53 protein-coding genes, 1 pseudogene and 2 riboswitches (1 of these 56 running past the window's edge) are annotated in these 56,315 nt (G+C 70.7%); of the genes and pseudogenes, 25 read left to right on the top strand and 29 right to left on the bottom strand.

Features of this window, described 5'->3' with window-relative positions; genetic code table 11:
- Positions 1–429: the 3' end of a hypothetical protein gene (locus QYS60_RS15335; protein WP_289378705.1), read on the top strand. It extends 729 nt beyond the left edge of the window; only the last 429 of its 1,158 coding nucleotides appear in the window; its start codon lies beyond the left edge, outside the window; the stop codon is at positions 427–429.
- Positions 430–555: 126 nt separating this feature from the next.
- On the opposite strand, the gene QYS60_RS15330 is transcribed toward QYS60_RS15335, so the two are convergent.
- Genes QYS60_RS15330 through QYS60_RS15320 form a run of 3 tightly spaced genes read right to left on the bottom strand, consistent with a single transcriptional unit; the run spans position 556 to position 2,355 of the window.
- Complete coding sequence (locus tag QYS60_RS15330) at positions 556–990, bottom strand: pyridoxamine 5'-phosphate oxidase family protein (RefSeq protein ID WP_289378704.1); 435 nt, start codon at positions 988–990, stop codon at positions 556–558.
- Positions 987–1,364, bottom strand: a complete 378-nt coding sequence (locus QYS60_RS15325; protein ID WP_371383571.1) for a hypothetical protein — start codon at positions 1,362–1,364, stop codon at positions 987–989. Before QYS60_RS15325 ends, QYS60_RS15330 begins: the two co-directional genes overlap by 4 nt.
- Positions 1,365–1,386: 22 nt before the next feature.
- Complete coding sequence (locus QYS60_RS15320) at positions 1,387–2,355, bottom strand: hypothetical protein (RefSeq protein WP_371383611.1); 969 nt, start codon at positions 2,353–2,355, stop codon at positions 1,387–1,389.
- 139 nt (positions 2,356–2,494) lie between these two features.
- Here QYS60_RS15320 and QYS60_RS15315 point away from each other — a divergent pair, with 139 nt between their 5' ends.
- The 5 genes from QYS60_RS15315 to QYS60_RS15295 all read left to right on the top strand — a co-directional run bounded on the left by QYS60_RS15315 (position 2,495) and on the right by QYS60_RS15295 (position 11,412).
- Positions 2,495–4,039, top strand: a complete 1,545-nt coding sequence (locus QYS60_RS15315; protein WP_371383570.1) for an AMP-binding protein — start codon at positions 2,495–2,497, stop codon at positions 4,037–4,039.
- Positions 4,036–5,406, top strand: coding sequence for an FAD-binding oxidoreductase (locus QYS60_RS15310; RefSeq protein WP_289378723.1), 1,371 nt, complete (start codon positions 4,036–4,038; stop codon positions 5,404–5,406). Before QYS60_RS15315 ends, QYS60_RS15310 begins: the two co-directional genes overlap by 4 nt.
- Positions 5,407–5,450: 44 nt before the next feature.
- Positions 5,451–6,014, top strand: a complete 564-nt coding sequence (locus QYS60_RS15305; RefSeq protein ID WP_289378700.1) for a hypothetical protein — start codon at positions 5,451–5,453, stop codon at positions 6,012–6,014.
- A gap of 68 nt (positions 6,015–6,082) precedes the next feature.
- Positions 6,083–10,600, top strand: coding sequence for an ATP-dependent helicase (locus QYS60_RS15300; RefSeq protein WP_371383568.1), 4,518 nt, complete (start codon positions 6,083–6,085; stop codon positions 10,598–10,600).
- Positions 10,600–11,412: a DNA-formamidopyrimidine glycosylase family protein gene (locus QYS60_RS15295; protein WP_371383567.1), complete on the top strand. Its 813-nt coding sequence runs from the start codon at positions 10,600–10,602 to the stop codon at positions 11,410–11,412. The genes QYS60_RS15300 and QYS60_RS15295 overlap by 1 nt, the downstream gene beginning before the upstream one ends.
- Before the next feature lie 93 nt (positions 11,413–11,505).
- On the opposite strand, the gene QYS60_RS15290 is transcribed toward QYS60_RS15295, so the two are convergent.
- A complete protein-coding gene (locus QYS60_RS15290; protein ID WP_003935700.1) occupies positions 11,506–11,763 on the bottom strand; it encodes a Rho termination factor N-terminal domain-containing protein in 258 nt (85 codons plus the stop codon).
- Positions 11,764–11,832: 69 nt separating this feature from the next.
- Positions 11,833–12,384: pseudogene (locus tag QYS60_RS15285) on the bottom strand (hypothetical protein); the annotation flags it as partial.
- Positions 12,385–12,536: 152 nt separating this feature from the next.
- On the opposite strand from QYS60_RS15285, the gene QYS60_RS15280 reads away from it, so the two are divergent.
- Positions 12,537–13,073, top strand: a complete 537-nt coding sequence (locus tag QYS60_RS15280) for a hypothetical protein (protein WP_003935701.1) — start codon at positions 12,537–12,539, stop codon at positions 13,071–13,073.
- Between the two features lie 67 nt (positions 13,074–13,140).
- On the opposite strand, the gene glpD is transcribed toward QYS60_RS15280, so the two are convergent.
- Positions 13,141–14,874, bottom strand: a complete 1,734-nt coding sequence (glpD, locus tag QYS60_RS15275; RefSeq protein ID WP_003935702.1) for a glycerol-3-phosphate dehydrogenase — start codon at positions 14,872–14,874, stop codon at positions 13,141–13,143.
- A gap of 95 nt (positions 14,875–14,969) precedes the next feature.
- Here glpD and glpK point away from each other — a divergent pair, with 95 nt between their 5' ends.
- On the top strand, positions 14,970–16,484 hold the full coding sequence (gene glpK, locus QYS60_RS15270) for a glycerol kinase GlpK (protein WP_289378697.1): 1,515 nt from the start codon (positions 14,970–14,972) through the stop codon (positions 16,482–16,484).
- A 251-nt stretch (positions 16,485–16,735) separates the two neighbouring features.
- Here glpK and QYS60_RS15265 read toward each other — a convergent pair whose 3' ends face one another.
- The 3 genes from QYS60_RS15265 to QYS60_RS15255 all read right to left on the bottom strand — a co-directional run bounded on the left by QYS60_RS15265 (position 16,736) and on the right by QYS60_RS15255 (position 19,429).
- On the bottom strand, positions 16,736–17,551 hold the full coding sequence (locus QYS60_RS15265; protein WP_289378696.1) for a MerR family transcriptional regulator: 816 nt from the start codon (positions 17,549–17,551) through the stop codon (positions 16,736–16,738).
- On the bottom strand, positions 17,548–17,967 hold the full coding sequence (locus QYS60_RS15260; RefSeq protein WP_040781790.1) for a VOC family protein: 420 nt from the start codon (positions 17,965–17,967) through the stop codon (positions 17,548–17,550). The genes QYS60_RS15265 and QYS60_RS15260 overlap by 4 nt, the downstream gene beginning before the upstream one ends.
- Positions 17,968–18,028: 61 nt before the next feature.
- Positions 18,029–19,429 carry an NAD(P)H-quinone dehydrogenase gene (locus tag QYS60_RS15255; RefSeq protein ID WP_003935706.1) on the bottom strand — a complete coding sequence of 467 codons (1,401 nt, stop codon included), beginning with the start codon at positions 19,427–19,429 and terminating at the stop codon, positions 18,029–18,031.
- 178 nt (positions 19,430–19,607) lie between these two features.
- Here QYS60_RS15255 and QYS60_RS15250 point away from each other — a divergent pair, with 178 nt between their 5' ends.
- Complete coding sequence (locus QYS60_RS15250; protein ID WP_006939627.1) at positions 19,608–20,078, top strand: gamma-glutamylcyclotransferase; 471 nt, start codon at positions 19,608–19,610, stop codon at positions 20,076–20,078.
- On the opposite strand, the gene QYS60_RS15245 is transcribed toward QYS60_RS15250, so the two are convergent.
- From QYS60_RS15245 to QYS60_RS15220, 6 genes are all read right to left on the bottom strand, one after another.
- Positions 20,075–21,133 (bottom strand): ABC transporter ATP-binding protein, encoded by a 1,059-nt coding sequence (locus QYS60_RS15245; RefSeq protein WP_289378695.1) that lies wholly within the window; start codon positions 21,131–21,133, stop codon positions 20,075–20,077. The genes QYS60_RS15250 and QYS60_RS15245 overlap by 4 nt on opposite strands.
- Entirely contained in the window at positions 21,130–22,584 is a 1,455-nt protein-coding gene (locus QYS60_RS15240) for an iron ABC transporter permease (protein WP_003935709.1), read from the bottom strand. The genes QYS60_RS15245 and QYS60_RS15240 overlap by 4 nt, the downstream gene beginning before the upstream one ends.
- Positions 22,585–22,688: 104 nt before the next feature.
- Positions 22,689–23,723 (bottom strand): iron ABC transporter substrate-binding protein, encoded by a 1,035-nt coding sequence (locus QYS60_RS15235; protein WP_289378693.1) that lies wholly within the window; start codon positions 23,721–23,723, stop codon positions 22,689–22,691.
- A 55-nt stretch (positions 23,724–23,778) separates the two neighbouring features.
- Positions 23,779–24,933, bottom strand: a complete 1,155-nt coding sequence (locus QYS60_RS15230; protein ID WP_289378692.1) for a M20 family metallopeptidase — start codon at positions 24,931–24,933, stop codon at positions 23,779–23,781.
- The gene (locus QYS60_RS15225; RefSeq protein WP_040781802.1) at positions 24,930–26,090 is read right to left on the bottom strand and encodes a M20 family metallopeptidase; all 1,161 of its coding nucleotides are present in this window, start codon (positions 26,088–26,090) and stop codon (positions 24,930–24,932) included. Before QYS60_RS15225 ends, QYS60_RS15230 begins: the two co-directional genes overlap by 4 nt.
- 34 nt (positions 26,091–26,124) lie before the next feature.
- Complete coding sequence (locus QYS60_RS15220) at positions 26,125–26,823, bottom strand: enoyl-CoA hydratase/isomerase family protein (protein WP_371383565.1); 699 nt, start codon at positions 26,821–26,823, stop codon at positions 26,125–26,127.
- A gap of 65 nt (positions 26,824–26,888) precedes the next feature.
- Here QYS60_RS15220 and QYS60_RS15215 point away from each other — a divergent pair, with 65 nt between their 5' ends.
- On the top strand, positions 26,889–27,701 hold the full coding sequence (locus QYS60_RS15215; RefSeq protein ID WP_371383564.1) for a purine-nucleoside phosphorylase: 813 nt from the start codon (positions 26,889–26,891) through the stop codon (positions 27,699–27,701).
- Complete coding sequence (locus QYS60_RS15210) at positions 27,698–29,173, top strand: phospho-sugar mutase (RefSeq protein WP_371383563.1); 1,476 nt, start codon at positions 27,698–27,700, stop codon at positions 29,171–29,173. Before QYS60_RS15215 ends, QYS60_RS15210 begins: the two co-directional genes overlap by 4 nt.
- A 72-nt stretch (positions 29,174–29,245) precedes the next feature.
- Here the strand turns inward: QYS60_RS15210 and QYS60_RS15205 are convergent, their stop codons facing one another.
- Positions 29,246–29,941, bottom strand: coding sequence for an MspA family porin (locus QYS60_RS15205; RefSeq protein WP_371383562.1), 696 nt, complete (start codon positions 29,939–29,941; stop codon positions 29,246–29,248).
- Between the two features lie 370 nt (positions 29,942–30,311).
- The gene (gene upp / locus QYS60_RS15200; protein WP_003935717.1) at positions 30,312–30,935 is read right to left on the bottom strand and encodes a uracil phosphoribosyltransferase; all 624 of its coding nucleotides are present in this window, start codon (positions 30,933–30,935) and stop codon (positions 30,312–30,314) included.
- A gap of 163 nt (positions 30,936–31,098) precedes the next feature.
- Between upp and QYS60_RS15195 the strand changes: the two genes are divergently transcribed.
- Genes QYS60_RS15195 through QYS60_RS15180 form a run of 4 tightly spaced genes read left to right on the top strand, consistent with a single transcriptional unit; the run spans position 31,099 to position 34,697 of the window.
- Complete coding sequence (locus QYS60_RS15195; protein ID WP_371383560.1) at positions 31,099–31,740, top strand: ABC transporter permease; 642 nt, start codon at positions 31,099–31,101, stop codon at positions 31,738–31,740.
- A 1-nt stretch (position 31,741) separates the two neighbouring features.
- On the top strand, positions 31,742–32,932 hold the full coding sequence (locus tag QYS60_RS15190) for an ABC transporter ATP-binding protein (RefSeq protein WP_003935719.1): 1,191 nt from the start codon (positions 31,742–31,744) through the stop codon (positions 32,930–32,932).
- Positions 32,929–33,723: an ABC transporter permease gene (locus tag QYS60_RS15185; RefSeq protein WP_371383559.1), complete on the top strand. Its 795-nt coding sequence runs from the start codon at positions 32,929–32,931 to the stop codon at positions 33,721–33,723. Before QYS60_RS15190 ends, QYS60_RS15185 begins: the two co-directional genes overlap by 4 nt.
- The gene (locus QYS60_RS15180) at positions 33,720–34,697 is read left to right on the top strand and encodes a glycine betaine ABC transporter substrate-binding protein (protein ID WP_003935721.1); all 978 of its coding nucleotides are present in this window, start codon (positions 33,720–33,722) and stop codon (positions 34,695–34,697) included. Before QYS60_RS15185 ends, QYS60_RS15180 begins: the two co-directional genes overlap by 4 nt.
- A gap of 79 nt (positions 34,698–34,776) precedes the next feature.
- Here the strand turns inward: QYS60_RS15180 and QYS60_RS15175 are convergent, their stop codons facing one another.
- Positions 34,777–35,091 (bottom strand): multidrug efflux SMR transporter, encoded by a 315-nt coding sequence (locus QYS60_RS15175; RefSeq protein WP_371383558.1) that lies wholly within the window; start codon positions 35,089–35,091, stop codon positions 34,777–34,779.
- 10 nt (positions 35,092–35,101) lie between these two features.
- A riboswitch (guanidine-III (ykkC-III) riboswitch) is annotated at positions 35,102–35,168 on the bottom strand.
- Positions 35,169–35,289: 121 nt separating this feature from the next.
- On the opposite strand from QYS60_RS15175, the gene QYS60_RS15170 reads away from it, so the two are divergent.
- The 5 genes from QYS60_RS15170 to QYS60_RS15150 are packed head-to-tail and all read left to right on the top strand — an operon-like array spanning position 35,290 to position 38,571.
- Positions 35,290–35,628: a hypothetical protein gene (locus QYS60_RS15170; protein WP_371383557.1), complete on the top strand. Its 339-nt coding sequence runs from the start codon at positions 35,290–35,292 to the stop codon at positions 35,626–35,628.
- Positions 35,625–36,599, top strand: a complete 975-nt coding sequence (locus QYS60_RS15165; RefSeq protein WP_371383556.1) for a C40 family peptidase — start codon at positions 35,625–35,627, stop codon at positions 36,597–36,599. The genes QYS60_RS15170 and QYS60_RS15165 overlap by 4 nt, the downstream gene beginning before the upstream one ends.
- A gap of 41 nt (positions 36,600–36,640) precedes the next feature.
- Positions 36,641–36,973 (top strand): hypothetical protein, encoded by a 333-nt coding sequence (locus QYS60_RS15160; RefSeq protein WP_289378747.1) that lies wholly within the window; start codon positions 36,641–36,643, stop codon positions 36,971–36,973.
- Between the two features lie 5 nt (positions 36,974–36,978).
- Complete coding sequence (locus QYS60_RS15155; protein ID WP_003935726.1) at positions 36,979–37,284, top strand: YbaB/EbfC family nucleoid-associated protein; 306 nt, start codon at positions 36,979–36,981, stop codon at positions 37,282–37,284.
- Between the two features lie 60 nt (positions 37,285–37,344).
- Positions 37,345–38,571 (top strand): primosomal protein, encoded by a 1,227-nt coding sequence (locus QYS60_RS15150; protein WP_371383555.1) that lies wholly within the window; start codon positions 37,345–37,347, stop codon positions 38,569–38,571.
- On the opposite strand, the gene QYS60_RS15145 is transcribed toward QYS60_RS15150, so the two are convergent.
- The 5 genes from QYS60_RS15145 to QYS60_RS15125 form a co-directional block, all read right to left on the bottom strand.
- Entirely contained in the window at positions 38,504–39,892 is a 1,389-nt protein-coding gene (locus QYS60_RS15145; protein ID WP_371383554.1) for an NAD(P)/FAD-dependent oxidoreductase, read from the bottom strand. The two genes, QYS60_RS15150 and QYS60_RS15145, sit on opposite strands and share 68 nt — an antisense overlap.
- Positions 39,893–39,974: 82 nt before the next feature.
- Positions 39,975–42,065: an ATP-binding protein gene (locus tag QYS60_RS15140; protein WP_371383553.1), complete on the bottom strand. Its 2,091-nt coding sequence runs from the start codon at positions 42,063–42,065 to the stop codon at positions 39,975–39,977.
- 38 nt (positions 42,066–42,103) lie between these two features.
- The gene (locus QYS60_RS15135; protein ID WP_289378742.1) at positions 42,104–43,204 is read right to left on the bottom strand and encodes an adenosine deaminase; all 1,101 of its coding nucleotides are present in this window, start codon (positions 43,202–43,204) and stop codon (positions 42,104–42,106) included.
- 17 nt (positions 43,205–43,221) lie between these two features.
- A complete protein-coding gene (locus tag QYS60_RS15130; RefSeq protein WP_371383552.1) occupies positions 43,222–44,505 on the bottom strand; it encodes a thymidine phosphorylase in 1,284 nt (427 codons plus the stop codon).
- A complete protein-coding gene (locus tag QYS60_RS15125; RefSeq protein WP_040781797.1) occupies positions 44,498–44,920 on the bottom strand; it encodes a cytidine deaminase in 423 nt (140 codons plus the stop codon). Before QYS60_RS15125 ends, QYS60_RS15130 begins: the two co-directional genes overlap by 8 nt.
- A gap of 253 nt (positions 44,921–45,173) precedes the next feature.
- Between QYS60_RS15125 and sdhC the strand changes: the two genes are divergently transcribed.
- From sdhC to QYS60_RS15105, 4 genes are read left to right on the top strand one after another with little or no spacing between them, the layout of a single operon-like run.
- Positions 45,174–45,578: a succinate dehydrogenase, cytochrome b556 subunit gene (gene sdhC, locus QYS60_RS15120; RefSeq protein WP_072786530.1), complete on the top strand. Its 405-nt coding sequence runs from the start codon at positions 45,174–45,176 to the stop codon at positions 45,576–45,578.
- Position 45,579: 1 nt separating this feature from the next.
- Entirely contained in the window at positions 45,580–46,020 is a 441-nt protein-coding gene (locus QYS60_RS15115; RefSeq protein ID WP_003935734.1) for a succinate dehydrogenase hydrophobic membrane anchor subunit, read from the top strand.
- A 15-nt stretch (positions 46,021–46,035) separates the two neighbouring features.
- The gene (gene sdhA / locus QYS60_RS15110; protein ID WP_289378740.1) at positions 46,036–47,787 is read left to right on the top strand and encodes a succinate dehydrogenase flavoprotein subunit; all 1,752 of its coding nucleotides are present in this window, start codon (positions 46,036–46,038) and stop codon (positions 47,785–47,787) included.
- Positions 47,787–48,563 carry a succinate dehydrogenase iron-sulfur subunit gene (locus QYS60_RS15105; RefSeq protein ID WP_003935736.1) on the top strand — a complete coding sequence of 259 codons (777 nt, stop codon included), beginning with the start codon at positions 47,787–47,789 and terminating at the stop codon, positions 48,561–48,563. Before sdhA ends, QYS60_RS15105 begins: the two co-directional genes overlap by 1 nt.
- A 58-nt stretch (positions 48,564–48,621) precedes the next feature.
- Here the strand turns inward: QYS60_RS15105 and QYS60_RS15100 are convergent, their stop codons facing one another.
- Positions 48,622–49,662 (bottom strand): NAD(P)-dependent alcohol dehydrogenase, encoded by a 1,041-nt coding sequence (locus QYS60_RS15100; RefSeq protein WP_289378739.1) that lies wholly within the window; start codon positions 49,660–49,662, stop codon positions 48,622–48,624.
- An 89-nt stretch (positions 49,663–49,751) separates the two neighbouring features.
- Positions 49,752–50,759, bottom strand: coding sequence for an NADP-dependent oxidoreductase (locus QYS60_RS15095; RefSeq protein ID WP_371383551.1), 1,008 nt, complete (start codon positions 50,757–50,759; stop codon positions 49,752–49,754).
- Positions 50,760–50,880: 121 nt separating this feature from the next.
- On the opposite strand from QYS60_RS15095, the gene QYS60_RS15090 reads away from it, so the two are divergent.
- Positions 50,881–51,477 (top strand): TetR/AcrR family transcriptional regulator, encoded by a 597-nt coding sequence (locus QYS60_RS15090; protein WP_371383550.1) that lies wholly within the window; start codon positions 50,881–50,883, stop codon positions 51,475–51,477.
- Here the strand turns inward: QYS60_RS15090 and yhjD are convergent.
- The 4 genes from yhjD to QYS60_RS15070 form a co-directional block, all read right to left on the bottom strand.
- Positions 51,422–52,486, bottom strand: a complete 1,065-nt coding sequence (gene yhjD / locus QYS60_RS15085; RefSeq protein ID WP_289378733.1) for an inner membrane protein YhjD — start codon at positions 52,484–52,486, stop codon at positions 51,422–51,424. The two genes, QYS60_RS15090 and yhjD, sit on opposite strands and share 56 nt — an antisense overlap.
- A gap of 60 nt (positions 52,487–52,546) precedes the next feature.
- The gene (gene trpS / locus QYS60_RS15080) at positions 52,547–53,587 is read right to left on the bottom strand and encodes a tryptophan--tRNA ligase (RefSeq protein WP_003935743.1); all 1,041 of its coding nucleotides are present in this window, start codon (positions 53,585–53,587) and stop codon (positions 52,547–52,549) included.
- A 72-nt stretch (positions 53,588–53,659) separates the two neighbouring features.
- Positions 53,660–54,463, bottom strand: coding sequence for an exodeoxyribonuclease III (locus QYS60_RS15075; protein WP_371383549.1), 804 nt, complete (start codon positions 54,461–54,463; stop codon positions 53,660–53,662).
- A gap of 85 nt (positions 54,464–54,548) precedes the next feature.
- On the bottom strand, positions 54,549–55,766 hold the full coding sequence (locus tag QYS60_RS15070) for an NADP-dependent isocitrate dehydrogenase (RefSeq protein WP_003935745.1): 1,218 nt from the start codon (positions 55,764–55,766) through the stop codon (positions 54,549–54,551).
- Positions 55,767–56,032: 266 nt separating this feature from the next.
- A riboswitch (SAM riboswitch) is annotated at positions 56,033–56,148 on the top strand.
- Positions 56,149–56,315 lie beyond the last annotated feature (167 nt).

Below are 56,315 nucleotides of genomic sequence, written 5' to 3'. Positions count from 1 at the left end.
GCCGACGAGATCGACGAGCGCGCCCTCGACGGGCCACCGGTGACCGTGCCGCGGCTGGCGCCCGGACCGGTCGCCGACCCACCCGACCCGGTGCTCCCGATGCACCGGTACCACGGGTGGGGCGGCCAGATCGTCGTGCAGGGAGACCGGCTGTGGATCCTGCGGGAGGGCCCCGTGGCGCGAGCTCTGGGACCGGTTCCGTTGACGCCCAAGAGAATCCGCTTACGGGATGTGAGGGACGTGCAGTTCCGCCCGGCGCTGCCGCAGACCGACGGCATGCTCCGGATCGTGACGGGCAACGGGGACGGTGCGCCGGCGCCGGCGGATCCCGACACCGTGGTGTTCCACCACCCCGATCGGCAGCGGTTCCAGGCGCTCGCCGACTGGCTGCGGCACGTCGCCGCCGTGAACGCCGGACCACCACCATGAGCCGGGGACGAGCGGGGACACAGGACGCCGGATCGAGGCGCGCGCGAAAGTTCCATCTGCGCAGGAATTTTCCCGCGCGGACGGCACCGGAGCGCGCGACACGACGAGCCTCGGCGCTGCGGCGGGCTACAGCCGCCGCAGCAGCTCCGCCTCGCCCGGCTCGACGACGATCGTGGCCGGCGCGCTCTGCCCGTAGTACCGGGTACGCAACCGCCAGAGCCGCGCGTGCCCGAGTTCGTTGCGCCAGCCCCCCAGGTAGTACTTCCGGCCGATCCTGGCCATGACGGCAGGCGGCGGGGTGCTCGGCTGCACCGTGGCCCGGCCGTGCAGCCGCAGGACCGGCCCCCGCTCGCCGTCGTCGAGCAGCACGACGACGGCGGGATTCGCGGCGGCGTTGCGCGCCGCCACGGTGTCGCGCCCGGTAGCGAAGTACAACCGGCCGTCGACGTGCACGAACCACAGGGGCGCCAGGGCCGCCGCGCCCTTCGGCGACCGGGTCGCCAGGCGCGCGACGCGGGCGCGGGTAAGGAAGTCGCGCACGACGGCGTCGTCGGCCTTCACGGCTCCGGCTCCTCGTGCAGGGTCGCGTAGTCCCACGCGGTGGCCCGGCGCGGCGTGAAGACGAACCAGGCGAGGTCCGCACGTCCGTCGGGGGCGGGAGCGTCCGCTGCCGTCAGGCGGCCGCGCCAGTTCACCGCCCGCAGCTCGAACCAGAACTCGCCGTCGTCGAGCAGGACGGTGACCCGCTCGAGTCCGGCCGTGGGCGGCACCGATTCCCGCGGCACACCGACCCACAATCGGCCGTCGTACCGTCGGATCCGCGCGGGCAGCGCGGTGACCGACCCGGCCTCGTCGAAGGCGATCGCCGCGCGACCGTGCCCGATCAGCCTGTCGGCAAGCGGTTCCGGTTCGACGCGCTGGGTGATCCGCCCCATGTCGACAGACGATACCGCCGGATCATCCGCGACGGCCAGGCTCGCGCGGGGCCGGCCGGATCCGGACGGGTTCGGGCACGGTGACGGTCTCGTTGTCGGGCAACGACTCTTCCCGCCGGCGCCCGACGTCGGCGACCGTGTCGACGTCCGCGAGTGGCGCCGCCCCCTGTCGCGCGACGGTCTCGTCGTAGAGCTCGAACCACGGGAAGCCGCGCGCCGTGTAGTCGCTCGCGGCCAGCGGCCGGGTCGGTGGGTCCTCGTCCGTGAGCGCGCGCCACTGCTCGCTGTTCACCAGGCGTACCTCGACCACGGACCGGTGGTCGAGATCCCACGCGTCGTGCGACTCGACCGGGGTGGCGACGCCCTGGTCGACGGATCCGCCGGCGCCGAGTCCCATGGCCGGGGCCGGGGCGAAGGCGTGCAGCGGGCGCCGGGAGTCGAACTCGGCGCGCTCCTCCCATCGTTGCGCCCGCATGGGACAGGCCGCGACGCGGATCCCGCCCCGCGCCGGCCCGGACCGCAGTTGCTCCTCGACGCTGTAGCCGGACCCGAGCGGCATCGCGACGAACTGGCGCACCCGGCCCTGCGCCACGACGTAGCCGTCGAGCCACGGTTGTGCCGGCACCTCGAGGTAGTCCTCGCGTTCGAAGTCCGGCTCCGGCGACCAGGGTTCGCCGGTGAGCGCATCGACGTCCCCGGCGCCGACCTTCACCAGGAACGGGTACCGGGACTCGAACCCGAGCCAGCACGCCTCCGACTGCCACATCGGCATCACGAGGCCGCCGTGGGATCGCCGCGAAGGCGGCAGCGCGGCCTCGTCGAGCTCGGCGACGGCCCGCAGCGGGAACCGTCCCAGCCCGGGCGGCAACGGATAGGTGTTGCCGTCGTCGGGCACCCGCAGGGTGCGGTGGAAGGAGACGGCCATGCGGGCGGCAGCGTGCACCTCCGGGAACTCGAACACCAGGCGGTCCTTCTCGAGAGCGAGCGCCACGTCGTCCTCCCGTCCGCGTGTTGCGGTGCCGTGCACGTGCGGGTGAGGGTACGCCGCGGCGGGCGGTCCGGTCGAGGGCCGGCACCGCGCGGCGCGCGACTCACGTGACGCGGGCCACAGCTGTGGTAGACCAGGGAACATGTTTCCTGGGAACTTCGTCGCCACGACGCCCGACAAGCCCGCCATCGTGCGGGCCGCCACCGGGGAGTCGCTCACCTACCGGCAGCTCGACGAGAACTCCGTCCGCCTCGCGAAGTACCTGCGCGCCGCGGGCCTCGAACCGGGCGATCACATCGCGCTGATCTCCGACAACGATCTGCGGGTCATGGAGGTCTACTGGGCGGCGCTGCGGTCCGGCCTGTACGTCACGGTGGTGAACTGGCATCTGACCCCGGCCGAGGCCGCGTACGTGGTGAACGACTGCGGCGCGAAGGTGCTCGCCGCCTCGGCCGGTGCGGCCACCGCGGTCGACACCGGCGCCGGGGCCTATCCGAACGTGGTCCGCCGGCTCGTGTACGGCGGTGCGCTGCCCGGTTTCGACGACTACTCCGAGGCGCTCGCCGCGTTCGACGCCTCGCCCCTCGAGTCGCAGCCGCGCGGTCAGGACATGCTGTATTCGTCCGGAACGACCGGGCGGCCCAAGGGCATCAAGCCGAAGTTGCCCGAGGGTCAGGTGCAGGACGTTCCGGATCCCTACACGGCGGTGTTCGCGCCGATGTACGGGTTCGACGCCGACACCGTCTACCTGTGCCCCGCGCCCCTCTATCATGCTGCTCCCCTTCGTTTCTGCGGCACCATCCAGTCGGTCGGGGGAACTGTGATCCTCATGGACCGGTTCGAGCCCGAGGAGGCACTCGCCCTGATCGACCGCTACCGGGTCACGCACAGCCAGTGGGTCCCGACGATGTTCGTGCGGATGCTCAAGCTTCCCGGCGAGGTGCGCGGCAAGTACGACGTGTCGAGCCTGAAGGTCGCCATCCATGCGGCGGCACCGTGCCCGGCGGAGATCAAGCGCGCGATGATCGAGTGGTGGGGCCCGGTCGTGTACGAGTACTACGCCTCCACCGAGGGTGCCGGCGCCACGTTCATCGATTCGGCGCAGGCGCTGGCGCATCCCGGGTCGGTCGGACGCGACGGGGTCATGGGGATCGTCCACATCTGCGACGACGAGGGACGCGAACTTCCCACCGGCGCGGTCGGCACCGTGTGGTGGGAGCGGGACGAGCATCCGTTCCAGTACCACAACGATCCCGAGAAGACCCGTGAGGCCACGCATCCCGACCATCCGACGTGGACCACGAGCGGCGACATCGGGTACCTCGACGAGGAGCGCTACCTGTACCTCACCGACCGGGCTGCGTTCACCATCATCTCCGGCGGTGTGAACATCTACCCCCAGGAGTCGGAGAACGTGCTCACCCTGCATCCCAAGGTGTACGACGTCGCCGTGATCGGGGTTCCGAACGAGGAGATGGGCGAGGAGGTCAAGGCCGTCGTCCAGCTCGTCGACGGGGTCGAGCCCGGGCCCGAGGTCGAGCGTGAGCTCCTCGACTTCGTCCGGGAACGCGTCTCCCACTTCAAGGCACCGCGCAGCATCGACTTCTCCGACGACCTGCCGCGTACTCCCACCGGCAAACTCGTCAAGCACAAGCTGCGCGCCCGCTACCTCACCCCGGCGGGCTGACCGTGCCCGCCGATCTCGCCGAGCTCGCCGGTCTGCTCCCGGACGGCGCGCTGATCACCGACCCGGATCTGCTCGCCGGATACCGGCAGGACTGGGCCCGCGATCCGGACGCCGCCGTCCCCCGCGCGGTGGTGCGGGCCACGCGCACGGCGGACGTGCAGGCCACGTTGCGCTGGGCGAGCACACACCGGGTGCCCGTGGTGCCGCGCGGTGCGGGCACCAGCCTGTCCGGCGGCGCGGGCGGCCTCGCGGGTGGGATCGTGCTGAGCACCGAGCGGATGCGCGCGATCACCGTGGACCCGGTCACCCGCACGGCGGTCGTCCAGCCGGGACTGCTCAACGCCGAGGTCAAGCGCGCCGCGGCCGAGCATGGGTTGTGGTATCCACCCGACCCGTCGTCGTTCGAGATGTGCACCATCGGGGGCAACGCGGCGACCAACGCCGGTGGACTGTGCTGCGTGAAGTACGGCGTCACCACGGACTACGTGCTCGGTCTGGAGGTGGTCCTCGCCGACGGTACCGCGGTGCGGCTCGGTGGACCGCGCGTCAAGGACGTGGCGGGCCTGTCGCTGACCAAGCTGTTCGTCGGCAGCGAGGGCACCCTCGGCGTCATCACCGAGGTGACGCTGCGGCTCCTCCCGCCGCAGCCGCCGGCCTCGACGATGGTCGCCACGTTCGGCTCGGTGCAGGCCGCGGCGGACGCGGTGCTGGCCGTCACGGCGACGTTGCGGCCCGCGATGCTCGAGTTCATGGACCGCGCCTCGATCAACGCCGTCGAGGACGCACTGCACATGGGGCTGGACCGCACCACCGAGGCGATGCTCATCGCCCGGTCCGACGCGCCCGGCACGGCGTCCGCGCAGGAGATCGCGACGATGGTGAAGGCGTGCGAGGACGCCGGTGCCGACGAGGTGTTCTCGACCGACGACCCCGAGGAGGGAGAGGCGTTCGCGGCGGCGCGGCGGATGGCCATCCCGGCGGTCGAACGGACCGGCAGCCTGCTGCTCGAGGATGTCGGCGTCCCCCTGCCGGCCCTGCCGGCACTCGTCGGGGGCGTCGCCGAGATCGCCGAACGCAACGCGGTGACGGTCGCGGTCATCGCGCACGCCGGTGACGGCAACACCCATCCGCTGATCGTGTACGACCCCGCCGACGCCGACCAGACGGCCCGGGCGCACCTGGCGTTCGGGCAGATCATGGACCTGGCGATCGCGCTGGGCGGCACCATCACCGGCGAGCACGGGGTGGGCCGGTTGAAGAAGGCGTGGCTGCCGGACCAGGTGGGTCCCGACGTGATGGACCTGACCCGGCGGATCAAGGCGGCACTCGACCCGGACTCGATCCTCAATCCGGGCGTCATCCTCTGAAGCAAGATCGAGTACGGTGGCCGCGTGCGTGAGGACCGAATCGAGTGAACGCCCGTACGCCCTTGTCACCGGCGGGTCTGCCGCTGCGCGACACGCGCTACCGGACCTTCGAGCAGTACCCGGAGTTCGCCGCGGCGACGACGTGGCTGCGCGACTACGTGCGCGCCGCAATACCCAACCCGCGGATGAGTGAACGCGAGTACTGGTCGGTGGTGTGCCTGCCGCCGCACGACGGCAGCCACCCCAGCGAGCCGCTCGTGAGCGTGCACGTCGGCGCGATCGAGGCCGCCGCGTTGTTCGTCGAGGCTCCGGCCGGACAGGCACGCCGGCTCGGCGGACGGGTCACCGTCGCCGTCGACGACCTCGAGACCGCCGCCGGCGCGAACGTGGACGTGCTCGCCGCAACCCATCCGGAGCTGAGGTTCCGGCTCGACGGGCCCATCGTGTCGATCGGCTGGTCCGGCGAGCCGGCCGGCCGCGCGCAGTTCGCCGCCGTGCCGTGGGAGCCGGCCGCTGCCGCACTCGTCGGCCGCGTGATGCGCACCGGCAGGTGCCGCTGGGCGGCGCACCACTGCGCCCAGCTGGCGCGGTTCGCGCTGGCCGACTGACACCGGGAAGCGGGGCGCGGAATCCGCGAGGTGCCCGCGGTGTCGTACCGGCGGTGCACCATGGAACGGTGACCGATGTCCTGAGCCGTTTCTCCGAGCCCACCCGGCAGTGGTTCGCGGGCGCTTTCGAAGCCCCGACCGCCGCGCAGCTCGGGGCCTGGGAGTCGATCTCGTCGGGCGCGCACACCCTGGTGGTGGCCCCGACCGGGTCGGGTAAGACGCTCTCGGCGTTCCTGTGGTCGCTCGACCGCCTGGCAGCCACCCCGGCCGAGCACACCGGCACCCGCGTGCTCTACGTCTCCCCGCTCAAGGCCCTCGCGGTGGACGTGGAACGGAACCTGCGCTCACCGCTGGTCGGCATCACCCAGACCGCGCGGCGACTCGGCCTTGAGCCGCCGGAGATCACAGTCGGGGTGCGGTCGGGCGACACGTCGGCCGCCGACCGGCGCACCCTCGTCCGCACGCCGCCGGACATCCTCATCACCACCCCCGAATCCCTGTTCCTCATGCTCACCTCCGCAGCGCGCGAGACACTCGCCGGGGTGGACACCGTCATCGTCGACGAGGTGCACGCCGTCGCCGGCACGAAACGCGGTGCCCACCTTGCCCTTTCCCTGGAACGGCTCGATCTGCTACTCGGGCGACCCGCGCAGCGGATCGGACTCTCCGCGACGGTGCGGCCGCACGAGGAGGTGGGCCGGTTCCTCGCCGGGTCGGCGCCGATCCGCATCGTCGCCCCGCCGTCGGCCAAGACGTGGGATCTGACGGTGCGGGTGCCCGTCGAGGACATGACCGAACTCGGCGTGCAATCCGAGACGGCGGACGACGGGATGCCGGCGGTTCCGCAGGCGGGGTCGATCTGGCCGCACGTCGAGGAGCAGATTGTCGACCTCATCGTCGCGCACCGGTCCACCATCGTGTTCGCCAACTCCCGCCGACTCGCCGAGCGGTTGACGGCCCGGCTCAACGAGATCCACGCCGAACGCGAGGGCGAGGCGGTCGACCCCCGGCCGCGCCCGCCGGCGCAGCTCGGGGCACCCACCGAGGTCTCCCTCGGGGCACAGCCGCTGCTGGCGCGGGCTCACCACGGCTCGGTGAGCAAGGACCAGCGGGCCCTGATCGAGGACGACCTCAAATCCGGGCGGCTGCGCTGCGTCGTCGCGACCTCGAGCCTCGAACTCGGCATCGACATGGGCGCGGTCGACCTGGTGATCCAGGTCTCGGCGCCGCCGTCGGTGGCGAGCGGCCTGCAGCGCGTCGGACGGGCGGGGCATCAGGTCGGCGAGGTCTCTCGCGGGGTGTTGTTCCCCAAGCACCGTACCGACCTGGTGCACTGCGCGGTCACGGTCGAACGGATGGTGGGCGGGCACATCGAGGCTCTGCAGGTGCCGGCCAACCCGCTGGACGTGCTCGCGCAGCAGACCGTCGCCGCGGTCGCCCTCGAGCCGGTCGACGTGGACGAGTGGTTCGACACGGTGCGGCGCAGCGGGTCGTTCGCGACGCTGCCGCGCTCGGCGTACGAGTCGACGCTGGACCTGCTGGCCGGACGGTACCCGTCGGACGAGTTCGCCGAACTGCGGCCCCGGGTGGTGTGGGATCGCACCGCCGGCACGCTCACCGGCCGGCCCGGCGCGCAGCGACTGGCCGTCACGTCGGGTGGCACGATCCCCGACCGCGGCCTGTTCACCGTGTACATGGTCGGCGAGAAGGCCACGCGCGTCGGGGAACTCGACGAGGAGATGGTGTACGAGTCCCGGGTGGGCGACGTGTTCGCGCTCGGCGCGACGAGCTGGCGCATCGAGGAGATCACCTTCGACCGGGTGCTGGTCTCCCCCGCCTACGGACAGCCCGGCCGGCTGCCGTTCTGGCACGGCGACGGGGTCGGCCGCCCGGCCGAACTCGGCGCCGCCCTGGGGGCGTTCGTGCGCGAACTCGGGCACGCCGACCCGGAGGACGCCGCCGCCCGGTGCCGTCGCGGCGGCCTGGACGACAACGCGACCACGAACCTGACCCGGCTGCTCGAGGAGCAGCGCACCGCCACGGGGCATCTGCCCACCGACCGCACCCTGGTCGTCGAGCGGTTCCGCGACGAACTCGGCGACTGGCGCCTGGTGCTGCACTCCCCGTACGGGATGCGGGTGCACGCACCGTGGGCGCTGGCCGTGGGCGCGCGACTGCTCGACCGATACGGCGTCGAAGCCGCACCCACGGCGTCGGACGACGGCATCATCGTCCGGCTCCCCGACACCGAGGACGCACCGCCGGGGGCGGAGGTGTTCGCCTTCGACACCGACGAGATCGAGGATCTCGTCACCGAGCAGGTCGGCGGCTCGGCACTGTTCGCGTCCCGCTTCCGGGAGTGCGCGGCGCGCGCCCTGCTGCTGCCACGCCGCAATCCGGGTAAGCGCGCGCCGCTGTGGCAACAGCGCCAGCGGTCGGCCCAGCTGCTCGACGTGGCCCGTCGCTACCCCACCTTCCCTATCCTCCTCGAGACGGTGCGGGAATGCCTCCAGGACGTCTACGACCTGCCTGCCCTGCGCAGCCTGCTCGGCCGTGTCGCCCGGCGGCAGGTCCGGATCGCGGAGGTCGAGACAGCCACCGCGTCGCCGTTCGCGACCTCGCTGCTGTTCGACTACGTCGGCGCGTTCATGTACGAAGGCGACAGTCCCCTCGCCGAGCGGCGCGCCGCGGCCCTGTCCCTGGACTCGACCCTGCTCGCCGAACTGCTCGGCCGGGTGGAGCTGCGCGAGTTGCTCGACGCCGACGTCATCGCCCGGGCCGAACTCGAGCTGCAGCATCTCGCCCCGGACCGCAGAGCCCGCGACGCCGAGGGTGTCGCGGACCTGCTCCGGTTGCTCGGCCCGCTCACCGACACCGAGATCGCCGAGCGCACCACGGCCGATCCGGCCGCCTGGCTCGACGAACTGGACGCCCAGCGCCGGGTGCTGAAGGTGTCCTTCGCCGGCCGGGAGCGGTGGTCCGCCATCGAGGACGCCTCGCGTCTCCGGGACGCTCTCGGAGTCCCGTTGCCGATCGGCGTACCGACGGCGTTCGTCGAGCCGGTGCCCGATCCCCTGGGTGACCTGATCGGCCGGTACGCGCGCACCCACGGCCCGTTCACCGCGGCGGAGGCGGCGGCCCGGTTCGGACTCGGCACCGCGGTGGTGCAGGACGTGCTGCATCGGCTGGCTGCCGAGAAACGAGTCAGTGCAGGGGAGTTCCGGCCCGGCACGACCGGCGCGGAGTGGTGCGACACGGAGGTCCTGGGGCGGCTGCGACGACGGTCGCTCGCGGCAGCACGCCAGGAGGTCGAACCGGTCGGGACCGCCACCCTCGGCCGGTTCCTGCCGGCGTGGCAGCACGTGGGTGGCGGACTGCGCGGGGTGGACGGGGTGGCCACGGTCGTCGAGCAGCTGGCCGGGGTGCCGGTGCCGGCGAGCGCGCTCGAGCCGCTGATCCTCGCCCCCCGGGTCCGGGACTACTCCCCCGCAATGCTCGACGAACTCACCACGACGGGCGAAGTCGTCTGGGCCGGCTCGGGGCAGATCTCCGGCAAGGACGGCTGGGTCTCGCTGCACCTGACCGACACCGCTCCGCTGACCCTCGCACCGGCAGCCGAGATCGACGAGACCGACGTCCACCACGGCATCCTGGACGCGCTCGCGGGCGGCGGGGCGTACTTCTTCCGCCAGCTCACCGACTCCCTCGGCACCACGGACGCGGAAACCTCCTCGGCTCTCTGGGATCTCGTGTGGGCGGGTCTCGTCTCGGGTGACGCACCGGCCGCGCTGCGCGCCCTCGTCGGCGACACCTCACGCGCGACCCCCGCGCACCGCACGCCCCGCCGGGCCCCGCGCGCCCGGATGTACCGCGGACGCCCGGCACTTCCGAGCCGCAGCGGACCCCCGACGGTCGGCGGCCGGTGGTCGCTGCTACCCGAGCGGGAAACCGACCCGACGGTGCGCACCCATGCCACCGCGGACCTGCTGCTCGAGCGGTACGGCGTGGTCACCCGCGGCGCGGTCGTCACCGAGGGCGTGCCGGGCGGTTTCGCGCTGATGTACAAGGCGCTGAGCCGGTTCGAGGAGACCGGCCGGTGCCGTCGCGGCTACTTCGTCGACACGCTCGGCGGTGCCCAGTTCTCGACACCGGAGGTGGTGGACCGGTTGCGGTCCTACGGCGAGTCGCTCGAGGGCCGCCACACCGACACACCGGCGGTGACCCTGGCCGCGTGCGACCCGGCGAACCCGTACGGTGCGGCCCTGCCGTGGCCCCAGTCGGCCGCACCCGAGGACTCGCCGCGGCACCGTCCCGGGCGCAAGGCCGGTGGGCTCGTGGTGCTCGTTGACGGCGAACTGGGACTGTTCGTCGAACGCGGCGGACGCACGGTGCTGACGTTCACCGAGGATCCGGGGACTCTCCGCGGCGCGTGCGCGTCACTGGCCGGCACGGTCAAGGGCGGTGGCCTGGACACTCTCGTCGTCGAGAAGGTCGACGGCAGGTCCATCCACGGCCACCCGTTCGCCGAGTTCCTCGCCGAGGCCGGTTTCTCGGCCACCCCGCGCGGCTTCCGGTTGAGGGCCTGATGCCCGAGGGCGACACGGTCTTCCGGGCGGCCACTCTCCTGCGCGGCGCACTGGCGGGAAAGCCGTTGACGCGCTGCGATATCCGCGTTCCCAGGTACGCGACAGTCGACCTGACCGGCACCGTGGTCGAGGAGGTGCTCGCGCGCGGCAAGCACCTGCTGATCCGCGCCGGTGCGCACACCATCCACACCCACCTGAAGATGGAGGGAGTGTGGGACGTCCATCCGCCCGGGACACGCTGGCGCCGCCAGGGATACCACGCCAGGATCGTGCTGGCCGTCGAGGACGCTGAGGCCGTGGGCTTCGACCTCGGCATCGTCGAGGTGCTCGACCGCGACCGCGAGGCGGAGGCCGTGGGACACCTGGGACCGGATCTGCTCGGGCCGGACTGGGACCCCGCCGTCGCCGCGGCCAACCTGGCGCGCGACCCGAGCCGCCCCGTCGGCCTGGCACTGCTCGACCAGCGTGTGATGGCCGGGGTCGGCAATGTCTACCGGTGCGAACTGTGCTTCCTGCGGGGCGTGCACCCGGCGACTCCGGTAGCGGACGCGGGAGAGCCGGCCGCCTGGGTCGATCTGGCGCACCGGCTGCTCACGTTCAATCGGGACCGCGTCAGCCGGATCACCACCGGCGACCGCCGGCCCGGCCGGGGCACCTGGGTGTACGGGCGCGCAGGTAAGCCGTGCCGCCGGTGCGGCACGGCGATCCGCACCGGAGCGCTGGGGTCCGCCGAGGACCCGGACCGCAAGATCGACTGGTGCCCGTACTGTCAGCCGCGGACCGGGGACGGTCCAGCCGCCCCGGCTCCGTGACCCGGGTCGCCCCCGGCTCCGTGACGCGGGTCGCCCCCGGCTCCGTCACCCGGGTCGCCCCCGGCTCCGTCACCCGGGTCGCCCCCGGCCGTCTCAGTGGTTGCGCAGCGCGTCGATGAGCTCGCTCTTGCGCTTGGACGAGTAACCCGACATTCCGAGTTCCTTCGCCCGCTTCTTCAACTCGTCGACCGTCCAGTCCTCGTAGGACCCCGATTTGCCACCCTTGTGCCCGACCGAGGAGCGGCCACGATTCGCAGCCGCATTCGAGATTCGGGCGGCCTTCTCCTTGGAGGCGCCGTCGTCACGCAGTTCCTGATACAGCTTCTCGTCCTTGATCGACGACCTGGGCATGGTGCCCCTCCTTTCGTCGAGCGTGCTGTTGTGCTGCGGATACCCCTCCGGTCGGGGCCGTACACCTCCGGCCTGGACCAGCAGGCTCACACAGTGCCGCACCAACCGCTCCGGCGAGACCGCGACGGTGCCGTCCAGGTAGCCGATGAACAGGCTCGTCAGTGCCCCGACCAACCCCACGGCCACGAGGTGCCGCTCCTCGCGGTCGGTGATCGCCGTGAGCTGGTGCCGGACGAGCGCCACGAACGCGGGAGCGAGATCGAGGCCCCGGCCGCCGAGCGCCGGTTCGCGCAGCGGGCCGAGCAGCAGCACCCTGCCCACGGCCGGGCGGTCCACGATCAGCTCGACGAAGGCCCGGACCGCCGCTCCGGGAACGTCCCGCGGTTGCGGGACCGTTCCGACCGCGCCCTCCAGCACTGTGCGCACCTGTTCCCCGACCGGTGCGTACACGGCGCGCACGAACGCGTCCCGGTCGTCGAAGCTGTCGTAGAAGTACCGTTCGGTCAGGCCGGACGCCCGGCACACGGCGCGGACGTCGGCCGCCGGTCCGTCCGGCGCACCGAGCAGGTCGATGCCCGCCGACAACAGTGCGTCCCGGCGTGCCCGCCGGCGTTCCGCCATGTCGGTGCCGCCCCAGCGCCGCGCGCCCTCTCCACCACCGCGATCCCGTCGTCGACCGTCTGCGCCGTCGGATCCTACGCGCCGGGGCCGGCCGCGACGGATGCACGCGGTTGCCGCCTCGGTGTGCCGGGCGGTCTGTCACCCTTGTCGGCATGGACTCCGATGCCAACGCGCTCCTGCACGGCCCGTTGTTCTCCCGGCGCATGCCGCTCGACCGCGGCAATGCCGCCAGTCGCATCAGCGCCTACATCTACGGCAACGTCCTGGTGCTCGCGGCACTCGTACCGATCGTCACCGGGCCGAAGTACGTCGGCATCGCGATCGTGCTCGGCACGGCTCTGTCGACGTTCGTCGCCCACGCGTTCGCCGAGGCGGTCGGGCACACCGTGCGCCAGGGCACCCCGTTGAGCCGCGCGGAGAAGATCGCCGAACTGCGCAACTCGGTGCCGATCCTGAGCTCGGCGGTACTACCGTGCGCGATCCTGGGGATGGGCTGGCTGGGGTGGCTCGAACCGCGCACCGCCCAGCTGCTCGCCGAGGTCGCCGTGCTGGTGCGGATCGGAGGCATCGTCTTCGTCATCGGCCGCCTCAACGGGGAGCGGCCGGGCCGAAGCTCGTTGGTCAGCGCCCTCGCGCTCACCGCCGTCGCCGCGACCGTGGTGCTCGTCAAGGTGATCCTGACCCACTGACATTGCGCTCCCGGCTCGGCGACCGATGTCGGGGCGCGTCGACCACCGCGGCTGCCCCGGCCGCGACTCAGGCGCCCGTCGGCACCGGCTCGAGGATCTCCGCGCGTGCCTCCGGGGCGGCCGCCCGCAGTGCGTCGGCGGACTCGTCGTCGGGCCGGCTCTGCGATTCGATCTCCGCGTCGACCCTCGCCCGGTAGGTCGCGATCTCCTGCTCCACCGTCGCGGCGTCCCACCCCAGGACGGGTGCCACCAGGTGGGCCGCCTGCTCGGCGCAGTGCACGCCGCGATGGGGATACTCGATCGAGATGCGGGTGCGGCGGGCGAGGATGTCCTCGAGGTGCAGCGCTCCCTCCGCCGCTGCCGCGTAGACGACCTCCACCTGCAGATACTGTGGGGCATCGGTGAGCGGTTCGAGCAACTCGGGCCGGTCTGCCGCCACCTCGAGCACCTCGTCGATCAGCGATCCGTACCGGTCGAGCAGATGCTTGATCCGGTACGGATGCAGGCCGTACCGCTCGGCGAGCTGCATCGTCTGGTTCACGAGTGCGAAGTAGCCGTCCGCCCCGACCAACGGCACCCGTTCCGTGATGGAGGGGGCGATCCGGGCGGGGATGTCCTCGGCCGCCAGGTCGACGGCATCCTCGGCCATCACCCGGTAGGTGGTGTACTTGCCGCCGGCGATCGCCACGAGCCCGGGCGCGACCCGGGCCACGGCGTGCTCGCGAGACAGCTTCGACGTCTCGTCGCTCTCCCCCGCCAGCAACGGCCGCAGCCCCGCGTACACGCCGTCGATGTCGTCGTGGTCGAGCGGGACGACCAGGACCCGGTTGACGTGGTCGAGGATGTAGTCGATGTCGGCCTTCGTCGCGGCAGGGTGGGCGAGGTCGAGATTCCAGTCGGTGTCGGTGGTGCCGATGATCCAGTGACTGCCCCACGGGATCACGAACAGCACGGATTTCTCGGTGCGCAGGATGATCGCCGAGTCACTGACGATCCGGTCGCGCGGCACCACGATGTGCACGCCTTTCGACGCGCGCACCCGAAACCTGCCGCGCTGCCGGGACAGCGCCTGGATCTCGTCGGTCCACACCCCCGTGGCGTTGATCACCACGTGCGCCTTCACCTCCGTGATCGAGCCGTCCTCCGAGTCACGCACCCGTACGCCGGAGACCCCGTCGGCCTCGCGCAGGAACCCGACCACCTGAGTCGAGGTGCGCACCACGGCGCCGTAGTGCGCGGCGGTGCGGGCCACGGTCATCGTGTGCCGCGCGTCGTCGACGACGGTGTCGTAGTACCGGATCCCGCCCACGAGCGAGTCGCGTTTGAGCCCGGGCGCCATGCGCAGCGCGCCGGATCGAGTCAGATGCTTCTGGGCGGGCACGGATTTGGCGCCGCCCATCCGGTCGTAGAGAAAAATCCCCGCGGCGATGTACGGGCGCTCCCACCCACGGTGGGTGATGGGGAAGAGGAACTTCAGCGGCTTGACCAGATGCGGGGCCAGCGTCGAGAGCGACAGTTCGCGTTCGCGCAGCGCCTCGCGGACGAGGCCGAACTCGAGTTGCTCGAGGTAGCGCAGCCCGCCGTGGAACATCTTCGACGAGCGGCTCGACGTGCCCGAAGCGAAGTCCCGCGCCTCCACCAGTGCGACCCGCAACCCGCGGGTGGCGGCGTCCAGGGCGGCGCCGGCGCCGACGACACCGCCACCGATGACCACCACGTCGAACTGTTCCGAGCCGAGTCGTCGCCACGCGTCACGGCGCTGCTGCGGTCCGAGGACCTGGACGCCTGGTTGGTTGGTCACCGCATCGCTCCCGTGAGTCGCCGACGTTTCCGCACTCAGGCTAGTAGGTTCGTCCGCAGACTGCCGTCCCGAACCACACGCCCGGAGAGGTTGCCGTGACCCGATACATCGCCGCGATCGATCAGGGGACCACGTCGAGTCGCTGCATCATCTTCGACCACGACGGTCGCATCGTGGCGTGGGCCCAGACCGAGCACGAACAGATCCTCCCCCGCGCGGGCTGGGTGGAACACGATCCGGAAACGCTGTGGATCAACACTCGCGAGGTCGCCGCCCTGGCACTGGCGAAGGCGGATCTCACGCGTGCCGACATCGCCGCGATCGGGATCACCAACCAGCGCGAGACCACGGTGGTGTGGGAACGCTCCACGGGCCGGCCCATCCACAACGCGATCGTGTGGCAGGACACCCGCACCGATCGCCTCGTCGAGCAGCTCGCCGGGGACGCGGGCGTGGACCGGTATCGCGACGCCACGGGCCTGCCGTTGTCGACGTACTTCGCGGGCCCGAAGGTGCGGTGGATCCTCGACAACGTCGAGGGCGCCCGGGAGCAGGCGGAGGCCGGCGAACTCGCGTTCGGGACGGTGGACAGCTGGATCCTGTGGAACCTCACCGGCGGCACCGGCGCAGGCAACCGGCAGCCGGGGGTGCACCTCACCGACGTCACCAACGCCTCGCGCACGATGCTCATGAATCTGGAGACACTGCAATGGGATCCGGACATCTGTGCGGATTTCGGTATTCCGATGTCGATGCTTCCGGAGATCCGGAGCTCGTCCGAGATCTACGGCTACGCCCGTGACCGCGGACCGCTCGCCGGCGTCCCGGTGGCCGGCATCCTCGGCGACCAGCAGGCCGCGACGTTCGGTCAGGCGTGCCTGTCGCCGGGGGAGGCGAAGAACACCTACGGAACCGGCAATTTCCTGCTTCTCAACACCGGGACGACGCCGGTGCGCAGCGAGCACGGACTGCTGACCACCGTGTGCTACCGCGTCGGCGACGCCCCGGCCGTGTACGCCCTCGAAGGGTCGATCGCCGTCACGGGCTCGCTCGTGCAGTGGATGCGCGACAATCTGGGGCTCGTGCGCACGGCCGCGGAGATCGAGGACCTCGCCGCCACGGTCCCCGACAACGGCGGCGCGTACTTCGTACCGGCCTTCTCCGGCCTGTTCGCCCCGCGGTGGCGCCCCGACGCGCGCGGCGTGATCACCGGCCTCACCCGCTTCGTCAACCGGGGGCACCTGGCGCGGGCCGCACTCGAGGCGACCGCCTATCAGACCCGCGAGGTCATCGAGGCGATGCACGCCGACTCCGGTGTCGAACTGCACACCCTGAAGGTGGACGGCGGGATGGTCGTCAACGAGACCCTGATGCAGTTCCAGTCGGACATCCTCGGCGCCCCCGTGGTCCGTCCCGTGGTCTCCGAGACCACCGCGCTCGGTGCGGCGTACGCGGCGGGCCTGGCGGTCGGCTTCTGGGACGGTGAGGACGACATCCGGCACAACTGGGCGGCCGGCCGGACCTGGGAACCGAAGATGGACGGCGCCGAGCGGGAACGGCTCTACGCCGAGTGGAACAGGGCGGTCGAACGGACCTACGGCTGGGCCTGAGTGGCGTCGCCCGCGTGCGGCGCTGCGGCTCCGGGACGGGTTCCGGCTCGCGCGGCGCGGCCGAGCCGCCTCGGTGAGGTCGGCCTCCCCGAGGGTCGCGAACCACAGCCGCGCACTGCGGCCGTGGTCCCCGGAGCCCACGAAGGCGGCCGGCACGAAGCCGACGCCGTGCCCGGCCGCGACGGGCAGCACCGTCCGGCGAGGGCCGCGAGGTGCCGGGGGCCGCGCGGCGCGACGGCCTCGGGGAACCCTCATTCCGGAACGAGGTCACCCGGCACAGGGTGCAGCACCCGCGTCCGCATCGCCTCGGGAGCGACGTCGCGCGGGTCGGTGAGGTAGTACTCCCGGAACGGTCCCCCGGCCCCGAGACCGCGCTCCTCCAGCCACCCGAACAGGGCGTGATAGGCGACCGGGAGCAGCGCGACCGGACCGACGAAGTCCACGCCCGCGAAAGTCCCGCCGGGCAGCGTCGTCGTGGCGGTGTCCACACGTCCGGGCGGGGACCGCAACTCGAGGCCGACGCCGAACTGCACCACGCCGTCGAGGGCGGCCGGGTACTGCCCCACCACCGGCGCGTCGGTGGGCAGCCCGGCACTCGACGCGTCCGCCAGCAGCGCCGTCACGAGGTTCGTCACATCCGTATCCAGAGCCTCGGCGGTCGATTCCCCGTTGCGCCACAAGACCGTTCGATCCTCGATCCGGTACCGGCACACCGGGAGGCCGTCGGCTCCGGCGTCGGCGAGGGACGCGACGAGGGCGAGCGCCCGGTACTTGCGGGCGGCCTCGCACTCGATCCGCTCCCGCTCCGCGGCGAGGACGGCCTCGGTGTGTCCGGGGTCCTGCAGCAGGCGACGGATCGCCGGGACGGACACCTCGGCTCTGCGCAGCACCGCGATGCGCAGAGCCGCGGCGAGCTGCTCGCGCGAGTAGTACCGGTATCCGGTATGCGGATCGACCCGGCCCGGAGCGAGCAGCCCTTCGCGGTCGTAGTGGCGCAGCGTCCTGACGCTCAGCCGGGACATCCCGGCGAACTCGCCGATGCTCAGCCATCCGCCGGCCGGACTCACCCGGTCACCACCGCCCCGCTACCGGCAACCTCCGGCGCGTACGGGATCACCGTGATGACGTCGACGAGCAGGCCGTCGGGATCGACGGTCATGAAGTGCCGCTGTCCGAAGTCCTCGTCGCGCAGTTCCGACGCGATCGGGAGTGCGAGGTCCCCGGCTCGCGCGTACACGGCGTCGACGTCGTCGACCTCCACCGAGATCAGCACGCCGGCGGGCGTGGAGCGGTGGGGCCGGGGAATCGTCTCGTGGCCGTGTGCCACGAGACCGAGCTGCACGGTCTCGTCGGTCGCCGCCTGCAGCTGCACATACCAGCCGCTGTCGAAGACCACGCGCAGACCGAGCAGCCCGGCATAGAAGTCGCGGCTGCGGGCGACGTCGTGAGCGGGGACCACGGGGAAGATGCTGTTCGTTCGCATGCGTCCACCGTCGGCCCTCCCCCAGGGAGAGAGTCAAGGACGTCGCCGCCGGTCATCTGGCTCAGTCCAGGTGGTCGTCGTGCCGCATCAGCTGACGCGCCGCCTCGGTGATCGACCCGGTCAGCGACGGGTAGACCGAGAAGGTGTGGGCGAGGTCGTCGACGCTGAGGTTGTTCTGCACCGCGATCGCGATGGGCAGGATCAGCTCCGAGGCAGTGGGCGCGACCACCACACCACCGATCACGACGCCGGTGGCGGGACGGCAGAAGATCTTCACGAAGCCGCGGCGCAGCCCCGCCATCTTCGCGCGGGGGTTGGTGTGCAGCGGCAGCATCACGGTGCGGGCCGGGACCTCGCCGTTGTCGATCGCCGCCTGGCTGACACCGACCGTGGCGATCTCGGGCCGGGTGAACACCGCCGAGGCGACGGTCTTGAGCCGGATCGGGCTGACCCCCTCACCGAGGGCGTGGTACATCGCGATGCGGCCCTGCATCGCGGCCACCGACGCCAGCGGCAGCAGCCCGGTGCAGTCGCCGGCGGCGTAGATCCCCGAGACGGACGTGCGCGAGACCCGGTCGACCTGGAGGTAACCGCCGCGGTCGAGTTGCAGGCCGACCTTCTCCAGCCCGAGGCCCGCCGTGTTCGGCACCGAGCCGACCGTCATCAGCGCATGGCTGCCCTCGACGATGCGGCCGTCGGCCAGCTTGACCCGGATCCCGTCCCCGGTGCGCTCGACGGCGTCGGCGCGGGCGTGCTTGACCAGGTTCACGCCCCGCTCGGCGAAGGCGTCCTCGAGCACGAGGGCGGCGTCCTCGTCCTCGTGCGGCAGCACCCGGTCGCGGCTCGAGACGAGCGTCACCTGCACGCCGACCTCCGTATAGGCCGAGACGAACTCGGCGCCGGTCACACCGGAGCCGACGACCACCAGGTGCTCGGGCAGCGCGTCGAGGTCGTAGAGCTGACGCCAGTTGAGGATGCGGTCACCGTCCGGCTCCGCCCCGGGCAGTACCCGCGGGCTCGCGCCCGTCGCGATGAGCACGACGTCGGCGTCGAGGACCCGCTCCTCGCCGGTGAAGAGATCGGCGCGCACCTGGTGCGCCGCCATCCCGACCTGGGTGTCGATGAGCTCGCCGCGTCCGCTGAGCAGCTGCACGCCGGCCGCCTCGAGCTTGGTGCGGATGTCCGCGGACTGCGCCCGGGCGAGACTCTTGACACGGGTATTGACCTCGGGCAGCGCCACTCCGGCGCTCTCGAGCCGAACGCCGAGGTCGGCCGCTCGGCGCATGTCGGTGCGGATGCCCGTGGACGCGATGAACGTCTTGGACGGCACGCAGTCGAAGAGCACGCAGGCACCGCCGATCCCGTCCGAATCGATCAGTGACACGGTCGCGCCGTACTGAGCCGCCACCAGCGCCGCTTCGTAGCCCGCAGGGCCGCCGCCGATGATCACGATCCGGGTCATTGTTCTCCTCTGTATCGATTCCGAGATGGTCCTCGGTCCGGGATGTGCGGGCGCCGGGGTTGCCGAACGTCCGCAGACACGCTATGCCACGGGCACCGTCCTGCGCACGCGGACGCCACCACGAAGCGGCCGGCGCCCCGTGTCCTGCGCCGGACGGTCAGCCATTAGCCTGTACCCCGTGCCGATCTACGCCGCCTACGGCTCCAACATGCATCCCGAGCAGATGCTGCAGCGCTGCCCGCATTCGCCGATGGCCGGAACCGGCTGGCTCCACGGCTGGCGGCTGACCTTCAGCGGCGGCGACATCGGCTGGGAGGGCGCGCTCGCCACCGTCGTCGAGGACCCCGACTCGAAGGTGTTCGTCGTGCTCTACGACGTGCCCGACGAGGACGAACGCAGCCTCGACCGCTGGGAGGGCTCCGAACTCGGCATCCACCGCAAGATCCGGTTGCGGGTGGACACCGACGACGGGCCCGTGCTCGCCTGGCTGTACGTCCTCGACGCGTACGAGGGCGGCCTGCCGTCGGCGCGCTACCTGGGCGTGATGGCCGACGCCGCCGAGATCGCCGGAGCCCCCGCCGACTATGTGCGGGATCTGCGCACCCGCAACAGCCGCAACGTCGGGCCCGGCCGACCCGACAGCTTCTAGGCCGGCTTCCCGGCCCCGGCCGGCCGAGCCGGGTAGAACGGCACCGGGACGCCGACCCGCAGCGTCACCGGATCCCCGGCCTGCACGTCGTGCGACGCGGCCCGCTGCGCCCGGATCGTCTGCCCGGCGCCGGTCACCCGCACCTCCGTCAGGGCGCCCCCGAAGGCCAGGTCGAGCACGGTGAACTTGGACGGCTCGTCCGTTGCGGCGACCTGCACCTGCTCCGGGCGTACGAGGACGTGGCCCTTGCCGTGGGCGGGGGTCGCGAGGGGGACCGCCCCGATCACCGTGTGCGCGCGGTCGCCGGCCGCGTCGGCGTCCAGGACGACCGAATCCCCCACGAAGGCACCCACCTCGAGCGTCGCGGGCCACCGGTAGACCTCCTCCGGCGTGCCCATCTGTGCGAGGCGCCCGCCGAGCATCACCGCGACCGTGTCCGCGATGGCCAGGGCCTCGGCCTGGTCGTGGGTGACGAGCACCGAGGCGACCTCCTGGTCCCGCAGCAGGCTGCGGACCTCGGTGCGCAGGCTGGACCGCAGCCCGGCATCGAGAGCGCTGAACGGCTCGTCGAGCAGGACGACGGCCGGATTGGGCGCGAGCGCCCGTGCCAGCGCGATGCGCTGTTGCTGACCGCCGGACAGCTGCGACGGCTTGCGCTGGCCGGTGCCGGCCAGGCCGACCAGTTCCAGCAGCTCCTCCACGCGACGCTGCCGCACGGACTGCTGCCGCACCATCGACCGCCACGTCGGCTGCACCAGCCCGTAGCCGACGTTGCGCGCGACGCTCAGATGAGGGAAGAGCGCACCCTCCTGCGGCACCAGCCCCACCCCACGGCGCTCCGGCGGCAGCGCCGTGAGGTCGCGTCCGTCCGCGACGACGCGCCCCGCTGCGGCCGGGTGCAGGCCCGCGATCACCCGCAGCAGGGTGGTCTTGCCTCCACCGGAGGGCCCCAGCACGGCCAGCAGCGCGCCTCGTTCCACCGTCAGCGAGACGTCGCTGACGACCTCCGTCCGCCCGTACCGGGCGCAGACGCCCTCGAGACAGAGCCCGCTCATTCCTCACCGCCACTTTCCGCATCGACCCGGCCGCGCAGCAGCCGGCCCAGCACCAGGGACGGCAGCGCGGCGACGAGCACCAGGATCGCCGCGTACGGGGCCGCCGACCCGTACTCGAGGGTCTCGGTGTACTTCCACATCCGTGACGCCAGGGTGTCCTCCCCGATCGGCACGAGCAACAACGTCGCCGGCAGTTCCTTCGCGATGGTGAGGAACGCCAGTGCCGCCCCCGCGACGACGCCGGGCGCCGCCAGCGGGATCATCACCCGGATGCCGGTCCGCATCCGTCCGCTGCCGAGCGTCGCGGACGCGTCCTCGAGGCCGAGCGGAATCGAGGCGACCGCCGCGCGGATCGAGCCGACGGCGAGCGGCAGGAACAGCACCGCGTAGCCCATCACGAGCATCGGGGTGTGCTGGTACCACTGCGGCAGCAACCGGATCCCGAAGAACACCAGGGCCAGGCCCACGGTGATGCCGGGCAGTGCGAATCCGACGTAGGCGGCGCTCTCGGTGAACCGCGAGACCGGCGAGGTCGACCGCGCCGCCAGGACACCGACCGGCAGGGCCAGCGCGGTGGTGAGCAGCGCGCCGAGGGCAGCCACCCACAGGGTGTACGTCGTCGCCGTCCAGATCCCCGCCCAGTCGATCGCCGCCTGCTGCGAGAACCACAGCCAGCGCGCGAGTCCGGCGAGCGGCACACCGACGCCGGCCGTCAGCACGACGGCGAGGAACGCCAGAGCCGTCCACCGCTGCCGGCCCAGCGGTACGGGCGCGGCGGGCCGTGGGGCGCCGGAGCCGATGCGAGCGGTGGCCCCGCGGCGCACCCGGCGTTCGGAGACCGTCAGCGCGACGGCGAGCACGACGAGCACGAGGCCGAACACCGCCGCCGGCGTGCGGTCGAGCAGCCCCCGGTAGCTGCCGTAGATGGCGAGGGTGAACGCCTCGTACCGCATCAGCGCGACGGCCCCGAAGTCGCTGAGGGTGTACAGCGCCACCAGCAGGCCGCCGGCCGCCGCGGTGGGCCATACCTGCCGCAGGGTGACGGTCAGCGTGGTGCGCAGCCGGGACCGGCCGAGAGTACGCGCGACCTCCTCGAGCCCCGGGTCGACCGAGGCCAGCGCGGCGGACACCGGCAGGTACACGTACGGGAAGCTCGCCGCGGTCAGGACCAGCGCAGCACCCGCGAAGCCCGCGAGCCCGGGGAACTGGGCGATGTACACGAACCCGGACACGTACGACGGAATGGCGAGGGGAACGCTCAGTGCGAGGGCGAACCACCGTCGGCCGGGCAGGTCTGTGCGTGCCGTGAGCCACGCGGCGGTGACCCCGACGACGAGGCAGGCCACGGTGACGGTGAGCGCGAGAATGCCGCTGCGCCAGACCAGATCGAGGGTGCGCTGCCGGAACACCAGCGACCACACCCGGTCGGGACCGTCGGCGAACGCGCGCATGACCAGGTGCGCGACGGGGGCGAGGGCGAAGACCGAGACACCCAGCGCAGCCAGCGTGAGAACGGGCCGGCTGCGCCGGGTGGGACGGAGCGAGGCGAGCTGGATCAGATGAATCCCAGCTCCTGCAGCAACGCCTGGGTCTGCTCGAGCGAGGCGAGTTCGGCGAGTTCGATGTCGGCATTGCCGATCTCGGACAGCGGACGCAGCTGATCCTTGGTCTCGATGCCCTCGACGACCGGGTACTCGGACGTCTCGTCGGCGAAGTACGTCTGGGCTTCGGGCGAGAGCAGCGCGGCGACGAACTGCTCCGCCTGTTCCTTCTGGTCCGTGGTCTGTACGACGCCGGCCCCGGCGATGTTCACCAGTGCGCCCGGATCACCGGCCTGGAAGTAGTACACCTGCACGTTCAGGTTCTCGGCACCGCGCTCGTCCGCGAGGCCGTACCAGTAGTAGTGGTTGGTCAGGCCGAGGGTGACCTGGCCGGTGTCGACGCCTTCCATCAGCGGGCCGTTGCCCTCGAACGCCACCGGCTCGTTGGCCTTGAAGCCCTCGAGCCAGGCGCGGGCGCCGTCCTCGCCGCGCGCGACGCGCAGCCCGGTGACGAACGCCTGGAACGACGCGTTGGTCGGGGCGAATCCGATCTGGCCCTTCCACTTCGGGTCCAGCAGGCCGTCGATGCCGGTGGGCAGATCCTGTGGCTGCACCTTCTGGTCGTTGTAGACGAGTACACGGGCACGTGCGGAGGTCGCCACCCAGGTGCCGTCGGCAGCGCGGTAGTCGGCGGGAACCAGGTCGGTCACCGAGGCCGGCAGCGTCTCGAGCAGCCCCGCCTGGTCGAGCAGGCCGAGCGCACCGGCGTCCTGGGTGAACACCACGTCGGCGGGCGAGGAGGCGCCCTCCTCCACCAGCTTCCCGGTGATCTCCGGGGTGCTGCCGTAGACGACGTCGATCTCGAAGCCGAGCGTGCCCTCGAGCTGGTCGATCAGGGGTGCGACCAGGTTCTCGCTGCGCCCGGAGTACAGGGTGAGCGCACCGGTGGAGTCGCCCTCGGACTCACCCGAGTCGCTGCCGCACGCGGCCAGCGCGGCGGCGAGTACCCCGGCCGACAGTACTGCGACGGCTCTGCGTCGAAATTGCATTCCGGACCTCCTGGCGTGAGCGGCGACTCACAGGCAACGTACAGGTTGCCTAAGCCTAACCTGAGCCCAGGGCCAGGTTCGTCATCACCCGTACGCCGACCGCCAGGGCACGTTCGTCGAGATCGAAATCGGGCTGGTGGATGTCGAGCTTCGGTCCGGTCCCCCGCCACACACCCAGCCGGGCCATCGCACCCGGAACCTGTTCGAGGTACCAGGAGAAGTCTTCCCCGCCTCCGGACTGCGGGGTGTCCGCCAGCGCGTCCGGGTCGATCGCCCGCACCGCGTCCTCCACCATGCGGGCCGACACCTCGTCGTTGACGACGGGTGGCACACCGCGCCGGTAGTCCAGCTCGTAGCTCAGACCGGTCGGGGCGAGCAGGCCGTGCACGATCTCGCGCACCATCGGCTCGAGCAGTTCCCACGTCTCGTGGTCGCCGGTGCGGACGGTGCCGGTCAGCATGCCGGTGCGGGGAATCGCATTCGCGGCCTTGCCCGCCGCGACCGCGCCCCACACCATCACCGTGCTCGTGCGGGGGTCGATGCGCCGGCTGAGCATGCCGGGCAGCCCGGTGATCACGGTGCCGAGGCCGTACACCAGATCGCCCGTCAGGTGCGGGCGGGAAGTGTGCCCTCCCGGCGAGTCGAGAACCAGCTCGACCGTGTCGGCGGCCGAGGTGATCGCTCCGACCCGCACCCCGACCTTGCCGGCCTCGAGTCTGGGATCGCAGTGCAGCGCGAAGATCCGGGCCACGCCCTCGAGCGCGCCGGCGGCCACCACGTCGAGCGCGCCGCCGGGCATCACCTCCTCGGCGGGCTGGAAGATCAGCCGCACCCCCACCGGCAGCTCGGGCACCGAGTTCAGCGCCAGCGCCGTGCCGAGCAGCACGGTCGTGTGGGCGTCGTGCCCGCAGGCGTGCGCCACGCCCGGCACGGTGGAGGCGAACGACAGGCCCGTCATCTCCTGCATGGGCAGCGCGTCCATGTCGGCGCGCAGGGCGATCCGCGGCCCGTCGGGACCGAGATCGCAGATCAGGCCCGTGCCGCGCGGCAGCACCTTGGGTTCGAGCCCGGCGGCCGCGAGGGTGCTTCCGACGAACTCGGTGGTCGCGTACTCCTGACGGGCCAGTTCGGGATTGGCGTGGATGTGCCGGCGCCACGCCGACAGGTCGTCGGTGTGCTCGCCCAGCCATTTCTCGATGTACGGGTTCATCGGCGTGCCACGTTCTCGAGCAGCCGCGCACGTTGCGTGGGATCGGCCGCCGCCCGGGCTGCCGTCGCGGCCAGGGCGCGGGCGCCGTCGAGGACGGCCAGGTCCGCCGAGGCGGTGACGCACGCGTCGGCGAACGCCGCCTGGTGGGTCACCGCACCACCGGAGTCGAGACCGATCACCGGGTGGATACCCGGCACCACGTTCGTCACGTTTCCCATGTCCGTACTGCCCAGCGGGCGCGATCCTTCCTCCTCGACGGGCAGCGGCGTGCGCCCGAGACCGATGATCTCCTCACGATAAGCCCGGACCAGCCACGGGTCGGGAGTCAGTTCCGTATAGGTCGGCGACACCGTGCGGATCTCGTGCGTGCAGCCGGCGGCGAGAGCCCCGGCCGCGAAGCAGTTGCCGGCACGCTCGGTCAGGTCGGCGAGGGCCTCCGCGGTAGTCGCCCGCAGGTAGTACAGCAGTTCCGTGTGCGCGGGCACGATGTTCGGGGCGGTGCCGCCGTCGCTGACGATCCCGTGGATCTGCTGACCGGGCAGTAGATGCTGACGCAGCAGGCCGACGGCGACCTGCGCGACGGTCGCCGCATCGGCGGCGTTGCGGCCGTATTCGGGAGCGGCGGAGGCGTGCGCCTCACGGCCGGTGTAGCTGACCGCGATGTCCGCGAGGGCCAGCGACGTCGCCCCGGTGATGTCGAACGGGCCCGGGTGCACCATCAGGGCCATGCCGACGTCGTCGAACACCCCGCGTTCGAGCATGAGTACCTTGCCCCCGCCGGTCTCCTCGGCGGGTGTGCCGATGACGCGGACGGTGATGCCGAGCGCGTCGGCGACGGCGGCCAGACCCAGGCCCGCGCCGGCGGCGGCAGCAGCGATGATGTTGTGCCCGCACGCGTGCCCGATCCCGGGCAGCGCGTCGTATTCGGCGCAGATTCCGACGACGAGGTCTCCGCTGCCGAACCGGGCGTCGAATGCGGTGGGCAGGTCGGCGATCCCGGCACGGACCTCGAATCCGCCGCTGCGCAACAGGTCCACGATCTTCGCGGCGCTGCGGTGTTCGTCGAAGGCCAGTTCCGGCTCGGCGTGGATCGAATGCGACAGGGCGATCAGGCCGTCCGACGCAGCCTCGATCGCCCTGTCCGCATCGCTCGTCACCCGCTCAGTCTGGCACGGGCGGAGAGCACGCACCTCACCCGAGGCGGAAGTTCGACTCGTCCGTCTTCGTCTCGAGTGCCGCGATCAGCGGTGCATGCAGACCACGCTTGATGCCCGCCAGGTTGGCGCCGCGGGTGCCCGTGAGGGCGGCGGCCCGTTCGACGGCGGCGGCCAGCACGGCATCGCCGTCGACGGTGCGATCGACGATGCCCGCCGCGAGGGCGTCACCACCGCCGAACCGGCGGCCGGTCGTGGTCGCCTCGACCGCGGCCTGGATCGGCAGCCGCTCGCGCAGGAGTGCCGACATGCCCACGGTGAACGGCATGTTCAGGGACACCTCGGGTAGGCACCAGAAGCCGCGGTCGGCCCGCATCATGCGGAAGTCGTGGGTCAGCGCGAGCATTGCACCGGCCCCGAACGCGTGGCCCTGCACCGCCGCGACGGTCGCCGCGGGAAAGGTCAGGATCCGCACGTACAACTCGTGCACGGAATCGAGGTAGCTGGGAAGTTCGGGGAGGTTGCCGAAGATCCAGTCGGTGTCGAGCCCGTTGCTCCAGAACTTTCCGGTGGCCGCGGTCACGAGTGCGGCGGGGCCGTCGTGGGCGACGACCTCGTCGAGCAGCTCGTGGACGGCGGAGAGCCAGCCGGGATGGAAGCGGTTCTCGGTGTCGCCGCCGGAGCGGTCGCCGAGGTGGAGGACGAAGACGTCGCCGTCGCGGTCGAGGTATGGCATGCGGAGAGGATAGCGCCACAACCTACCCGCGAGTAATAACCGGTGTGGCGCTAGGGTCGACCGACATGGGAGCACCCGATGCCATCGCCGACCCCCCTGCCGAGGCCGCCCGCGCCGCCGCGGCACTCGCCGAGCGCACCGGGGTGCCCGAACACCCCGCGGCGGTGGTGCTCGGTTCGGGCTGGCGCGCTGCGGTGGACCGCTTCGGCACGGCGGTCGCGGACGTCCCGATGGGCGAACTGCCGGGGTTCGCCCCGCCCACCGCCGAAGGGCATTCGGGCACCGTGCATTCGGTGCGGGTCGGCGACACTCCGGTGCTGCTCCTCGCCGGCCGCACCCATGCCTACGAGGGGCACGACCTGAGCCGCGTCGTGCACCCGGTGCGTACCGCCGTCGCGGCCGGCGCGCGCACCGTCGTGCTCACCAACGCCGCCGGCGGCATCCGGCCCGATCACACGGTCGGTCAGCCGGTGCTGATCTCGGACCACCTCAACCTCACCGGGCGATCGCCCCTGCGCGGCGCCCAGTTCGTCGATCTCGTCGACGCCTACTGTCCCGAGCTGCGCGCCCTCGCCCGCGAGATCGACCCCACCCTCGACGAGGGCGTGTACGCCGGTCTGCCCGGCCCGCACTACGAGACCCCCGCCGAGATCCGCATGCTGCGCACGCTCGGCGCCGACCTGGTGGGCATGTCCACCGTGCACGAGACCATCGCCGCGCGGGCCGCGGGCGCTCGGGTGCTCGGCATCTCCCTGGTCACCAATGCCGCCGCGGGACTCACCGGTGAGCACCTGGACCACCACGAGGTGCTCGCGGCGGGGCGGGCCGCTGCCACCCGCATGGGTGACCTGCTGCGTGAGCTGGCGGGCCGGCTGTGAGCCTGCGTTTCGGGACCGCCGGGCTGCGCGGGCCCGTCGGCGACGGACCCGGCTGCATCAACGAGGACGTGGTCGTCCGCACGACCGCGGGCCTGGCCCGGTGGCTCCGGGCGCGCGGGTCCGGCGGCGGCACCGTGGTCGTCGGCCGTGACGCCCGCACCGGATCCGCCGAGTTCTTCACCGCCGCCACCGAGGTTCTCGCGGCCGCCGGTTTCGCTGTCGTGGCCCTGCCGCGTCCGTTGCCGACCCCGGTGACGGCGTACGCCGTGCGGACCCTCGACGCGGTCGCGGGCGTGCAGATCACCGCGTCCCACAACCCCGCCTCGGACAACGGCTACAAGGTCTACACCCGTGGCGGTGCCCAACTGGTCGAGCCGGACGACCGTGAGATCGAGAGGGCGATCGACGCCGTCGGCGCGGCGTCGTCCGTGCCGCGCACCGCCGTCGCGCCCGCCGGGGACGACCTGGTGGCGCGGTATCTGACGCGCGTCGCCTCGCTACCGCGCGCCACGGCGCGCACCCTGCGCATCGCGCTGACACCGCTGCACGGCGTCGGCGGCGAGACCGCCGTCGCGGCGCTGCACGCCGCGGGCTTCGACGATGTGCACGTGGTGGACGCCCAGTTCGCGCCCGACCCGCGCTTCCCCACCGTGGAGTTTCCCAATCCGGAGGAACCGGGGGCCGCCGATGCCGTCCTCGCTCTTGCCGCCGACGTGGGCGCGGACCTCGCGCTCGCCCTCGATCCCGATGCGGACCGGTGTGCCGTGGGCGTCCCCACACCCGCGGGCTGGCGGATGCTGCGCGGCGACGAGACCGGGGCGCTGCTCGGGGACCGGATTCTCGCGAGTGCCCCACGCGGCGCGCTGGTGGCGACGACGATCGTCTCCTCGACCCTGCTCGGCAAACTCGCCGCCGCGCGGGGTGCCCGCTACGCGCAGACCCTCACGGGTTTCAAGTGGCTCGCTCGCGCGGGCGACGGACTCGTGTACGCGTACGAGGAGGCCCTCGGTCACTGCGTCGACCCGGATGCGGTGCGCGACAAGGACGGCATCGCGACGGCGGTCGTCGTCGCGGACTACGCCGCCGAACTGAAGGCCCGCCGAAGCACTCTCGTCGACGCGCTCGATGCCCTGTACCGCGAGTTCGGGCTGCATCTCGGCGACCAGGTCTCGATCCGGGTGACCGATCTCGCCCGGATCGGGGCGATCATGAGCCGGTTGCGGTCCGCGCTACCGGCCGAACTCGCCGGGGAGCCGGTCACGGCCACGGACCTGGCGACGGCGAGCGGCCCGCTGCGCACGGACGCCGTGGTGCTCGAGGGCGCGTCGGTGCGGGTCGTGGTCCGGCCGTCGGGCACCGAACCGAAGCTCAAGTGCTACCTCGAGGCCGTCGCCGCGGACGGCGACCGCGACGGCGCGAGCGCGCGACTGCAGGCGTTGCGCGCGTGGGCCACCGGCCTCGGTGAGCACTGACGGTCAGCACCGACGGGCCGGTGACGGCCGCTCGTCGCGGTCGTCACCGGCCCGGAGGAGGAACGACAACCCTCAGAGACGGTGCGGCACACCGTAGGTGATGACGGTGTCGTTGTTCGAGGTGACGGCCCGGGCGTACGGCCGGATCGTGACCGGACCGAGCGCTCCCGAGACGGAGCCGTGGACCCCGGCCAGCCGGACGGTCGCGGACCGGCCGTCGAACTCCATGTCCTCGACGAACGCCACGTCGGTGATGCCGCCCGGCGCGAGATCGACCTCGATCTCCTGCGACGGGATGATCGACCCACCGATCGTCGCGCCGGTGCTCGCGTCGAGTCCGAGAGCGAACTCGGGGGCGAGCTCGACACCGATACCGAACTCGTTGCCGACCTCCCAGTCGAGGCTGGGAGTGTTGATGTGCACGACGGCCCCGTTGAGAGCGACCGGGTAGCCGATCTGGTAACCGATGGTCAGCTTGGTGTCCTGGAACGAGTCGGCATCGGGCCCGGTGAAGTTGACCGACACCACCTCGTCGTGGAAGAACTCGAAGCTGACGGGCGAGCTGTCGAGCGGCGGATAGGACTGGATCGACGTGTCGGCCTGGAGGACTTCGATGGCGTTGTTGTTTCCGAGGGGCAGTGTCCGGGCGTTGTCGACAGCGGCTCCGGCACTGCCGGACCCCACCACCATGCCCAGCACGGCGGCCGCACCGAGTGCGGTCGCCCGGGCGCACTGCCGAAATCTGTTGCCGGAGAAGGTGTTGATCATCGAGCGGACCTCATTTTCGTGGGCGGTCGAGGACAGTGGACGTTCCAACCGATCACGGGGAGCGTAACCAGAGCAGGCCCGTGGAAAAGGGAAGTTGATCAACTTCCCCGAATCGAGACGGTGCCCGGCCCGGCTGCGGCGGCTCGGACCGGGGTCCTCAGCGGCGTCGCATTCGGCCCCGAAAATCCGTCCCGGCCTGGCATTTCGACCACCTGGACACCGCCCGGCACAGGGTCGACCGGGCACCCGCCGGTCAACCTCATCCGACACTCTATTGTTATCCTGCAACAACACGGACCATTCGGGCAAAATGGGCGATCCGGTCGTTCGGGGGTTCACCGATGCCGCGCGCGCGGACCCGGGCGGGGGGTCAGCGTGGACCGAACTGCCGGTCGCCGGCGTCCCCGAGGCCCGGAACGATGTACTTGTCCTCGTTGAGACCGTCGTCGATCGAGGCGGTCACGAGCCGGACCGGGTGGCCGGACTCGGACAGCGCCGTCACACCTTCCGGAGCCGCGACCACGCACACCGCCGTGACGTCGGTTGCCCCGCGAGCGACCAGCAGGTCGATCGTGTGCACCATCGAACCGCCCGTGGCCAGCATCGGATCGAGGACGTACACCGGCAGGCCGGACAGGTCGTCGGGAAGCGACTCGAGGTACGGCACCGGCTCGAACGTCTTCTCGTCGCGCGCCAGGCCGACGAACCCCACCCGCGCCTGCGGGATGAGCGCGTGGGCCTGCTCCACCATCCCGAGGCCCGCACGCAGCACCGGCACCAGCAGCGGTGGCTGTCGAAGGCGCACACCGATCGTCGTCGCCACCGGCGTCCGCACTTCGAACTGCTCGACCGGCGCGTCCCGGATCGCCTCGTACACCAGCATCTGGGTCAGCCGGCGCAGCGCGTACCGGAAGGCTGCGTTGTCGCTGCGCTCGTCGCGCAGCGTGGTCAGGAGGGCAGCGGCGAGCGGGTGGTCGACGACGAGCGAATCCATGCCGGAAGGATAGAACGCCGTCGTTCGCCCGCCGTCGCCGAGTGCTTCCCGGCCGAGCCCGTCCGCACGGTCCGCCGGGGTCCTGTTTCCCCGACTCGCCCCGACGCGCGTGCAGGTGTGCCATCGTGACAGTCGGGCCTGCGGGCGGACGGGACGGGTGGGCATGTGGGACTACATCGACCAGCGCAAGGCGCAGATCGCCTTCAGCGCGTACCAGCATGTGAGCCTCGTCGTGCAAGCCGTGCTTCTCGCCACCGTCGTGGCCGTCGTGCTCGCGGTGATCGTCACCCGGATCCCCCGGCTCGAACCGGTGGCCAACACCCTCAGTGCCGTCGGTCTGACCATCCCGTCCTTCGCGCTGCTCGGCATCCTCGTCCCGCTCGTCGGGATCGGGGTGGCACCGGCATTCCTCGCGGTCGCCTTCTACGCGACCCTGCCGGTCCTGCGCAACGCGGTGGTCGGGTTGCAGGGCGTCGACGGGACCCTCGTCGAATCCGCGCGTGGAATCGGCATGGGTGAGATCGGCTCGCTCACCCGCGTCCGGCTCCCGCTGGCCTGGCCCGTCATCCTCGCCGGCGTGCGGGTCTCGACACAGATGTCCATGGGTATCGCCGCGATCGCCGCGTACGTACTCGGTCCCGGTCTCGGCTCGTTCATCTTCACGGGTCTGTCGCAGATCGGCGGCGCGAATGCACTGAACTCGGCCCTGGTCGGCACGATCGGAGTGGTCGTCCTCGCGCTGGCGCTCGACGCGCTGCTCCTCGCGCTCGGCAAGGTCACCGTCTCGAAGGGAATCCGTGCCTGAGATGAACCCGCCGTCCTCGTCCGCCGCCCGGATCAGCGGCACCGACATCGACCTGATCGACGTGGTCAAGACGTTCCCCGGGCAGGCGCGCCCGGCAGTCGACGGTCTGAGCCTGCACATCCCCGCGGGTGAGATCGTGATGTTCGTGGGGCCGTCGGGCTGCGGCAAGACCACGTCGCTGAAGATGATCAACCGTCTCGTCGAACCCACGTCCGGAACCATCCGGATCGGCGGCGACGACATCCGGTCGGCGGACGTCGACGACCTGCGGCGGCGGATCGGGTACGTGATCCAGGGCGGCAGCCTCTTTCCGCACATGACGGTCGCGCAGAACATCTCGATCGTGCCCCGGTTGCTGGGGTGGGACCGGCGGCGAACCGCGGACCGCGTCACCGAGCTGCTCGAACTGGTCAACCTCGACCCGGACCGGTACCGGGACCGGTACCCGCGGGAGCTGTCCGGCGGGCAGCAGCAGCGGGTCGGCGTCGCCCGGGGCCTCGCCGCCGACCCACCCGTCGTGCTGATGGACGAGCCGTTCGGCGCGGTGGACCCGATCACCCGGCTCCGATTGCAGGACGAGCTCCTGCGCATCCACGAAGATCTGCGCAAGACGATCGTGTGCGTCACCCACGACATCGACGAAGCCGTCAAACTGGGCGACCGGATCCTGATCATGCAGGAGGGCGGGCACGTCGCGCAGTACGACACCCCCGAGACGATCCTGTCGGCGCCCGCGAGCCCGTTCGTGGAGAAATTCGTCGGTGCCGGTTCCACCCTCAAACAGCTCTCGCTCAGCCGCGTCGCGGAAGTCGAACTGGCCGAACTCACCACCGCGGAAGTCGGCAGCTCCGCCGACGAGGCCGTCGCACGCGCCAGGGCGCGCGGAGACGACACCGTCGTCGTCCTCGACCGGCGCCGTCGTCCGGTGGCCTGGTTGTGGGTGCGCGAGCTGCAGGGTTCGGGCACCGTCCCGGACGGCGACCCCGACGACCTGGTCACCCTCGACCGGCACGCCACCCTCAACGACGCACTGGACACGATGCTCGCCTCCGCGCACGGGGCCGCGATCGTGACCGGGCGGCAGGGCGAATTCCAGGGATTGATCAACTTCGAATCGGTGACCGGACGGATCCGCGGCGGCGAGTCGCAGTCCGCGGCCGCAGGCCCCGGCGAGACGGGACACCGGACATGAGCATCGACACCGAACCGTCGACCGCAGGGTCCGGTACCCGTCCGGGTCCTCCCTCGCGCCGCCGCGGCGGTACCGCGATGCTGTTCGTCCTGCCACTCGTCGTCGCCGTGGTGTTCGCCGCCTGGCTGCTGTGGCGCGCGAACGCGGACCTCGACTCGATCGAGTCCCGCCAGCTCGAATGGATCACCATTTCGACTCTCCTCCGGGAACACGTCGAACTCACGGCGGTCTCGGCGATCCTCGTCGTCGTGATCGCCGTCCCCCTCGGGATCGCCCTCACCCGGCCGGCGTCGCGCGCCCTCGCGCCCGTCGCGGTGGGCGTCGCCAACGCCGGGCAGGCGGCGCCGGCCATCGGACTGCTCGTGCTGCTGGCCATCTGGCTGGGATTCGGTTTCGGCACCGCCGTCGTCGCCCTGACCCTGTATGCCGTGCTTCCCGTCCTGCGGAACACGATCACCGGCATCGAAGGTGTCGATCCGACCCTCGTCGAGGCCGGGCGCGGACTCGGCATGTCCGGGTTCGGCGTGTTGCTCCGGGTGGAGCTGCCCCTCGCCCTGCCGGTGATCATGACCGGTGTCCGCACCGCGCTCGTTCTGCTGGTCGGCACCGCCACTCTCGCCACCTTCATCAACGCCGGCGGCCTCGGTTCCCTCATCGTCACCGGAATCACCCTCTTCCGCTATCCCGTCCTCGTCAGCGGTGCGCTACTGGTGGCGCTGCTCGCCCTTCTGGTCGACTGGGCGGGGCGCATGCTCGAGTTCACGGTCCGGCCGAAGGGGCTCCGCTCGTGACCGCACGTCTTCTGTCCCGGCTTGCCGGAGCGCTCCTCGCGGCGTCGACGCTGGTCGCGTGCGGGCTGGGAACCGCCGGCGGTTTCGTCCCCACCGGCGAACTCGCGGGCCCGCTGCAGTCCGTCGAGCCGCTCGACGGTGCGAGCATCTCGGTCGGGTCGAAGAACTTCTCCGAGGCCCTCCTCCTCGGGAAGATGGCGGTGATCCTGCTGCGCTCGGCGGGCGCGGACGTCACGGATCTGACCAACATCCCCGGCAGCGCCAGTGCCCGCCAGGCGCAGCTCGAGGGACAGGTCGATCTGCAGTGGGAGTACACCGGCACGGCATGGATCGCCTATCTCGGACACGAGGAACCGATCCCCGACGAGCGCGGCCAGTACGAGGCCGTGCGCGACGAGGACCTGCGCGAGAACGGTCTGGTGTGGCTGCCGCCCGCCCCCATGAACAACACCTACGGATTCGCGGCCACCAGCGCCAATGCGCAACGCCTCGGCGTGGCTTCGCTCTCCGACATCGCGAACATCCCGGTCCCCGAACGCACCTTCTGCGTCGAATCCGAGTTCGCCAACCGCAACGACGGCCTGCAGCCGATGCTCGAGACCTACGGCATTCCGCTCGGATCCGGTGTGCCGCGCGAGAACATCAGGACGCTCGACACCGGCGCCATCTACGAGGCGACGGCACGCGGCGACTGCAACTTCGGCGAGGTGTTCACCACGGACGGCCGGATCGAGGCCCTGGATCTGACCGTGCTCGAGGACGACCGGAAGTTCTTCCCCATCTACAACGTGGCGGTCGTCGTCCGCGAGGAGACCCTCACCGAGAACCCGCAGATCGCGGAGTTGTTCGCCCCTGTCTCCCGGAAACTGACCGACGAGACACTCATCGAACTGAACGGGCGGATCGACGTCGACGGCCAGGAGCCGGCCGAGGTCGCCTACGACTGGCTGGTTCAGGAGGGCTTCGTCGAATAGGTGACCGGGAGTGGGACACCGGCTGCACCCGCGGCTGTGTCAGTGGACGAACTGCCGTGTCAGTGGACGAACTGCCGTGTCAGTGGACGAACTTCAGTCCCACCACGCCGCCGACGATCATGGTCAGGAACAGGATCTTCCATGCCGAGACCGATTCGTTCCCGGTCGCCATCGCGTACACCGCGGTGAGCACCCCGCCGATGCCCACCCACACGGCGTACGACGTTCCCACCGGCAGTCGACGCATCGCGTAGGCCAGGCCCGCCATGCTCGCGATCAGCGCCGTGACGAACACGACCGTCGGAACGAGACGGGTGAACCCTCGGGAGCGGTCCAATGCCGTGGCCCACACCGCTTCCAGCACCCCGGACACCACCAGCACCAACCACGACATCACAGGCTCCCTCGGGCCGTCTTGTCGCACACCGGGTACGGCGCCCCTCGTCCGGGAACCCGGGTTCCGGGCTCGCTTCCAAGGTCCCACACCCCGTGGCGGGGAACAAATCCGGCCCGCCGGCGCGGAACCGGGGCACCACCCGCTGCGTCCAACCGGTCGAAGGACGATCCGTTTCACCGAGGGGGAACAGCCCGAATGGACGCAGGCACCGGAAACCACGACGTGGTACGCGCTCGACCCGAGACGATCGCGGCGTTCGGACGCACCGCTGCGGCCATGGCCGAGCGGCTCCACGAAGCCGCCGCCGAGGCACACGCTGTCGATCCGGCGCCCCTGGCGCCGGCATTCGGTCCGGTCGGCACCGCGTTCCTCGCCGCGTTCACGGCCACTCACCGCGCCCATCGGACCGAACTGACCCGGCTCGGCGGCACCTTCGCGGCAATGGGCGCGGTCGCCGGTGCCACCGCCGCCGCGTACGAACGCGCCGTCACCACCCAATCCGCACTGCTGGAGGCCGCCGGAGCCCCGCGGTGACCGCGGTGCCGGAGGTGGACCTGCTCGCCGCTCCCCTGACCGAGCTGCTGTCGGCGTTCGGCACCGGCACCGTCGCCACCGATCCGGCCGCGGCACTGCGCTCCTGCACAGAACTGGTCGAAGGCGTCCACACGGTGGGCCGGACCGCGCTGGGCGAGCTCGCGTGGGATTGGGCCGGGGCTGCCGCAGAGACCGCCGTCCGCAGCGGCGAACGGGCCCTGACCGACGTCGTCGCCGCCGCCGACCGCGGGACGGCCATCGCCGACGTCGCGGTGGAAGCGACGACGACCGTCCTCACCGGTGCCGCCGAGATCGCCCGGCTGATCGACTCGTTCGCGACGCTGGCCGAACGCTCCGCTCCCCTCGCCGCACTCCCACAGGCGCAGACGATGCTGCTGGTGGCGGCCGTCGAACACATCGCAGCGGGCCTCGACGTCCTGGCCCGGGTCACCTCCACGCTGGCGGACCACACGACACGGATGGCAGAGCTGATGCCGCCGGATCCCGCCCCGGTTGCACCGCCGGGGCAGGAACCTGTCGCGCCGCAGGACGGCGAGCTGCGAGCCTTCGGCAGCCAGGGAACCGAGGTGCGGCTACCGGACGGCAGCGTGGCCGTCGCACCGAATCGCGCGGCGGCCGATGCCGTGCGGCACGCGCTCTCCCAGCAGGGCACGCCCTACGTGTGGGGTGGGACCGCACCGGGGCAGGGCCTCGACTGCAGCGGCCTGACCCAGTGGGCGTACGGGCAGGCAGGAGTACAGATCCCGCGCCTCGCCCAGGATCAGGACGTCGGAACCGCAGTCGACGCGAGCGCGGTGCAACCCGGCGATCTCGCGGTGTGGGACGGGCACGTCGCGATGATCGTCGGAAACGGCCTCATGGTCGAGGCGGGTGACCCGGTCCAACTGTCGCCGATCCGGACCACGAACGGAGAGATGGGATTCCAGGGATTCTTCCGCCCCACCGGGTGAACACGGGAACCGATCGGCGTGGGTGCGCGTCCAAGTCCGGTATGGACACCGCGGAGACGACCATCACGACGGCGACCGCCCGGAACCGGGCCGGCACCGTCTCGGTACGCACCACCGAACAGGGCCTGCCCGTCGACCTGCACATCGATCAGAGCGAACTGCGTTACGGCACAGCACAACTGGCCGAACAGATCGTGTCGCTGTGCCGGCGCGCGACAGTCGAGGCCGCTGCGCGGCACCGCGAGGAACTGGCGGACGGAGGCATACCGGAGGGGCTGCTGAATCGGCTGGGCCTGCCCACCCACGACGACGTGCAGCGTGCGCGCCGCGAAGACGGGCACGCGGCCGGTCCTCGCTCGGCGCTCCGGTGGTGAGCGCGATGTCGGCGAGCGACCAGCGCGTGACGGAAATCGTGGAGAGTGTGCGCACGCGGCTCGGGGCCCTGCAGGACTGCGTGGCCGCACTCGGCGTGGTCTCGGGCACCGCGACGAGCCCGGACGGCCTCGTGCGGGCCGAGGTGGACGGCAACGGCGCCCTGACCGGACTGTGGCTCGCCGAGGCGCTGCGCGGGCACCACACCCGCGACGTGACGGCATCGATCCTGGCCACGGCGCACGAGGCCGCACGGGTCGCCGCCGCCGAACGGGCCCGTCTGCTCGGGGAACTCCGCGGTGCGCTCGGGTGACGGCTGTCTCACCGTCGCCCCGCTATGTCTTCGGCCCGGAGATGGCTAGGCTTGGCGACCATGGCTGGAGACATCGTCCCGATCGAGCTCGGTCTCACCGACGGCGACGTCGCGACCCTCTGGGCGCCGCGGTGGCGCGAGGGCGACGACGAATGGGAGGCGTTCCTCGGCCACGGTGACGATCTGTATGCGTTCGGTGCGGTGGCCGAACTCGTCGCGTTCGTCCGCTCCGGCGCCGACAACGACCTCGTCGAGCATCCGGCCTGGCCGGTCGTGTCCAAACTCGCGGCGGAGGAGTTCGAGCCGGACGAGAGCCATTCGTACGACTTGATCGGCGTGCCGGAACTCGTGGCGGACGACGCGGATCCGGAGTCCGTCGCCGAACTGCAGAACACGTTCGACATCGCGTCCGTCCTCGGCGACGTGTGCGAACTCGAGCCGGTGACGAAGTTCTTCGAGCGGGCCGAGATCGAGGCGCTGCTGAGCCACGGAGTCGCGGCGTTCGAGGGCCGCGAGGGCGTGGAACTGTGGAATCGGGTCGGCGCGGCCGTTGCCGAGGACTGGGACGGGGTGCTCGACGCGATCGACGGCGTCGTGAAGTCACCCGCGGTGGACCCCGAACTCGTCGCCGAAGCCGAAGCGGAACTCGTCGCGGCCGAGGAGAACGTCGTCGAGGCCGAGGACGCGGCCGAGGAGGCGGAGGACGAGGAGTACGAGTTCGTCGACGGGGACGAGGAGACGAGCTTCTGGACCGCGGTCGGAATCGACCCGGTCAAGATCATCGCCTCCGACGGCACGTGGTTCACCCTGCGCTGCTACCTCGACGACGATGCGCTGTTCCTCGGCCGGGACGGGACGATACTGGTGTTCCCCACCGAGCGCGCCCTGGCGCGCTATCTGGCCGACCACCACGACCACGATCTGGCGGCGCTGAGTACCTACGACGACATCCGGCACGCCGCGACGGACGGTTCCCTCGAGATCGGCGTGACGGACGAGAACGTGTACGTGCTGCCCGGGATCGCCGACGACATCGAGCACGGCACGGAGGCGGTGGACGCCGATCAGCTGGATCTGGCGGTCGAGCTGTTCACCGACGCCGCGAACTACGCCGAGGACGACAGCACCGACGCCGCGCTGGCCGGCTCCACCGAGCTGGGCTGGTTCGTCAACTACGTGCTCGAACCGGATCCGACGCGGCTCGCGCCCAGCGCGCCGTTCACCGCGGAGGCCGAGGCGTGGCGGGCTCTCGAGCGGGAGTTCGAGGCCCGGCTGCACAAGCACTGACCGATCGCCGGAGCACCCGGCGGAGCATCGGCGGGGCGAACAGTTTCCCCGGCGGGTCCACCATCGCCGCGACGCGGAAGAATGCCCGGACCACCTCGGCATCCTGTACGGCAGCGGCGTGGACGAGCGGCAGATAACGGTTGGCCACGCGCACTTTCGCGCCGCGCCGGCCCTCGACCTCCGGCCAGGCGAGGTCTCCGCCGGTCGCCATGTCCCAGGGCACGGCGACGACCTTCGCCACGTCCCGGAACCACCGGTGCGGGTCCGGTTCCCGGCCGCGGGCCAGGTGTTCGGCGAGGAGCACGGCTTCGAACGCCGCGACGCTCATTCCCTGCGCGTAGATCGGGTCGAAGCTGCACACCGCGTCGCCGATCACCAGCAGTCCCTGCGGCAGCCGCCGGCACCGCTCGTAGCGCACGCGTCGGCTTGCCGGAAAGTGGTACGACCGGGGTGCGTCGAGCGGCTCGGCGTCCCGGATCGCGTCGTACACGTCCGGCCACGGCAAGGACCGCACGAAGTCCACCCAGCCCTCCGGTGAGGCCGGGGGCCGGTGACCGAGCATGCCCACCGCCGTCACGAGACAGCGGCCGTTCTCGATCGTCTGGAGGGCGGCGCCGCGCGGGTCCGGCGGGGACGGCGCGAGCAGAATGCCCAGGTCGCCGCCCATGTGTGCCGGATCGGCAGTGTAGGTGCGGGTGACGTACGTGAGATCGACGCGCACCTCCTCCCGCGCGGGCGGGGGGTATCCGAGCTGCTCGAGCCACGCCGGGGTTCGCGAACCGCGCCCGGTGGCGTCGACGACGAGGTCGGCGTCGAGGACTTCCTCGCCGCTGCCGTCCGCCCTGCGGAGCACGCGCACGCCGGTGACCCGTCGACCGTCGCTGCTCACGGTCGGCCCCAGGGCGTCGCACCGGTCGACGATCCGCACTCCCGGTAGTGCGGCGACACGGGACCGTATCCGACGTTCGAGATTCGGCCGGCTCGCGCTCACCGCCGTCAGGCCACTTGCCGCCTGCCGGAGGCGGTGGCCGCCGAGATACCAGCGCACGTCGCCGCACTGGTCCACCATCGGCGCCCCGTCTGCGACGAGTTCTGCGGTGAGGCCGGGCAGGAGTTTCTCCATGGCGCGCATCCCGCCGGCCACCAGCACATGGATGTGGCGTCCCTGCGGCACACAGCGCCGCGCCGCGGCGCCGTCCGGCAGCCTGTCGTGGTCGATCACCACCACATCCGAGTACGCATCCGACAACACCCGTGCGGCCAGCAGACCGGCCGTTCCCACTCCGAGTACCACGGCACGCTCACCGATTCGTGTCGTCATTTCCGGCACCTCCTCGTTCGAGTGCGAGAAGCATGCGGCCGGAATCTGCTCGGTCACCAGTCCGTTCGGTACTCGACTGTGCTCACTGCCGGCGGCCGTACACCTCCTGGTCCCACAGCCAGGACACGATCCGCTCGACCCCTGCGGTCAGATGCCGGCGATACGTGCTGAACGGCAGGCCGAGCGCCGCTGCGGCCGATTCCTGGGTCGCGGCCGGTCGCAGGTACGTCCGGTCCACGGCCCGCAGCAGTTTGTCGTCGCGGGGATGGTCGGCCAGGGTGGTGACCGCGTCGCGCAGCACCTCCTCGAGCAGCGCAGCGTCGGGTTCCCCGGAGCCGGTCCGGTCGTGGAGCACCCGAGTTCGCAGCAGCGGATTGCGGGCGAGGAGGTCGTGTCGCCGCAGGTCGTGCAGTCCCTGCTTGACCGACTGCGCGAACTCGGGTTGGGAGAGCACGAGCAGCACGGGTGCGCCGGGCACGGAGGGGGACGGACCGCGAGCCAGCGCCCGCTCCGTCACCCGCTCGAGCCAGGCGTCGACCGGGACGCGCCGGAAATCGTGGGCGAACAAGCCGAACCGGCGGCGACCGACGACGAAATCGCCGCCGTCGACCCGCGGCAGATCGGCCACGGCGAAGTAGTCGTCCCACCGGTCCGGCTCGGCCAGGACGAGCACGTCGTAGGCAAGACCTCGAGTGGTGAGGCATCGCTGCATCGTGAGAATCGGGACTGCGTTGAGCGTCGGCGAGGGGTCCTGGTACGCCTCCCGGTCCACGACGAAGCGGGTCTGGGTGACGACCTCGCCCTCGCGCAGCGGCGTACATCGCTGCACGGCCCGCCATCCCGCCGCGGCGCCCGGGTCGCCGACCCGATCCGCCTCGGTGGCGCGGGTGAGGTCCAGCAGCCCGATCACCCCGCGGACGGTCCCGTCCAGGTCCCGGAGCACGAAGAAGCCGTCCGGTTGCCGTGCGAGCCACCACCGTGCGAGCTGTGCGGATTCCTCGCCCTCCGCAGCCCGGACCAGCTCGACGACCGCCGCGTGGTCGGCAGCGGTGGCGGGCTCGGGATAGTGCCGGCCCCAGCTCTCCCACTGCACCGGCGACAGCACGCCGGCGAGGTTGCGGAACACGAACTTCAGATCGAAGATCGCCTGCTGTTGCCGCCGGCCGGTCGCCGAGTCGAGCACCCGGTGGATGTGCCGCCACACCTGGCGGAAGACGTCGGCGTAGCTGTCGGCGTCCCGCCACCACAGGTCGGCGTCGATGACGTCGCGGGCCAGGTCGTGAGGATGGAGACCGTCGGCTCCGGTCTCGACGAAGGACAGGCCCCGAAGCCACCGGAACGCGTCGTGGGCGCAGTCGTCGTCCGCCCCGAGCGCGTCCCGCAGGAGCGATTCCGTGGTCACGCGGGCGAGGGCGCACACCTCGAGTGCCCGACGGCGGACAGTGCCCGGTTCCTCGTCGACGAACCGGTGCAGCAGCATCCCCACGAGGTCGGGGGTCAGCGGATCCGCGTCCGTGCTGCCGCCGCGGAGCACCGCGTCGGCGAGCAACGACAGCGCCAACGGGTGGCCGTGGGCCACGCGGCAGAGGCGCTCGTGCAGGTCGTCGCGGACCCCGGCGGCGCGCAGGTACTCGACGCTCTCCGGTGGCGCGAGGTTGCGCAGCGACACCACTCGCAGCAGATCGCCCCATGCCGGATCCGACCGCCACTGCGGCGACGGTGGATTCCGTCCCGCGATCACGACTATCGCGTCTTCCGGCAACCGCGGCAGCAGATTCCGGCGGATCCAGCCGTCGATCGGTGCGAGTGCCTCGTACGTGTCGATCACCGTCACGAGCCGTTGCCCGGAGGTGGTGGCGATTCGGTCCGCGTCCACGTCGAGGTGGTCCGCCAAAGCCGCGAGCACGGCAACCGGGTCGGGGACGAGGTCTCTCCCGTCGAGACGCACGAGAGCGGATCCGGCAGCCACGGCGAGATCGGCGACCTCGTCGAGCAGGCTCGTCTTGCCGATCCCTCCGGGTCCGTACAGGTACAGCACCGAGAACGGGGATCGAGGCGCGTCGAGTGCGGCACGTACCAGTTCGAGTTCGGCCGAACGCCCGACGAACCGGCGGCGGCGGCGCGCGGCGAGCACGTCGCCGAGAGTTGCCGAGGGCGGGACGCGGTCCCTCATACCTCGACCCTACGAGGTGACGACCGCCGGCGGTACCGTCAGCCGATCAGGACGGCGTAGCCGGGCTTGATCACGTTGTCGATGAGCTCGAGCCGCTGGTCGAACGGCAGGAACGCGGACTTCATCGCGTTGATCGTGAACCGCTCGAGGTCGGACCATCCGTACCCGAACGTCTCGACGAGCCGCATCATCTCCTTGCTCATCGTGGTGTCGCTCATCAGCCGGTTGTCGGTGTTGACGGTGACCCGGAACCGCAGACGCGCCAGCAGGTCGAACGGGTGCCGTTCGAGGGTGTCGACGGCACCGGTCTGCACGTTCGAACTCGGGCACAGCTCGAGTGGGATCCGCTTGTCGCGCACGTAGTTCGCCAGCAGGCCGAGGGTGGCGGTGCCGTCCTCGGCGACGGTGATGTCGTCGACGATGCGCACGCCGTGGCCCAGGCGGTCGGTGCCGCAGAACGCGATGGCCTCGTGGATGGACGGCAGTCCGAATGCCTCTCCCGCGTGGATCGTGAAGTGCGCGTTGGCGGCGCGCATGTACTCGAAGGCATCGAGATGCCGGCTCGGTGGGTAGCCGGCCTCGGCGCCGGCGATGTCGAACCCGACGACGCCGCGGTCGCGGAACCGCACCGTGAGTTCGGCGATCTCCCGGGACCGGGCGGCGTGCCGCATCGCGGTGAGCAGCAGCCGCACCCGGATCGGCTGGGCCCCGGAGGCCTCCACCGCGGACTCCCCCGATCGGAAACCTTCGAGCACGTGCTCGACCACGGAGTCCAGGTCGAGCCCCCGCTCGAGGTGCTGTTCGGGCGCGAACCGGACCTCGGCGTAGACGACGCCGTCGGCGGCGAGGTCGAGCACGCATTCGCGGGCGACTCGCTCGAGGCCGTCCGGGGTCTGCATGACGGCCACGGTGTGCGCGAACGTTTCGAGGTAGCGCTCGAGCGACCCGCTGTCGGCCGAGTCCCGGAACCAGCGCGCCAGCTCGGGCTCCGTGCCGGCCGGCAGCCGGTATCCGCAGGCATCGGCCAGTTCGAGCACGGTTCCCGGCCGCAGACCGCCGTCGAGGTGGTCGTGCAGAAGCACTTTCGGCGCGGTCCGCAGGGCGGGTTCGGTCAGTGTCGTCGTCGCCGGCTCCGTCATGCCCCGACGGTAGTCGGCTAGGCGGTGATCCGCTCGACGACGAGCGGCCGTGTCGCCGGCGCGGAATCGGAGATGTGCACGCCCTCGCCGAGGGTCGCCATCGCGGCAGGGAACTTCGCCGGAGTGTCGGTGTGCAGGGTGGCGATCGTGTCCCCGGCGCGGACCCGGTCCCCCGGCTTCGCGTGCAGCTCGATCCCCGCTGCGGCCTGCACGGGTTCGCCCTGCCGTTCCCGCCCGGCGCCGAGTCGCCATGCGGCCACACCCACCGCCATCGCGTCGAGTTCGGCCAGCACGCCGTCGCCGGGTGCGCGCAGTTCCTCCGTGTACCGGGCCGTGGGCAGCGGTGCGTCGGGGTCCCCGCCCTGCGCGGCGATCATCGCGCGCCACCGGTCCATGGCGGTGCCGTCGCGCAGCCGGTCCGCGGGGTCGACGTCGTCGCGGCCGACGGCGGCGAGCATTTCGCGGGCGAGGGCGAGGGTCAGCTCGACCACGTCGGGCGGGCCGGCACCGGCGAGTACATCGACGGCCTCGCGCACCTCGAGGGCGTTGCCGGCGGTGCGTCCGAGCGGGACGTCCATCCGGGTGAGGAGCGCGGTGGTGTGCAGTCCCTCGTCCTCGCCCAGCTCGACCATGGTGCGGGCGAGCTCGCGGGCGTCGCCCAGGTTCTTCATGAACGCCCCGGAGCCGACCTTGACGTCGAGGACGAGGGCGCCGGTGCCTTCGGCGATCTTCTTGCTCATGATCGAGCTGGCGATCAGGGGAATGGACTCGACCGTGCCGGTGACATCGCGCAGGGCGTAGAGGCGGCGGTCGGCCGGGGCGAGGTCGGCGCCGGCCGCGCAGACGACGGCACCCACCTCCGGGTCGGCGAGGATCTCGGCGATCTCGGTGGTGCTCATTTCCGCCCGCCAGCCGGGAATCGCCTCGAGCTTGTCCAGGGTGCCGCCGGTGTGGCCGAGTCCGCGGCCGGAGAGCTGGGGTACTGCGACGCCGCAGGCGGCGACGAGCGGGGCCAGCGGAAGGGTGATCTTGTCGCCTACACCGCCGGTGGAGTGCTTGTCGACGGTGGGCAGGCCCAGGCCGGTGAAGTCGAGGCGCCGGCCCGAGTCGATCATTGCGGTGGTCCAGCGGGCGGTCTCGGCGCGCGTCATGCCCCGGAAGTAGACCGCCATCGCGAGGGCCGCCATCTGCTCGTCCGCGACGACGCCGCGGGTGAACGCCTCGATGATCCAGTCGATCTCGGCGCCGCTGAGTTCCTTGCCGTCCCGTTTGCGGGTGATGATCGACAGGGCGTCAGGCACGGTCGGTCCCTCCCGTCTCGCGCACCGCATCCAGGTCGCCGGGCCCGAACGCGTCCGGCAGCAGTTCGGAAATGGGGCGCGGACCGCGATGCGTGTCGACCTCGAGGCCGGGACCACCGTGTTCGGCGAGGATCTGCCGGCAGCGCCCGCACGGGCTCAGGACGGCTCCGCGAGCGTCGCAGACGGCGACGGCACGCAACCGCCCGCCACCACCGGAAATCAAGTTACCGACCAGTACGCACTCGGCGCACAGGCCCACTCCGTGTGAGACATTTTCCACATTGCATCCGACGACTATCCGTCCGTCGTCCACGAGCGCCGCGGCCCCCACCGGGAAACGGGAGTAGGGTGCATACGCGCGGCCCATCACCTCATGTGCTTTGGCGCGCAAGGTTTTCCAGTCTACGTCCGGCATAGTTGCCCATCCTGTCACGGTGGTCGATTCCACGATTCACCGACCCGGCCGGGCCAGATCACAGTTGGAAAGGCAAACCTAACTTGCAATTCGGCGGCCGTACGAACCGCCACGCGAATTAGTTCCCGACTTTCGAATAGGACTAAAGTCGGTCGAAGTCGGTTCAGGTTCACGTCGAGCCCGTGCTGCGGAATCCCCCAGAGGCTGGAGAGGCTCGACGCGTCCACCATTGACGTTGGAGGCACAGCACTCGATGAGCAGCACGACTGAAGCCGCTCCCGCACCGGGGCGCACACGGTCGCTTTACCGGGGAGACCCGGGCATGTGGTCCTGGGTTCTGCACCGGATCACAGGCGTGGCGACATTTTTCTTCCTTTTCGTCCACGTCCTGGACACGGCACTCGTCCGGGTCAATCCCGAAACCTACGACAGTGTCATCGAGACCTACAAGAATCCCGTCGTCGGGCTCATGGAGCTCGGGTTGGTGGCGATGGTGCTCTACCACGCCCTCAACGGCCTGCGCGTGATGCTCGTGGACTTCTGGTCCAAGGGCCCGCAGTACCAGCGGGTGATGCTCTGGACGGTCCTGGCGATCTGGTTCGTGGTGATGATCCCGGCCGCCGGTCGCATCTTCTACAACATGTTTGCGGGGCACTGAGATGACTGAAGCCAAGACTCTCGGCAAGGCGTACGACCGCCCGGCCAGCCTCGACAATCCGCGCTCCCCGCGCCGTGCCGCGAAGAACAACTTCGAGCTCTACGCCTGGTTGTTCATGCGCCTGTCCGGCCTTGCGCTGATCATCCTGGTGCTCGGCCACCTGTTCATCATGCTGATGCTGGACGAGGGCGTGCACCGCATCAACTTCGCGTTCGTCGCCGGACGCTGGTCCAGCCCGTTCTGGCAGTTCTGGGACCTGTCGATGCTCTGGCTCGCGCAGCTCCACGGCGGCAACGGCCTGCGCACCGTCATCGCGGACTACTCCCGCAAGGACTCGACCCGATTCTGGCTCAACACGATCCTGGTCGTGTCGATGATCCTGATCATGGGCCTGGGCACCTACGTGATCTTCACCTTCGACCCCAACATCGTTGCGAGCTAGGGGAGCTACGACTTCATGCAGGAACATCGTTATGACGTGGTCATCGTCGGTGCCGGCGGCGCCGGCATGCGTGCGGCCATCGAGGCCGGTCCCCGCGCCCGCACCGCAGTTCTGACCAAGCTCTACCCCACCCGCAGCCACACCGGCGCCGCGCAGGGCGGCATGTGCGCCGCCCTCGCGAACGTCGAGGAGGACAACTGGGAGTGGCACACCTTCGACACCGTCAAGGGTGGCGACTACCTCGTCGACCAGGACGCTGCGGAGATCATGGCCAAGGAGGCCATCGACGCGGTGCTCGACCTCGAGAAGATGGGTCTGCCGTTCAACCGCACCCCCGAGGGCAAGATCGACCAGCGCCGGTTCGGTGGCCACACCCGTGACCACGGCAAGGCCCCGGTACGGCGCGCCTGCTACGCGGCCGACCGCACCGGCCACATGATCCTGCAGACGCTCTACCAGAACTGCGTCAAGCACGACGTGGAGTTCTTCAACGAGTTCTACGCCCTCGACATCGCGCTGACGCAGACCCCCGAGGGTCCCGTCGCCACCGGCGTCATCGCCTACGAGCTCGCCACCGGCGAGATCCACATCTTCCACGCGAAGTCGATCGTGTTCGCCACCGGCGGCTCGGGCCGGATGTACAAGACGACGTCCAACGCGCACACCCTCACCGGTGACGGCATGGGCATCATCTTCCGCAAGGGCCTGCCGCTCGAGGACATGGAGTTCCACCAGTTCCACCCGACGGGACTCGCGGGCCTTGGCATCCTGATCTCCGAGGCCGTGCGCGGCGAGGGCGGCATCCTCCGCAACGCCGACGGCGAGCGCTTCATGGAGCGCTACGCCCCCACCATCAAGGACCTCGCGCCCCGCGACATCGTCGCCCGCTCGATGGTGCTCGAGGTGCTCGAGGGCCGCGGCGCCGGACCGAACAAGGACTACGTCTACATCGACGTGACCCACCTCGGTGAGGACGTCCTCGAGGAGAAGCTCCCGGACATCACCGAGTTCGCCCGCACCTACCTCGGCGTCGACCCCGTCACCGAGCTCGTGCCGGTGTACCCGACCTGCCACTACGTGATGGGCGGCATCCCCACCAAGATCAACGGTGAGGTGCTGCGCAACAACGAGGACGAGGTCCCGGGCCTGTACGCCGCCGGCGAGTGCGCCTGCGTCTCCGTCCACGGCGCCAACCGCCTCGGCACCAACTCGCTGCTCGACATCAACGTGTTCGGCCGTCGCGCCGGCATCGCTGCCGCCGAGTACGCGAACACCCACGACCACGTGGACCTGCCGGAGGACCCGGCCCGCAACGTCGTGGAGTGGCTCGAGCGGATCCTGGGCGCGGGTGGCAAGGAGCGCGTGGCGGACATCCGCAGCGAGCTGCAGCAGTCCATGGACAACAACGCCTCGGTGTTCCGCACCGAGGAGACGCTCACCAAGGCGCTCGAGGACATCCACGCGCTGAAGGAGCGGTACAAGCACATCACCGTCCAGGACAAGGGCAAGCGCTACAACAGCGACCTGCTCGAGGCCGTCGAGCTGGGCTTCCTGCTCGAGATGGCCGAGGTCACCGTCGCCGGTGCGCTCAACCGGAAGGAATCGCGCGGCGGTCACGCCCGCGAGGACTTCCCGAAGCGCGACGACGAGAAGTTCCTCAAGCACACCATGGCCTACAAGGAGGGAACGGAGCTGATCTCCCCCATCCGCCTGGACTACAAGCCGGTGGTGCAGACCCGCTACGAGCCGATGGAGCGGAAGTACTGATGACAACCCTCGAGAAGAACGAAGCCGACGTCTCGAACCTGCCACCCGTGCCCGAGGGCGCCACGATGGTCACCCTCAAGATCGCGCGGTTCAACCCCGAGGACGGCAAGGGTCAGCACTGGGACAGCTTCCAGGTTCCGGCGCTGCCGTCGGACCGCATGCTCAACCTGCTGCTCTACGTGAAGGGCTACCTCGACGGCACCCTCACGTTCCGCCGCAGCTGCGCGCACGGCGTGTGCGGCTCCGACGCGATGCGGATCAACGGCGTCAACCGCCTGGCCTGCAAGATCCTGATGAAAGACATGCTGCCCAAGGACGGCAAGCCGGTGACCATCACCGTCGAGCCGATCCGCGGCCTGCCGGTCGAGAAGGACCTCGTCGTCGACATGGAGCCCTTCTTCGACGCGTTCCGCGCCGTGAAGCCGTTCCTCATCGCCACCGGCAACGAGCCCACCCGCGAGCGGATCCAGTCGCAGGCCGACCGGGCCCGCTTCGACGACACCACCAAGTGCATCCTCTGCGCGTGCTGCACCACCTCGTGCCCGGTGTACTGGAACGACGGCAGCTACTTCGGTCCCGCCGCCATCGTCAACGCGCACCGGTTCATCTTCGACAGCCGTGACGAGGGCGCCGCCGAGCGTCTCGACATCCTCAACGACGTCGAGGGCGTGTGGCGCTGCCGCACCACCTTCAACTGCACCGATGCGTGCCCCCGCGGCATCCAGGTGACGAAGGCGATCCAGGAGGTCAAGCGCGCGCTGCTGTTCGCTCGCTGATCCCCGTACCCGACGAAGGCTCCGCACTCGACCCGAGTGCGGAGCCTTCGTCGTCGCATCAGCCCGGAACGACGACGCCGCGACCGCGGATGCTGCCCTCGCGCAGCCGCCGGTAGGCCGTGGGCCCCTCGTCGAGGGTGAACGTCTCGGTGTGGATGTCCAGCCGGCCGGCGCGGGCCAGCTCCACGACCTCCATCAGCTCGGACCGGGTGCCCCAGTACGGGGTCACGACGGAGGCCCCGAACGGGATCATGAAGAAGCCGACCTTGGCATGCGCGCCGGTGTGGATGCCGACGACCGAGATGTGCCCGTCGACCGCGACCACCTCCTGGGCCATGTCGATCGTGCTCTGGGCGCCGACGAAGTCGAACACCGCCGTCGCCCCCTCACCGCCGGCCAGTTCCCGGACCGCGTCCACCGCACCGGCGCCCGACTTCACCGCCGCGTCGGCACCGACCTCACGGGCGAGTGCGAGGCGGTCATCGTCGAGATCGACGGCGATCACGCGGGCCGCGCTGACTGCGCGCAGAATCTGGATGCCGACGTGCCCGAGTCCGCCGACCCCGATGACGACCGCCGTCGAGCCGGGTCCCAGCAGCGGCAGGACCCGCGAGATCGCGTGGTACGGCGTCAGGCCGGCGTCGGTGAGCGGAACCGCGGCGACCGGGTCGAGGTCCCCGATCGGGACGAGGTGGCGCGCCGAGTCGACGATCATGTACTCGGCCATCGACCCGGGCGAGCCGAGACCGGGCGGGGTGATACCCAGTTCGGCGGCGCGGGTGCAGTAGTTCTCGCGGCCACGCGCGCACGCGTGGCACGCACCGCAACCCCACGGCCCGTACACGGCGACGGCGTCCCCCGTCTCGAATCCGGTGACGCCGTCACCGAGTTCGGCGACGGTGCCGACACCCTCGTGGCCGAGGGTGAGGGGAAGACCGTAGGCGTACTGCTCCGCCGGCATGTCCATCACGAAGATGTCCGAGTGGCACAACCCGGCCGCGGTGACCTTCAGCAGGATCTCACCCGGCCCGGGCGACGGAGTCGGGACGTCGACGACGACCGGCTCGGAGCCGATCTCGGTGTACTGGAGGGCTTTCATGCGCCCGACTCTACGACCGGGGGGGTGGGCCCGCCCGGTGCTACAGCGACTCTTCCACTGCGCGACGCCGGCCGTTCCGGCGCCGGACGTCAGGCAGTCCGGACGAGCATCTTGCCGACGTTGCGCCCGCGCATGAGGTCGAGGAAGGCATCCACCGAGTTGCCGATGCCGTCGACGACCGTCTCGTCGAATACCACGTCGCCAGCCGCGAGCCACGGCCCCATCTTCGCCGCGAACTCGGGGAAGACGTGGGTGTAGTGGCCGAGGGTGAAGCCCTGCAGGGTCAGCCCCCGGGTGATGATGTTGGCCATGTTGTCCGGCCCGGCCGTGCGTTCGGTGTTGTTGTACAGGGCGATCGCGCCGCACAGGGCGGCCCGGCCGCCGTCGCGCAGGACGTCCAGGGCTGCCTCGAGATGGTCGCCGCCGACATTGTCGAAGTACACGTCGATCCCGTCGGGGGCGGCCCGGCGCAGCTGACGCCGCACGGGCGCCGACTTGTAGTCGAACGCGTCGTCGTAGCCGTAGCGCTCGGTGAGCATCGCGACCTTGCTCTCGGAGCCGGCGGAGCCGAGCACCCGGCTCGCGCCCTCGAGCCGGGCGATCTGTCCGGCGGCGGTGCCCACTGCTCCGGCGGCCCCGGAGACGAAGACGGTGTCACCCGGCTGCAGGCGGGCGATGTGCATCAGACCGACGTAGGCGGTCAGCCCCGTCAGGCCGAGGATGCCGAGGTAGGCGGAAATCGGAACCCCCGGAAGCTCGTCGACCACCCGGAAGGCCCTGGCGTCGCCCTGCGCGACGTCGCGCCAGCCCAGATCGTGCAGCACGACCGAGCCGACGGGGTGGGCCGGCGACGTCGACTCCACGACGCGGCCGACGGCGCCGCCGGTCATGGTCTCGCCCAGGGCGAACGGCGGGATGTAGGACTTGACGTCGTTCATCCGTCCCCGCATGTAGGGGTCGACCGAGACGAACTCGTTGACGACACGGACCTGGTTCGGACCGAGGTCGGGCAGGTCGACCGTCACGGTGCGGAAGTCGTCGTGCGACGGCCAGCCGACGGGACGCCGGACCAGTTGGATCTGGGTGCTAGAGGTCACCGGGTGTGAACCTTCCTCACGTCTCGAGCCGCTGGGACTGTCCCGGCGGCTCCGGAGTATTGAACTGACCTTTCCAATATATACTGGACCGGTCATTGCACAACGGAGATCGGAAGGGCGCATGGGACGGCCACCGGGGTTCGACACCGCCGACGTCGTGGAACGGGCACGGGATTTGTTCTGGGACAAGGGTTTCGAGGCCACCTCCGTTCCCGAGCTCGAGCGGGCGACGGGCCTGAACCGGTCGAGTCTCTACAACGCCTTCACCAGCAAGCGCGGCTTGTTCGACGCCGCGGTGCGCGACTACCTCGACCGTGTCGTCCACCCCCGGCTGCGCGTCCTCACCGACGAACCGACCGCCCCCGATGCGGCGGCACACTACTTCCGGGCGCTGGCCCGCACCGTCGCGGCCCTCCCGGACGACTCGCCGCGCCGCGGCTGCCTGCTGCTCAACAGCGCCGCCGGCCTCGCCGCGCACGACGAGACGCAACGCGCGGTCGTCACCGCCTACCGCACCGAGCTGGCGACCGCGTTCGCGCACGCGCTGCGCGCCCTCGATCCCGCCGCCGACGACGAGACGCTCGCCCGGCGGGTGCGGGTACTGACGTCGCTGTCGACGAGCACCCTGCTCCTCGCCCGCGTCGACCGCGACGAGGCGGTCGCTACCGCCGAAACCGCGATCGCGCAGCTCGACGAATGGCGCGCGAGCGCTCGCTGAGCAGGACCCCGCCGAGCGCTCCGGCACCGACGAGGGCCAGACCGCCCCGCAGCCCGGGCCCCTCGTGCACCTCCACGCGCGGTGTGATCCGTGCCAGCTCCGGGGGCGGCACGTGAGCCATGACCAGATTCTCCTTGGACGACGCGGCCCACGCGGTGGCGAACAACACCATCCGGGCGGTCAGGTTCGCGAACACCAGCACGCCGAGGATCGGGCCGAAGGCCACCCCGGCGGGGCCGCTGGTGACCCGGGAGAGGTAGATCGAACCGACCTGCTTGAAGAGTTCGAACGCCACGGCGGCGAGCAGACCGGCGCGCATCGCGCTGCGGAAGGTGACGGGTTCCCGGGGCAGCCGGGCGATCACCCAGGTGAACAGCACCCACGTCGCGCACACGGAAATGGCGATCGTCGCCGCCGTCAGCGCCACGCCGACGCCGGGCACGTTCTCGAGCCGCAGCAGACCGACGAAGAAGTCCATGACCGGTCCGCTGCTCGCGGCCGACAGGGCCAGCGACGCCACGATGGCGAGGCCGAGGCCGAGGAGGGTCAGCACGTCGTTGACCTTGGTGCGCACGAACCCCGTCTTGCCGTGCGGATGGTCCCACATCGCCGTGAGCGCGTCCCGCAGGTTGGTGATCCAGCCGATTCCTGCATATGCGGCGGTGAGCAGACCGAGGGTGCCCACGGCACTGCGGGAGGCGATCGCGGAGTCGACCAGGCCCTGTACCGTCGCGCCGAGTTCACCGGGGATGTTCTGGGCGATCGCGGTCTGCAGCTGTTCGAGGGTCTCGGGCCGGCCCGCGAGCACGAAGCCGGCAATCGAGAACGACAGCATCAGGATGGGAATCAGGGACAGCACACTGAAGTACGTGATCCCTGCCGCGTAGTAGTCGCCCTTCTGCTCCTGGTATCGCAAGCCGGCCCGCACCAGATGGTCGAGTGCCGGATGCGCCGCGCGCTGCCGCTCGAGAAACCCCGGTTTCGACGGTTCGGTGGAATCGTCGGCCATCGGTGGGCAACTCCTTCCGCGTTCCGCCGCCCGTGTGCTGCGTCCGGCGCACGCCCCGGCTCACTTGCGGGGCAGGAATCCCACCTTGTCATAGACCTGGCCGAGTGTCCGGGAAGCCACCTCGCGGGCCTGGTCGGCGCCGGTCGACAGGATGCGCAGCAGTTCCGCCTCGTCGGCGAGGTACTCGTCCACCTTCGCCTGCAACGGGGTGACGAACTCGGTGAGCACCTCCGCGGTGTCGGTCTTGAGGTCGCCGTATCCCTTGCCCGCGTAGCCGGCCACGAGTTCGTCGACGGGCCGGCCGGACAGGGCGGCCTGAATGGTGAGCAGGTTGCTCACGCCGGGCTTGTTCGCGGGGTCGAAGCGGATCTCGCGCTCGTTGTCCGTCACCGCCGACTTGATCTTCTTCGCCGAAACCTTCGGATCGTCGAGCAGGTTGATCAGGCCGGCCGGGGTCGCGGCGGACTTGCTCATCTTCGCCGTGGGGTTCTGCAGGTCGTAGATCTTGGCGGTGCCCTTGATGATCTGCGGCTCGGGAACGACGAACGTCTTGCCGAACCTGGTGTTGAACCGCTGGGCGAGATCCCGGGTCAGCTCGAGGTGCTGACGCTGATCCTCCCCCACCGGCACCCGCTGCGGCCGGTACAGCAGGATGTCCGCCGCCATCAGCACCGGGTAGGTGAACAGACCGACGCTGGCGTGCTCGGTGCCCTCCTTGGCGGACTTGTCCTTGAACTGCGTCATCCGGCCCGCCTCGCCGAAGCCGGTGATACAGCTCAGCACCCACGCCAGCTCGGCGTGCTCGGGTACCTGACTCTGGACGAACAGCACCGACCGGTCCGGATCGATGCCGACGGCGAGCAGCTGCGCGGCCGCCCGCAGAGTGCGCCGGCGCAACCCCTTCGGATCCTGCGGCACGGTGATCGCGTGCAGATCGGGGATGAAGTAGTAGGCGTCGAACTCGTCCTGCAACGGAACCCACTGCTGCAGCGCGCCGAGGAAGTTCCCGAGGTGGAACGAATCGGAGGTCGGCTGGATACCCGACAGCACCCGGGGCCGGGCGGTCGGCGTGGTGGTGTTCTGTTCTGCAGTGCTCGCCATGGTTGTCGATACTTTCACGTGCGGGAAGAGCCGCTCCCGGGAGGTCGGCTCCGATCGCGGGGTCCGCCCGGATCAGCGGAACTGCACGGTGACCGGGGCGTGGTCCGACCAGCGCTCGGCATAGGTGGCAGCGCGCTCGACGCGGGCCTCCTTCGCCCGGGCGGCCAGCCCCGCCGTCGCGAGGTGGTAGTCGATCCGCCAGCCGGCGTCGGTGTCGAACGCCTTGCCGCGGTAGGACCACCAGGAATACGGGCCGTCGACGTCGGGGTGCAGGGCGCGCACCACGTCGACCCAGCGGCCGTCGGCGAGGAGGGCATCGAGCCAGGCGCGTTCGCCGGGCAGGAACCCGGACTTCTTCACGTTGCCCTTCCAGTTCTTGATGTCGCGCTCGGTGTGGGCGATGTTCCAGTCCCCGCACACCACCATGTGCCGGCCCACGGCCTCCGCCTCGGCGGCCCGGTGGTTCAGGTGCGCCGCGAACGACGCCATGAACCGCTCCTTCTCTTCCTGCTTCGGGGTGTCGGCCTCCCCGGTGGGCAGGTACAGACTGCCGACGGTCAGATCGCCGAAGTCCGCCTCGACGTACCGTCCGGAGGCCGCGAACTCGTCCTCGTCGAACCCGACGCGGGAGGAGTCGGCGGGGCGCCGCGACAGGATCGCGACCCCGGCACGGCCCTTGGCCTCCGATTCGGCCGACACGACGTACCACCCGGCATCGAGGGCCGGCGCGATCGCCGCATGGAACTGCTGCTCGGTGGCGCGCACCTCCTGCAGGCACACGATGTCGGCGGGCTCGGTGGCCAGCCAGGCGAGCAGTCCCTTGCCGGCGGCGGCACGGACGCCGTTGACGTTGACGGTGGAGACGACATGAGGCACGCCGGTCACCGTAGCGGACGGACCCGACCCGCAACGACGACGGGACGCCCCCGGCAGGGGCGTCCCGTCGTGTGCGGTCCGTGCGTCAGGCGCGAGCCTTCTGGAGGTTCTCGTCGAGCGCGGCGAGGAACTCCTCGGTGGTCAGCCAGGCCTGCTCGGGTCCGATGAGCAGGGCGAGGTCCTTGGTCATCTGGCCGGCTTCGACGGTCTTGATGACGACGTCCTCGAGCTGCTGGGCGAACTCGATCACCTCGGGGGTGTTGTCGAGCTTGCCGCGGTGCTCGAGACCACGGGTCCAGGCGAAGATCGACGCGATCGGGTTGGTCGACGTCGGCTTGCCGGCCTGGTGCTGCCGGAAGTGCCGGGTGACGGTTCCGTGCGCAGCCTCGGCCTCGACGGTCTTTCCGTCCGGGGTCATGAGCACGGAGGTCATCAGGCCCAGCGAACCGTAGCCCTGCGCGACGGTGTCCGACTGCACGTCGCCGTCGTAGTTCTTGCAGGCCCAGACGTAACCGCCTTCCCACTTGAGCGAGGAAGCGACCATGTCGTCGATGAGGCGGTGCTCGTAGGTGAGTCCGGCGGCGTCGAACTCCGCCTTGAACTCCTCCTCGTAGATCCGCTGGAACTCGTCCTTGAACATGCCGTCGTAGGCCTTGAGGATCGTGTTCTTGGTCGAGAGGTAGACCGGGTAGTTCTGCTGCAGGCCGTAGGACAGCGAGGCCCGCGCGAAGTCCTGGATGGACTTCTTGTAGTTGTACATCCCCATGACGACGCCGCCGTCCTCGGGAATCTGGCACACCTCGTGCTGGATCGGCTCGGAGCCGTCCTCCGGCGTGAAGGTGATGGTGACGGTGCCCGGGCGGTCGACCTTGAAGTCGGTGGCGCGGTACTGGTCGCCGAAGGCGTGACGGCCGACGATGACCGGCTTGGTCCAGCCCGGCACCAGACGGGGCACGTTCGAGATGATGATCGGGGCACGGAAGATGGTGCCGCCCAGGATGTTACGGATCGTGCCGTTGGGCGAGCGCCACATCTTCTTCAGGCCGAACTCCTCGACCCGGGCCTCGTCCGGAGTGATGGTGGCGCACTTGACGCCGACGCCGTGCTTCTTGATGGCGTTGGCCGCATCCACGGTGACCTGGTCGTCGGTCGCATCGCGGTGCTCGATGCCGAGGTCGTAGTACTCGAGATTCACATCCAGGTAAGGATGGATCAGCTTGTCTTTGATGAACTGCCAGATGATGCGGGTCATCTCGTCGCCGTCGAGTTCGACGACCGTTCCCTCAACCTTGATCTTGGACATGTGCGCTTCGCGTCCTCCTAGGAAGTGTCCCTGGTCCCAAGTCGATCCCACTTTGTGGGTGCGATCGTGGTCGGCTCAATGAACCATTCATGGCGTGCTCACACGTACGGAACACGGTCCAAACAAGACGAGCGTACTGCTATTGCCCCGGTCCGCCAAGCGCACCCCCGACTACCCGCGGGTAACTTTCGCCTGCTCAGGCGCCCTACGCCGGCAGGTACGGGTCGCCTACCGAAGCGTCTGTTCGAGCCGCTAGACTCGCGCCAGGTCATGAGTACCAGCGTGAAGCCCCGGCTTGCTGGTCGGCAACCCTCCGGCCAGGGTGGGGTGCTCCGGGTGATGACCCGGTCGTCCGGCGACACGCCGCACGACAAGCCGGTCCGATGGAGGTATTCGTCATGAGGGTTGTGATCATGAGCTGTCGTCACTAGCCGCCCCCGACCTCCCGACCACGGCCAGTAAGGACATCATGACCGACAGCGAGAACACCCGGCGCGAAGACGGCTGGAGCTTCGAGACCAAGCAGATCCACGCGGGACAGCCCGCCGG

This window comes from Rhodococcus sp. GXMU-t2271, from assembly GCF_041414735.1.
GTDB lineage: Bacteria > Actinomycetota > Actinomycetes > Mycobacteriales > Mycobacteriaceae > Rhodococcus > Rhodococcus indonesiensis.
The sequence above is the reverse complement of the archived record's forward strand: the minus strand, read 5'-3'. Positions and strand labels throughout refer to the sequence as shown.

Bases quoted from the DNA above. Each gene is read 5' to 3' on its own strand.
- QYS60_RS15325 (WP_371383571.1), bottom strand. From the start codon at position 1,364: ATGGGGCGGATCACCCAGCGCGTCGAACCGGAACCGCTTGCCGACAGG.
- QYS60_RS15315 (WP_371383570.1), top strand. From the start codon at position 2,495: ATGTTTCCTGGGAACTTCGTCGCCACGACGCCCGACAAGCCCGCCATC.
- QYS60_RS15295 (WP_371383567.1), top strand. From the start codon at position 10,600: ATGCCCGAGGGCGACACGGTCTTCCGGGCGGCCACTCTCCTGCGCGGC.
- QYS60_RS15290 (WP_003935700.1), bottom strand. From the start codon at position 11,763: ATGCCCAGGTCGTCGATCAAGGACGAGAAGCTGTATCAGGAACTGCGT.
- QYS60_RS15280 (WP_003935701.1), top strand. From the start codon at position 12,537: ATGGACTCCGATGCCAACGCGCTCCTGCACGGCCCGTTGTTCTCCCGG.
- QYS60_RS15260 (WP_040781790.1), bottom strand. From the start codon at position 17,967: ATGCGAACGAACAGCATCTTCCCCGTGGTCCCCGCTCACGACGTCGCC.
- QYS60_RS15255 (WP_003935706.1), bottom strand. From the start codon at position 19,429: ATGACCCGGATCGTGATCATCGGCGGCGGCCCTGCGGGCTACGAAGCG.
- QYS60_RS15245 (WP_289378695.1), bottom strand. From the start codon at position 21,133: ATGAGCGGGCTCTGTCTCGAGGGCGTCTGCGCCCGGTACGGGCGGACG.
- QYS60_RS15240 (WP_003935709.1), bottom strand. From the start codon at position 22,584: ATGCGCGCGTTCGCCGACGGTCCCGACCGGGTGTGGTCGCTGGTGTTC.
- QYS60_RS15235 (WP_289378693.1), bottom strand. From the start codon at position 23,723: ATGCAATTTCGACGCAGAGCCGTCGCAGTACTGTCGGCCGGGGTACTC.
- QYS60_RS15230 (WP_289378692.1), bottom strand. From the start codon at position 24,933: ATGAACCCGTACATCGAGAAATGGCTGGGCGAGCACACCGACGACCTG.
- QYS60_RS15220 (WP_371383565.1), bottom strand. From the start codon at position 26,823: ATGCCATACCTCGACCGCGACGGCGACGTCTTCGTCCTCCACCTCGGC.
- QYS60_RS15215 (WP_371383564.1), top strand. From the start codon at position 26,889: ATGGGAGCACCCGATGCCATCGCCGACCCCCCTGCCGAGGCCGCCCGC.
- QYS60_RS15205 (WP_371383562.1), bottom strand. From the start codon at position 29,941: ATGATCAACACCTTCTCCGGCAACAGATTTCGGCAGTGCGCCCGGGCG.
- upp (WP_003935717.1), bottom strand. From the start codon at position 30,935: ATGGATTCGCTCGTCGTCGACCACCCGCTCGCCGCTGCCCTCCTGACC.
- QYS60_RS15195 (WP_371383560.1), top strand. From the start codon at position 31,099: ATGTGGGACTACATCGACCAGCGCAAGGCGCAGATCGCCTTCAGCGCG.
- QYS60_RS15190 (WP_003935719.1), top strand. From the start codon at position 31,742: ATGAACCCGCCGTCCTCGTCCGCCGCCCGGATCAGCGGCACCGACATC.
- QYS60_RS15185 (WP_371383559.1), top strand. From the start codon at position 32,929: ATGAGCATCGACACCGAACCGTCGACCGCAGGGTCCGGTACCCGTCCG.
- QYS60_RS15175 (WP_371383558.1), bottom strand. From the start codon at position 35,091: ATGTCGTGGTTGGTGCTGGTGGTGTCCGGGGTGCTGGAAGCGGTGTGG.
- QYS60_RS15170 (WP_371383557.1), top strand. From the start codon at position 35,290: ATGGACGCAGGCACCGGAAACCACGACGTGGTACGCGCTCGACCCGAG.
- QYS60_RS15160 (WP_289378747.1), top strand. From the start codon at position 36,641: ATGGACACCGCGGAGACGACCATCACGACGGCGACCGCCCGGAACCGG.
- QYS60_RS15155 (WP_003935726.1), top strand. From the start codon at position 36,979: ATGTCGGCGAGCGACCAGCGCGTGACGGAAATCGTGGAGAGTGTGCGC.
- QYS60_RS15150 (WP_371383555.1), top strand. From the start codon at position 37,345: ATGGCTGGAGACATCGTCCCGATCGAGCTCGGTCTCACCGACGGCGAC.
- QYS60_RS15145 (WP_371383554.1), bottom strand. From the start codon at position 39,892: ATGACGACACGAATCGGTGAGCGTGCCGTGGTACTCGGAGTGGGAACG.
- QYS60_RS15140 (WP_371383553.1), bottom strand. From the start codon at position 42,065: ATGAGGGACCGCGTCCCGCCCTCGGCAACTCTCGGCGACGTGCTCGCC.
- QYS60_RS15135 (WP_289378742.1), bottom strand. From the start codon at position 43,204: ATGACGGAGCCGGCGACGACGACACTGACCGAACCCGCCCTGCGGACC.
- QYS60_RS15125 (WP_040781797.1), bottom strand. From the start codon at position 44,920: ATGCCGGACGTAGACTGGAAAACCTTGCGCGCCAAAGCACATGAGGTG.
- sdhC (WP_072786530.1), top strand. From the start codon at position 45,174: ATGAGCAGCACGACTGAAGCCGCTCCCGCACCGGGGCGCACACGGTCG.
- QYS60_RS15115 (WP_003935734.1), top strand. From the start codon at position 45,580: ATGACTGAAGCCAAGACTCTCGGCAAGGCGTACGACCGCCCGGCCAGC.
- sdhA (WP_289378740.1), top strand. From the start codon at position 46,036: ATGCAGGAACATCGTTATGACGTGGTCATCGTCGGTGCCGGCGGCGCC.
- QYS60_RS15105 (WP_003935736.1), top strand. From the start codon at position 47,787: ATGACAACCCTCGAGAAGAACGAAGCCGACGTCTCGAACCTGCCACCC.
- QYS60_RS15100 (WP_289378739.1), bottom strand. From the start codon at position 49,662: ATGAAAGCCCTCCAGTACACCGAGATCGGCTCCGAGCCGGTCGTCGTC.
- QYS60_RS15090 (WP_371383550.1), top strand. From the start codon at position 50,881: ATGGGACGGCCACCGGGGTTCGACACCGCCGACGTCGTGGAACGGGCA.
- yhjD (WP_289378733.1), bottom strand. From the start codon at position 52,486: ATGGCCGACGATTCCACCGAACCGTCGAAACCGGGGTTTCTCGAGCGG.
- trpS (WP_003935743.1), bottom strand. From the start codon at position 53,587: ATGGCGAGCACTGCAGAACAGAACACCACCACGCCGACCGCCCGGCCC.
- QYS60_RS15070 (WP_003935745.1), bottom strand. From the start codon at position 55,766: ATGTCCAAGATCAAGGTTGAGGGAACGGTCGTCGAACTCGACGGCGAC.